General features: G+C 62.1%; 52 protein-coding genes (1 of these 52 only partly in view). 37 read left to right on the top strand and 15 right to left on the bottom strand.

The window, feature by feature from the left end:
- Nucleotides 1-1,526, bottom strand: partial view of a class I adenylate-forming enzyme family protein gene (locus KBB36_RS08320; protein ID WP_290978631.1) — the 5' portion only. It extends 76 nt beyond the left edge of the window; 1,526 of the gene's 1,602 nt are visible here — the first part of the coding sequence; the start codon lies at nt 1,524-1,526; the stop codon falls past the left edge of the window.
- Nucleotides 1,527-1,627: 101 nt separating this feature from the next.
- Here KBB36_RS08320 and KBB36_RS08315 point away from each other — a divergent pair, with 101 nt between their 5' ends.
- From KBB36_RS08315 to KBB36_RS08305, 3 genes are read left to right on the top strand one after another with little or no spacing between them, the layout of a single operon-like run.
- Entirely contained in the window at nt 1,628-2,875 is a 1,248-nt protein-coding gene (locus KBB36_RS08315; protein WP_290978628.1) for an amidohydrolase family protein, read from the top strand.
- Nucleotides 2,872-4,110: a glycoside hydrolase family 2 TIM barrel-domain containing protein gene (locus KBB36_RS08310; protein ID WP_290978625.1), complete on the top strand. Its 1,239-nt coding sequence runs from the start codon at nt 2,872-2,874 to the stop codon at nt 4,108-4,110. The genes KBB36_RS08315 and KBB36_RS08310 overlap by 4 nt, the downstream gene beginning before the upstream one ends.
- An 11-nt stretch (nt 4,111-4,121) precedes the next feature.
- The gene (locus KBB36_RS08305; RefSeq protein WP_290978622.1) at nt 4,122-4,961 is read left to right on the top strand and encodes an FkbM family methyltransferase; all 840 of its coding nucleotides are present in this window, start codon (nt 4,122-4,124) and stop codon (nt 4,959-4,961) included.
- Between the two features lie 3 nt (nt 4,962-4,964).
- Here the strand turns inward: KBB36_RS08305 and KBB36_RS08300 are convergent, their stop codons facing one another.
- A complete protein-coding gene (locus KBB36_RS08300) occupies nt 4,965-5,351 on the bottom strand; it encodes a hypothetical protein (protein ID WP_290978619.1) in 387 nt (128 codons plus the stop codon).
- Nucleotides 5,352-5,466: 115 nt separating this feature from the next.
- On the opposite strand from KBB36_RS08300, the gene KBB36_RS08295 reads away from it, so the two are divergent.
- Complete coding sequence (locus KBB36_RS08295) at nt 5,467-6,261, top strand: helix-turn-helix transcriptional regulator (RefSeq protein WP_290978616.1); 795 nt, start codon at nt 5,467-5,469, stop codon at nt 6,259-6,261.
- Here the strand turns inward: KBB36_RS08295 and KBB36_RS08290 are convergent.
- Complete coding sequence (locus KBB36_RS08290) at nt 6,258-7,643, bottom strand: HAMP domain-containing sensor histidine kinase (RefSeq protein WP_290978614.1); 1,386 nt, start codon at nt 7,641-7,643, stop codon at nt 6,258-6,260. The genes KBB36_RS08295 and KBB36_RS08290 overlap by 4 nt on opposite strands.
- Entirely contained in the window at nt 7,627-8,307 is a 681-nt protein-coding gene (locus KBB36_RS08285; protein ID WP_290978611.1) for a winged helix-turn-helix domain-containing protein, read from the bottom strand. Before KBB36_RS08285 ends, KBB36_RS08290 begins: the two co-directional genes overlap by 17 nt.
- 127 nt (nt 8,308-8,434) lie before the next feature.
- Between KBB36_RS08285 and KBB36_RS08280 the strand changes: the two genes are divergently transcribed.
- Both KBB36_RS08280 and KBB36_RS08275 read left to right on the top strand, forming a co-directional pair.
- A complete protein-coding gene (locus KBB36_RS08280) occupies nt 8,435-10,414 on the top strand; it encodes an LTA synthase family protein (RefSeq protein ID WP_290978608.1) in 1,980 nt (659 codons plus the stop codon).
- Between the two features lie 75 nt (nt 10,415-10,489).
- The gene (locus KBB36_RS08275) at nt 10,490-11,290 is read left to right on the top strand and encodes an SDR family oxidoreductase (protein WP_290978606.1); all 801 of its coding nucleotides are present in this window, start codon (nt 10,490-10,492) and stop codon (nt 11,288-11,290) included.
- A 7-nt stretch (nt 11,291-11,297) separates the two neighbouring features.
- On the opposite strand, the gene KBB36_RS08270 is transcribed toward KBB36_RS08275, so the two are convergent.
- Nucleotides 11,298-12,026, bottom strand: a complete 729-nt coding sequence (locus KBB36_RS08270; protein WP_290978603.1) for an IclR family transcriptional regulator — start codon at nt 12,024-12,026, stop codon at nt 11,298-11,300.
- A gap of 151 nt (nt 12,027-12,177) precedes the next feature.
- On the opposite strand from KBB36_RS08270, the gene KBB36_RS08265 reads away from it, so the two are divergent.
- The 4 genes from KBB36_RS08265 to KBB36_RS08250 are packed head-to-tail and all read left to right on the top strand — an operon-like array spanning nt 12,178 to nt 15,790.
- Complete coding sequence (locus KBB36_RS08265) at nt 12,178-12,801, top strand: nuclear transport factor 2 family protein (protein ID WP_290978600.1); 624 nt, start codon at nt 12,178-12,180, stop codon at nt 12,799-12,801.
- 59 nt (nt 12,802-12,860) lie between these two features.
- Nucleotides 12,861-13,835 (top strand): tripartite tricarboxylate transporter substrate binding protein, encoded by a 975-nt coding sequence (locus KBB36_RS08260; RefSeq protein WP_290978597.1) that lies wholly within the window; start codon nt 12,861-12,863, stop codon nt 13,833-13,835.
- Between the two features lie 3 nt (nt 13,836-13,838).
- Nucleotides 13,839-14,285: a tripartite tricarboxylate transporter TctB family protein gene (locus KBB36_RS08255; protein ID WP_290978594.1), complete on the top strand. Its 447-nt coding sequence runs from the start codon at nt 13,839-13,841 to the stop codon at nt 14,283-14,285.
- Nucleotides 14,282-15,790 (top strand): tripartite tricarboxylate transporter permease, encoded by a 1,509-nt coding sequence (locus KBB36_RS08250; RefSeq protein WP_290978591.1) that lies wholly within the window; start codon nt 14,282-14,284, stop codon nt 15,788-15,790. The genes KBB36_RS08255 and KBB36_RS08250 overlap by 4 nt, the downstream gene beginning before the upstream one ends.
- Here KBB36_RS08250 and KBB36_RS08245 read toward each other — a convergent pair.
- Nucleotides 15,787-16,248, bottom strand: coding sequence for an Lrp/AsnC family transcriptional regulator (locus KBB36_RS08245; RefSeq protein WP_290978588.1), 462 nt, complete (start codon nt 16,246-16,248; stop codon nt 15,787-15,789). The genes KBB36_RS08250 and KBB36_RS08245 overlap by 4 nt on opposite strands.
- 129 nt (nt 16,249-16,377) lie before the next feature.
- Here KBB36_RS08245 and KBB36_RS08240 point away from each other — a divergent pair, with 129 nt between their 5' ends.
- The 14 genes from KBB36_RS08240 to KBB36_RS08175 all read left to right on the top strand — a co-directional run bounded on the left by KBB36_RS08240 (nt 16,378) and on the right by KBB36_RS08175 (nt 31,643).
- The gene (locus KBB36_RS08240; RefSeq protein WP_290978585.1) at nt 16,378-16,629 is read left to right on the top strand and encodes a DUF6356 family protein; all 252 of its coding nucleotides are present in this window, start codon (nt 16,378-16,380) and stop codon (nt 16,627-16,629) included.
- Nucleotides 16,630-16,689: 60 nt separating this feature from the next.
- On the top strand, nt 16,690-17,037 hold the full coding sequence (locus KBB36_RS08235) for a gamma-glutamylcyclotransferase family protein (protein WP_290978583.1): 348 nt from the start codon (nt 16,690-16,692) through the stop codon (nt 17,035-17,037).
- Nucleotides 17,038-17,043: 6 nt separating this feature from the next.
- Nucleotides 17,044-17,940, top strand: coding sequence for a formyltetrahydrofolate deformylase (gene purU, locus KBB36_RS08230; RefSeq protein WP_290978581.1), 897 nt, complete (start codon nt 17,044-17,046; stop codon nt 17,938-17,940).
- Nucleotides 17,941-18,062: 122 nt separating this feature from the next.
- Nucleotides 18,063-19,547, top strand: a complete 1,485-nt coding sequence (locus tag KBB36_RS08225; protein WP_290978578.1) for a PLP-dependent aminotransferase family protein — start codon at nt 18,063-18,065, stop codon at nt 19,545-19,547.
- A gap of 117 nt (nt 19,548-19,664) precedes the next feature.
- A complete protein-coding gene (locus KBB36_RS08220; protein ID WP_290978575.1) occupies nt 19,665-21,311 on the top strand; it encodes an amidohydrolase in 1,647 nt (548 codons plus the stop codon).
- Between the two features lie 11 nt (nt 21,312-21,322).
- Nucleotides 21,323-22,285, top strand: a complete 963-nt coding sequence (locus KBB36_RS08215; protein ID WP_290978573.1) for a GTP-binding protein — start codon at nt 21,323-21,325, stop codon at nt 22,283-22,285.
- Nucleotides 22,286-22,361: 76 nt separating this feature from the next.
- Entirely contained in the window at nt 22,362-23,876 is a 1,515-nt protein-coding gene (locus KBB36_RS08210; RefSeq protein WP_290978571.1) for an aldehyde dehydrogenase family protein, read from the top strand.
- A complete protein-coding gene (locus KBB36_RS08205; RefSeq protein ID WP_290978569.1) occupies nt 23,876-24,658 on the top strand; it encodes a sulfite exporter TauE/SafE family protein in 783 nt (260 codons plus the stop codon). The genes KBB36_RS08210 and KBB36_RS08205 overlap by 1 nt, the downstream gene beginning before the upstream one ends.
- A 42-nt stretch (nt 24,659-24,700) precedes the next feature.
- Nucleotides 24,701-26,299, top strand: a complete 1,599-nt coding sequence (locus tag KBB36_RS08200) for an ABC transporter substrate-binding protein (RefSeq protein ID WP_290978567.1) — start codon at nt 24,701-24,703, stop codon at nt 26,297-26,299.
- A 39-nt stretch (nt 26,300-26,338) separates the two neighbouring features.
- Complete coding sequence (locus tag KBB36_RS08195) at nt 26,339-27,316, top strand: ABC transporter permease (RefSeq protein ID WP_290978565.1); 978 nt, start codon at nt 26,339-26,341, stop codon at nt 27,314-27,316.
- Nucleotides 27,313-28,203 carry an ABC transporter permease gene (locus KBB36_RS08190; protein ID WP_290978563.1) on the top strand — a complete coding sequence of 297 codons (891 nt, stop codon included), beginning with the start codon at nt 27,313-27,315 and terminating at the stop codon, nt 28,201-28,203. The genes KBB36_RS08195 and KBB36_RS08190 overlap by 4 nt, the downstream gene beginning before the upstream one ends.
- A gap of 5 nt (nt 28,204-28,208) precedes the next feature.
- Entirely contained in the window at nt 28,209-29,201 is a 993-nt protein-coding gene (locus KBB36_RS08185) for an ABC transporter ATP-binding protein (RefSeq protein ID WP_290978561.1), read from the top strand.
- On the top strand, nt 29,198-30,214 hold the full coding sequence (locus KBB36_RS08180; protein ID WP_290978559.1) for an ABC transporter ATP-binding protein: 1,017 nt from the start codon (nt 29,198-29,200) through the stop codon (nt 30,212-30,214). Before KBB36_RS08185 ends, KBB36_RS08180 begins: the two co-directional genes overlap by 4 nt.
- Before the next feature lie 157 nt (nt 30,215-30,371).
- Nucleotides 30,372-31,643, top strand: coding sequence for an aminotransferase class III-fold pyridoxal phosphate-dependent enzyme (locus KBB36_RS08175; RefSeq protein WP_290978734.1), 1,272 nt, complete (start codon nt 30,372-30,374; stop codon nt 31,641-31,643).
- A 10-nt stretch (nt 31,644-31,653) separates the two neighbouring features.
- On the opposite strand, the gene KBB36_RS08170 is transcribed toward KBB36_RS08175, so the two are convergent.
- The gene (locus tag KBB36_RS08170) at nt 31,654-32,442 is read right to left on the bottom strand and encodes a cysteine hydrolase family protein (protein ID WP_290978557.1); all 789 of its coding nucleotides are present in this window, start codon (nt 32,440-32,442) and stop codon (nt 31,654-31,656) included.
- Nucleotides 32,443-32,724: 282 nt separating this feature from the next.
- Between KBB36_RS08170 and KBB36_RS08165 the strand changes: the two genes are divergently transcribed.
- The 6 genes from KBB36_RS08165 to KBB36_RS08140 are packed head-to-tail and all read left to right on the top strand — an operon-like array spanning nt 32,725 to nt 39,131.
- Nucleotides 32,725-33,717 (top strand): BMP family protein, encoded by a 993-nt coding sequence (locus KBB36_RS08165; RefSeq protein ID WP_290978556.1) that lies wholly within the window; start codon nt 32,725-32,727, stop codon nt 33,715-33,717.
- Nucleotides 33,718-33,743: 26 nt separating this feature from the next.
- The gene (locus KBB36_RS08160) at nt 33,744-35,306 is read left to right on the top strand and encodes an ABC transporter ATP-binding protein (protein WP_290978554.1); all 1,563 of its coding nucleotides are present in this window, start codon (nt 33,744-33,746) and stop codon (nt 35,304-35,306) included.
- Nucleotides 35,303-36,388 (top strand): hypothetical protein, encoded by a 1,086-nt coding sequence (locus KBB36_RS08155; RefSeq protein WP_290978552.1) that lies wholly within the window; start codon nt 35,303-35,305, stop codon nt 36,386-36,388. The genes KBB36_RS08160 and KBB36_RS08155 overlap by 4 nt, the downstream gene beginning before the upstream one ends.
- On the top strand, nt 36,385-37,308 hold the full coding sequence (locus tag KBB36_RS08150) for an ABC transporter permease (protein WP_290978550.1): 924 nt from the start codon (nt 36,385-36,387) through the stop codon (nt 37,306-37,308). The genes KBB36_RS08155 and KBB36_RS08150 overlap by 4 nt, the downstream gene beginning before the upstream one ends.
- A 4-nt stretch (nt 37,309-37,312) precedes the next feature.
- Nucleotides 37,313-37,975 carry an isochorismatase family cysteine hydrolase gene (locus KBB36_RS08145; protein ID WP_290978548.1) on the top strand — a complete coding sequence of 221 codons (663 nt, stop codon included), beginning with the start codon at nt 37,313-37,315 and terminating at the stop codon, nt 37,973-37,975.
- Nucleotides 37,976-37,988: 13 nt separating this feature from the next.
- Entirely contained in the window at nt 37,989-39,131 is a 1,143-nt protein-coding gene (locus tag KBB36_RS08140; protein WP_290978546.1) for an amidase, read from the top strand.
- Here KBB36_RS08140 and KBB36_RS08135 read toward each other — a convergent pair.
- Complete coding sequence (locus tag KBB36_RS08135) at nt 39,116-40,837, bottom strand: DEAD/DEAH box helicase (protein WP_290978544.1); 1,722 nt, start codon at nt 40,835-40,837, stop codon at nt 39,116-39,118. The genes KBB36_RS08140 and KBB36_RS08135 overlap by 16 nt on opposite strands.
- Nucleotides 40,838-40,965: 128 nt before the next feature.
- Nucleotides 40,966-42,393: a DUF1217 domain-containing protein gene (locus KBB36_RS08130; RefSeq protein ID WP_290978542.1), complete on the bottom strand. Its 1,428-nt coding sequence runs from the start codon at nt 42,391-42,393 to the stop codon at nt 40,966-40,968.
- A 209-nt stretch (nt 42,394-42,602) separates the two neighbouring features.
- On the opposite strand from KBB36_RS08130, the gene KBB36_RS08125 reads away from it, so the two are divergent.
- A complete protein-coding gene (locus tag KBB36_RS08125) occupies nt 42,603-43,829 on the top strand; it encodes a GAF domain-containing sensor histidine kinase (RefSeq protein WP_290978540.1) in 1,227 nt (408 codons plus the stop codon).
- 2 nt (nt 43,830-43,831) lie between these two features.
- Here the strand turns inward: KBB36_RS08125 and KBB36_RS08120 are convergent, their stop codons facing one another.
- On the bottom strand, nt 43,832-45,040 hold the full coding sequence (locus tag KBB36_RS08120; RefSeq protein ID WP_290978538.1) for an acyl-CoA dehydrogenase family protein: 1,209 nt from the start codon (nt 45,038-45,040) through the stop codon (nt 43,832-43,834).
- Nucleotides 45,041-45,120: 80 nt separating this feature from the next.
- Complete coding sequence (locus KBB36_RS08115; RefSeq protein WP_290978536.1) at nt 45,121-45,873, bottom strand: DUF4197 domain-containing protein; 753 nt, start codon at nt 45,871-45,873, stop codon at nt 45,121-45,123.
- An 89-nt stretch (nt 45,874-45,962) separates the two neighbouring features.
- On the opposite strand from KBB36_RS08115, the gene KBB36_RS08110 reads away from it, so the two are divergent.
- Together KBB36_RS08110 and KBB36_RS08105 are read left to right on the top strand one after the other, a co-directional pair.
- Complete coding sequence (locus KBB36_RS08110; RefSeq protein WP_290978534.1) at nt 45,963-46,619, top strand: TIGR02466 family protein; 657 nt, start codon at nt 45,963-45,965, stop codon at nt 46,617-46,619.
- Nucleotides 46,616-47,557, top strand: coding sequence for a 2-dehydropantoate 2-reductase (locus tag KBB36_RS08105; RefSeq protein ID WP_290978532.1), 942 nt, complete (start codon nt 46,616-46,618; stop codon nt 47,555-47,557). The genes KBB36_RS08110 and KBB36_RS08105 overlap by 4 nt, the downstream gene beginning before the upstream one ends.
- On the opposite strand, the gene KBB36_RS08100 is transcribed toward KBB36_RS08105, so the two are convergent.
- Nucleotides 47,517-48,347 carry an AraC family transcriptional regulator gene (locus KBB36_RS08100; protein ID WP_290978530.1) on the bottom strand — a complete coding sequence of 277 codons (831 nt, stop codon included), beginning with the start codon at nt 48,345-48,347 and terminating at the stop codon, nt 47,517-47,519. The two genes, KBB36_RS08105 and KBB36_RS08100, sit on opposite strands and share 41 nt — an antisense overlap.
- An 85-nt stretch (nt 48,348-48,432) precedes the next feature.
- Here KBB36_RS08100 and KBB36_RS08095 point away from each other — a divergent pair, with 85 nt between their 5' ends.
- The gene (locus KBB36_RS08095) at nt 48,433-48,843 is read left to right on the top strand and encodes a DUF2000 family protein (protein ID WP_290978528.1); all 411 of its coding nucleotides are present in this window, start codon (nt 48,433-48,435) and stop codon (nt 48,841-48,843) included.
- Here KBB36_RS08095 and KBB36_RS08090 read toward each other — a convergent pair.
- Both KBB36_RS08090 and KBB36_RS08085 read right to left on the bottom strand, forming a co-directional pair.
- Nucleotides 48,818-49,984 carry an aminotransferase gene (locus tag KBB36_RS08090; protein ID WP_290978526.1) on the bottom strand — a complete coding sequence of 389 codons (1,167 nt, stop codon included), beginning with the start codon at nt 49,982-49,984 and terminating at the stop codon, nt 48,818-48,820. The genes KBB36_RS08095 and KBB36_RS08090 overlap by 26 nt on opposite strands.
- A 100-nt stretch (nt 49,985-50,084) precedes the next feature.
- The gene (locus KBB36_RS08085) at nt 50,085-51,599 is read right to left on the bottom strand and encodes a malonyl-CoA synthase (protein WP_290978524.1); all 1,515 of its coding nucleotides are present in this window, start codon (nt 51,597-51,599) and stop codon (nt 50,085-50,087) included.
- Nucleotides 51,600-51,751: 152 nt separating this feature from the next.
- On the opposite strand from KBB36_RS08085, the gene KBB36_RS08080 reads away from it, so the two are divergent.
- A complete protein-coding gene (locus KBB36_RS08080; RefSeq protein WP_290978522.1) occupies nt 51,752-52,558 on the top strand; it encodes a DUF4394 domain-containing protein in 807 nt (268 codons plus the stop codon).
- Nucleotides 52,558-52,899 (top strand): plastocyanin/azurin family copper-binding protein, encoded by a 342-nt coding sequence (locus tag KBB36_RS08075; protein ID WP_290978520.1) that lies wholly within the window; start codon nt 52,558-52,560, stop codon nt 52,897-52,899. Before KBB36_RS08080 ends, KBB36_RS08075 begins: the two co-directional genes overlap by 1 nt.
- On the opposite strand, the gene mtgA is transcribed toward KBB36_RS08075, so the two are convergent.
- A complete protein-coding gene (mtgA, locus tag KBB36_RS08070) occupies nt 52,886-53,581 on the bottom strand; it encodes a monofunctional biosynthetic peptidoglycan transglycosylase (RefSeq protein ID WP_290978519.1) in 696 nt (231 codons plus the stop codon). The two genes, KBB36_RS08075 and mtgA, sit on opposite strands and share 14 nt — an antisense overlap.
- Before the next feature lie 116 nt (nt 53,582-53,697).
- Between mtgA and KBB36_RS08065 the strand changes: the two genes are divergently transcribed.
- Nucleotides 53,698-57,138: PAS-domain containing protein (locus KBB36_RS08065; RefSeq protein ID WP_290978517.1), on the top strand; the 3,441-nt coding region annotated here is incomplete at its 3' end.

The following is a 57,138-nucleotide window of genomic DNA, read 5'->3' as shown; positions in this document are numbered from 1 at the left end:
TCGTCCACCAAAGTGAAGCTTTCCGGCACCTTGTAATCGGCCAGCCGCGTGGCGCAGAAACGGTGCAGTTCATCGGCTGAAACATCGCCATGGCGCCGACTGACAAAGGCATGTACGCGCTCGCCCAGCACCGGACAAGGCTTGGCCACAATGGCGCTTTCCAGCACGCCATCATGCGCCGCCAGCACATTCTCCACCTCCACAGAGAATATCTTGTAGCCACCGCGATTGAGCATGTCCTTGACACGGTCAAACACCCGCACAAAGCCATCGGCATCCTTCATGCCAACATCGCCGGAATGCCAATAACCAGCGGTGAATTCACGCGCCGTGGCTTCCGGATTGCGCCAGTAGCCCGGCACCACCATGGCGCCGCCGATCCATAATTCGCCGGTTTCGCCAGGCGCCACTTCGCGGCCATCAGCATCCATCACGCGCACCTCGCCACAAGGCAGCACCAGACCGACACTATCGGCATGCGCTTTGGTCAGTGCCGCCGGCATCATGGTGGTGGGCGATGTTGTTTCGGTGGCGCCATAAGCATTCATCAGGCCAAGATTGGGCAACTTCTGCGCCAGGGCGGCAATCACAGCGGCCGGCGTCGGCGCACCGCCATAGCCGCCAACGCGCCAGGCCGAAAGATCAGCGTTATCAAAATCCGGCTCCAGCAGGCACAGGCTGTACATGGCCGGCACCAGCACAGCTTGGGTGATGCGTTCACGCGCCGCCAGGTCAAGAAACGCCTTGGTCTTGAATTCCGGCATCATCACCAGCGTGGCTTGCGCCTGTGCCGCCAGCATGATCTGCGCCACCAGGCCGGTGACGTGGCTGGCCGGCACTGCCAGCAGCAGCCGATCCTGCGGCCCGAGCGCCATGCCATATTGAAAATGCAGCAGCGAATGCGCCAGGTTGAAATGGGTGAGCATGGCGCCTTTGGGCCGCCCGGTGGTGCCGGAGGTGTAGAGGATCACCGCCGTGGCTTCCTCTGCCACATCGGGGCGTGGCGGCGCGTTGCCATTCAGCGCAGCAAAATCCTCGGCGCCAGCTGCGCCGCCTGGTGCCAGGCGATGCAGCAGGTCAGGTGTCTCGGCAACCGGCGGCAGCCGTTCAACCAGGCTGGGTTCAAAAACCAGCGCCTTGGCGCCGGCATGTTCAAGGATATAGGCGATCTCGGGCTGTTGCAGGCGTGTGCCCATCGGCACGGCAATGGCGCCCAGGCGCAGGGCGGCATAAAGCGTGAGCAGAAATTCCACCCGGTTGCCAAGCAGCAGCGCCACCCGGTCGCCCGGGCCAATGCCGCGCGCCGCCAAGCCACCCGCCACCTGCTCAACACGACGCCCCAGCTCGGCATAACTCAGCCGCTCGTCGCCGCAAACCACGGCCTCCGCCTCGCCCCGGCTGGTTATGGCCCGGGCCAGAATGTCGTAGCTGTCCTGCACCCGCTCGGCAAAACAGCACACCAGACGATCACCAAAATGCGCCTCAAATCTGGTGGCCACACCGGCCGGCAATGTCCAACTCGGCATGCTTCCCTCCCTGCTCGTGTTGCATCAGCCTAAACATTGACGCGCCCGGTGTTAAGCGCGACCCTAGGCGCAAATCGGATCCGTTTCCAAGGAGTAGAAAGATGACCACCCTGTTTATCGGCGGCGCGCTGTTTGATGGCCATAACCCGCCTGTGCCGGACCATGGCGTGCTGGTGGAGCATGGCAAGGTGGCACAGGTTGCCCCCAAGGGGGAATTCGCCGGTTTCAGTGGCAGCGTGGTGGATACCAGCGGCGGCACCCTGCTGCCCGGCCTGATCGATTGCCATGTGCATCTTACTTCGGGCGGCGAGGCTGATCCGATGACGGTGCAGAAAAAACTCGGCGCAGCCCAGCTTACGCTCAAGACCCTGACCCTGGCGCAGCAGACCTTGAAGGCTGGCATCGTGGCGGTGCGCGATTGCGGCGGCCGCGACTATATTGAGATCGGCGTGCGCGATGCGATCCTGCGTGGCGAATTCGATGGCCCGACCATCCGCGCCGTAGGCAAGATGATCTGCATGACCGGCGGCCACGGCAACAGCACCGGCCGGGTGGCCGATGGTGTGGATGATGTGATCCGCGCCGTGCGCGAGCAGATTCATGCCGGCGCCGATGCGATCAAGATTATGGCCACCGGCGGCGTGATGACGCCCGGCGTTGATCCCGAGGATGCGCATTACAGTCGCGAGGAAATGGCCGCGGGTCTGGCCGAGGCAGCACGTTTCCGCAAACGCACTGCCAGCCATGCCCAGGGCGCCGAAGGCATCATGAATGCCGTGCTGGGCGGCGTCAGCTCAATCGAGCATGGCATCTTCATGAACCAGGAATGCCTGGCTGCGATGCTGGAGCGGGGCACCTATCTGGTGCCCACTCTGGCAGCAGTGAAGAATATCGTGCGCAACAAGAATGCCGGCATCCCACCCTGGGCGGTGGAAAAGGCCGAGCGGGTGTATGAAGTGCATCTGCGTGCCTTCAAGATGTTCTACGAAGCCGGCGGCAAGGTGGCGATGGGCACCGATGCCGGCACGCCGTTCAACCGCCATGGCGAGAATGCGCTGGAACTGGAATATATGGTGGAAGCCGGCATGCAGCCGCTGGATGCGCTGCGCAGCGGTACCAGCCTGGCCGCCGACCTGCTCGACCTGCCGAGCCATGGTCAGGTGAAAGCCGGCGCGGCGGCGGATTTTCTGCTGGTAGCCGGCGACCCGGTGGCCGACATCACCCGCGCCTCGCGCCCCGAGCATCGCCTGGCCGTGTTCCGCAAGGGCGGCGTGGCAGCAGGCCTGCCCACCATGCTGGGCGGCCTGCGCGGCCAGATGCCGGGCTTGAGCCAAGCGGCGGCGTTTTGAGCGCTCGTTTAGCTCTTCTGGCGCTGCTCGGCTGGCTGCTGCCGATCATCCCGGCAGCGGCCGGCGCCGAAATCAGCGTGCATGGCCGCGACATCCTGCTGGGTGGCAAACCCTATATCGTGCAGGGCGCCGCCGGCAGCACGCAGCTTGGCGTGTTGCGCCAGCTTGGCGCCAATACTATCCGCACCTATGGCGCCGAAGAGGCTGGCGTGCTGGATGAGGCGCATAAGCATGGCCTGAAAGTGATCCTGGGCTTCTGGCTGGAACATCCACGCCGCGGCGTCAGCTATCGCGATCCGGCTTTTGTGCGTGGCCAGCTTGCCAAGCTGGAAGCCTTTGTTGAACGCCACAAGAAGCACCCTGCCCTGCTGATGTGGGGCCTGGGCAACGAAGTGGAATCCGAGCTTGCCGATGACGCCGAAGTGTGGCCCGGCATCGAGGCCGCAGCCAAACTGGTCAAGCGGCTTGATCCGGCGCATCCCACCCTGGCTGTGCTGGCCGAGGCCGGCAACAACAAGGTGGCCAAGCTGGTGGCGGCGGCACCCAGCATTGATGTGCTGGGCGTGAACGCCTATGGCGAGGGCCTGACCAGCCTGCCCGAGCGTGTGCGCAAGCAGGGCTGGGATGGCCCGCTGCTGATCACCGAACTGGGGCCGCGTGGCCAGTGGCAGGCGGCAAAAACTCCCTGGGGCGCCTTCATCGAACCAAGCAGCACAGAGAAAGCCGCACTTCTGGCGACTTATCTGCCCAAGCTGGCACCACCGGCAAGCAATGGCTGGCTGGCCTTCCTGTGGGGCAACAAGCAGGAAGTGACCCCGACCTGGCACAGCATGCTGCTGCCGGGCGGCGAGTGGAACCAGACCGCCGAAGTGCTGGCGGCGCAATGGCGCGGCCGCACACCAGGCGGCAATCGCGCACCCCGCATAGCAAGATTCCAGTTCAGCCATGCGCCGCAATGGCCGGCCGCCCATGCCGGCCGCGCCCTGCTGGAAGCCAGCGATCCCGATGGCGATGCCCTGCGCGCCGAATGGACGGTGTTGGCCGAAAGCACGGATCTGCGCGTGGCCGGCGATCTGGAGACTGTGCCGCCGAGTTTTCCGCGCGCGACTTTGGGCGGCGATATTGCCGGTGTCAGCATCCAGGGCCTGAAACCCGGGCGCTACCGACTGTTTCTGGTGCTGCGTGATGGCAAGGGCGCCGCCGCCACTGCCAACCTGCCTTTCCTGGTCGAATGAGGTAAACCGCGATGCAGACCTATCTGGAAGATTGCCTATGGGGCAAGTTCCTGCTGCTGCACGGTGATTTCATCAGCGATCACATGCGGGTTTATGGCGAATGGAGCGAGGCCGAAGTGGCCTTGTTCAAACTGCTGCTGAAGCCTGAAAGCCATGTGGTGGAAGTGGGCGCCAATATCGGCACCCATAGTGTCGCCCTGGCCAAAATCTGCCATCAGGGCCGGGTTTTCTGTTTCGAGCCGCAGCGGCCGATCTTCACCCTGCTTTGCGCCAATCTGGCGCTGAACAACATCGTCAACGCCCGCGCACTGCATGCCGCGGTGGGCGGACATGAAGGCCAGGTTGAGATCGAAACTTCGGATTACAGCCAGCCCTTCAACTATGGTTCCTTCTCGATCGACAAGGGCTTTGCCACCGAAAGCGCCTATGCCGGCAATACCTGGCGTGAGCCGGTGCGGCTGACCACGCTGGATGCCGAGCCAGCATTGCAGAATCTGGCACGGCTTGATTTGTTGAAGATCGATGTGGAGGGCCTGGAAGTGCCGGTGCTGCAAGGCGCGCAAAGCCTGATCCGGCAGCATCAGCCGGCGATTTTCTGCGAAGCCAATAAGTCAGAAACCTTTCCCGCCATCATCGGCGCCCTGAAAGATGCCGGCTACACGCCCTATTGGTATGCTGCCCAGCGCTATCGGCCCGGCAATTTCAAAGCCTCGACGCAGGAACTGAAAGGCAGTGATGTCAATCTCATCGCCTTGCCGCCCAGCCGAGCCAAGCCCGCGCTGGACCTGCTCGAAGCCAACAGCTTCGAGCAGATCACAAGCGGCGCCGTGCGGCCTTTCATGCTGAAATGACACTCACGCTGGGGCGGCTTGGCGGGCGCGACGCAGCCCGATCATTTCCAGTTCGGTGAGCACGGCCACGGCGCCGGCCTGGGCCAGCACGAAGCCATAGCCAAGCGGGGTGGGTGAATAGCCACCGGCCAGCAACAGCAGGATGCTGTCCAGCACCCATAGCACATTCAGCGCCACCACCAGCCAGACACCACCGCGCGGGATGGCCTGGCGCGTGGCGAGATAAAGCAGCAAGCCGGCGAAAGGCAGCAGGCTGAGGCCGGCATAACGCAACAGGCTTTCCGGCAGGCCGAGCAGATCGTTCAGAAGGCCGGCGCCCAACAGCATCAGCAGCCCGGCGGCGATGCAGGTGACAGCATCAAGAAACAGGATGCGACGGAGAAAAATCATGGTGAAACTCCTTGTGGCTTGGTGAGTGATGCACCCAGCCTGCCGCAGGCCCGGCAGCGCGTCGATTACCTGCCAGGTAATTGGAGCACGGAAATTTTCCGGTTAGTCTGATGGCATGACGGAAGCATCACCGATCGGCGGCCTGTTGCGCGACTGGCGCCAGCGCCGCCGCATGAGCCAGCTCGACCTTGCACTGGAGGCCGATATCTCCACCAAGCATCTGAGCTTTGTTGAAACCGGCCGTGCCGCGCCAAGCCGCGAGATGCTGCTGCGGCTATGCGAGCACCTGGATGTGCCTTTGCGCGAGCGCAATACGCTGCTGGTTTCGGCCGGCTTCGCCCCGGTATTTCCGGAACGCGCCCTCAATGACCCGGCATTGGATCAGGTGCGCCAAGCCATCGATAAAATATTGGCCGGGCACGAGCCCTATCCGGCGCTGGCGATTGATCGGCATTGGCATATGGTGGCCGCCAATCGCATGGTGGCACCGCTGCTGGCTGGCGCCGATGCGGCATTGCTCAAGCCGCCGGTGAATGTGCTGCGGCTGAGCCTGCATCCTCAGGGCCTGGCCAGCCGCACGGCGAATTACACCGAATGGCGCGCTCATCTGCTGGCGCGGCTGAAGCGACAGATCGATATCTCGGCTGATGCCAAACTGAGCGCGCTGCATGCCGAACTGGCCGCTTATCCGCCACCGCCCGGCATCCCGGCACGGCGGCCGCCCGAACGCCCCGCAGATAGCCTGGCAGTGCCGCTGCAATTCAGCACCGAAGCCGGCCTGCTGAGTTTTTACAGCACCACCATGATGTTCGGCACGCCGGTGGATATCACCCTGGCCGAACTGGCCATCGAGGCATTTTTCCCCGCCGATGCGGAAACCGCCGAAATCCTGCGCCGCCTTGCCGGTTAACCGTCAGCCTTGCTGAATTCCACCAACAGACCGGGAGCAGCATCGTCGAGCCGGATGGTAATCCCATGCAGGTCTGCCACAGCAGCAGTCAAAGCCAGCCCCAGCCCGTTGCCTGGCGTGGTGCGGCTGCGCTCCAGCCGGACAAAACGCTGAAACACATGCCCGCGCTCCTCGGGCGGGATACCGGGGCCGTTATCTGTCACACAACCGATAAAACCACCCCCGGCCTTGGCACGCAGCGTCAAGACAATGCGCGTGCCGGGCGGACAATGGCGGATGGCATTCTCCACCACATTGGCCAGCATCTGGGTCAGCAATTCGCGGTCGCCACGCAGGCTGATACCTGGCGCAAGATCAGCCTGCAGGCTCTGGCCGGCATCTTCCGCCACTGCGGCATAGGCATCGGCAATGGCCCCGAATACCGCCGACAGGTCAACCAGCTGGAAATTCGCCTTGCGGCGGCCGGCTTCAATCTGCGCAATACGCAACAAAGCCGCAAAGGTGGCCAGGATGGTATCCACTTCGATTATCGCCTGGTCGATGGCAGTTTCATAATCCGTCGCCGAGCGCGATTTCAGCCGAGTGGTTTCCAGCCTTTGGCGCAAACGACTGAGAGGGGTACGCAGATCGTGGGCGATATCATTTGATACCTGGCGCAGGCTTTCCATCAGCGCTTCCAGCCGATCCAGCATGTCGTTGAGACCAAGCGAAAGACGGTCCAGTTCGTCATCCGTGCCACGGGTCGGGATGCGGCCCTGTAGATTGTTTTGCACGATATCCTGCGCTGCGCGGCTGATCGCCTCAACCCGGCGCAGAAAACTGGCGCTGAGCAGCAAGCCCCCGCCCACTGCCAGGACAAGCATGCCGGCCAGCGCCAGCAGGAAGGTGCGGATAATAACCTCCTCGGTTTCCACCATGCGGAAACCATCCTCGCCCACCACCAGATAGGCCCCGCCAGGCAGGCTACGGCCAAAAGCCAACAGGGCATGTTCGGCCCATTCCTCGGCATCCTCATCATCGTCAAACTGAGCGCGCGGCGGCGGTAATTCATGCCATCCTGCATGGCGCGCGGATTTCGGCATATTGCCAGCCAGCACGGTGTCATCGGCGGCCAGCAGCAGATAATAGGTGGTGGGATGCATGCCGGAAGCCATGCGACGCTCGATCTCCGCGGCCACGGCGGGCAAACCGTTACGCGCCATATCTTCTGTCACCGTGGCGATCTCGTTTTCCACGATCCGCACCAGTTCACCGCGCAAGGTGCTACTGGCGAGGAAGTAAACCACGCCAAACAGCAATAATACCGACAGGCCGAAAATGGCGGCATAGAGTGCCGCCAGCCGGAAGCCAATGGTACGCAGCAATCTAGGTATCTGGCGCATGAATACTGTATCCGGCGCCGCGCACGGTATGGATCAATTCCGCCTTGAAGCCACGATCCACCTTGCCGCGCAAGCGGCTGATATGGGTTTCAACCACATTGGTTTGCGGATCGAAATGGAATTCCCACACATTCTCCAGCAGCATGGTGCGGGTCACCACGCGGCCGGCATGACGCATCAGATATTCCAACAGCTTGAATTCCTGCGGTTGCAGATCAATGCGCCGGCCGGCCCGGCTGACATTGCGCTTGAGCAGATCTAGCTCCAGATCGGCCACGCGCAACACAGTCTCGATCTGCGCTATGGGCGGCCGACGTGCCAATGCGTTGATACGGGCAAGCAACTCAGCAAAGGCAAAGGGTTTGGCCAGATAATCATCCGCACCGGCTTCCAACCCTTCCACCCGGTCATCGATGCCGGTCAGCGTGGTGAGAAACAGCACCGGCGTTTTTATGGCCGCGGCGCGGATGGTCTTGACAATGCCGAGGCCGTCCAGGCCAGGCAGCATGCGATCCACTACCATGACATCGTAGCCCTCGCCGGCCGCCATGAACAGGCCATCGCGGCCATTGCCGGCATGATCCACCGTATGCCCGGCTTCACGCAGGCCTTCTATAATGAAACGTGCGGTTTCCTGATCGTCCTCTATCAACAACAACTTCATGCTGGCGCCGCCTTGGATTGGGCGGGCAGTATAAATCCCGCCGCCATGACGCAACATGGCCCCAAGATTACCAATTCGTAATGTTGAGGCCATCCTCCTGCAAAGCATTATCAGTCAAGGTGGGCGTATGCTCACAAGCCGAACCACCTCCCAGCCATTGCCGCCGCGCCTTGCCTTCTGGCTGCGCTGCCTCGCCATATTTGTTGCACTGGCAGCCCTGGTGCGCCTGGTGCTGACCATCTGGGTGGCGCAGGATACGCCTACCGACATTACGCCATTTCTGGCGGCCTGGCTTGTTGGCCTGGGTGACGATATCGCCACCGGCTTGATGCTCGGCGTGCCTTTCCTGTTCGGGCTGTATCTGTTGCAACGCCCCTTGCGCTGGCGCGTCGCCAATTGGGCGGCGCATGGCCTGCTGCTGCTGCTGCTCGGATTGGCCGTATTCAGCGCTTTGGCCGAACTGTTTTTCTGGGAGGAATATAACAGCCGCTTTAATGGCATCGCCATCTATTACCTGATCTTCCCCAAGGAAGTTTTGGGCAATATCCGTGAAAGCTTTGACCTGCGGCTCTACCTGCCGCCAATCGGCCTGATTGTGCTGGCCCTCTATGGCCTGCTGCTGCGGCGGCCTTTGCGCGCGGCGCTTGCCGCGCCATTATTTCCAGGCGAACGCCGGCGCGCCCTGCTGCTCGGCCTTGGCGCCAGCCTGCTGGCCCTACCTTTTGTACTCTTCGGGCCGTTTGAGCCGGCGGTCTCGCGTACCGTGAATGAACTGGCCAGCAATGGCATGCACAGCATCCTGCATGCCTTCGCCACCAATGACAGCAAATATGATGGCGTCTATGCCGGCATCGATGAGGCCGAGGCCCTGCCGCTGCTGCGCGACATGGTGCGGCAGGACAATACCACCAACCTGGCGGCAGCCAGCGCGCGCAGTATCCTCCGTCATGTTGATAATGGCGCGGCGCCGGCGAAAAAGCTGAATGTTGTGTTGATCCTGGAGGAGTCGTTCGGTTCGGTCTATTTCGAGGATGTATTCGATCCGAAGCAGCAGAATTACCACCGCAGCATTTCACCGAACCTGCATCGGCTGGCCGAGGAAGGCCTGCTCTTCACCAATATCTACGCCACCGGCGACCGCACGGTGCGGGCGCTTGAGGCGGTGTTCACATCGTTTCCACCGATTCCTGGCATCTCCACTGCGCGCCGTGCCGGTTCGGAAGGAATGAACTCACTGCCCTTTTTGCTGGAGAAATTCGGCTATCGCTCGGCCTTTCTGTATGGTGGCCCCACCAGTTTCGACAATATGGGGCATTTCTGGCAGAGCATCGGCTTTCAACAGGTGTTGGGCGAAAGGGATATCGCCGACCGCAGCTTCAAGACCATTTGGGGCGTGGCCGACGAATACATGTTCAAGGAAGCACTGAGCCGTATCGATGCCATGGCGGCGATGCCGGGGCCATTTTTCTTCGCCTGCCTGACCGTGACCAACCATCGCCCGTTCATGTATCCGGAAGGCCGGGTGGCCCAGAAGCCGGCGCCAAACCAGCGCGACCATGCTGCTGCCTATGCCGATTGGGCGCTCGGCCAGTTTATCGACGCGGCGCGGTATAAACCCTGGTTTGACGATACCATCTTTGTGGTGATTGGCGATCATGGCCCGAAAGTGTGGGGCGCAGCACAAATTCCGGTACAGGCTTTCCGTGTGCCACTGCTTTTTCTGGCTCCCAAGCATATCCAGGCAGCGCGCAATCCAGCGCTTGGATCAAGCATGGATCTAGGCCCGACCCTGCTGGGCCTGCTCGGCCTGAGCTATGACAGCCCATTTTTTGGCATCGACTTGCGCCGGGCTGCACAGGATGGCCATGGCCGCATCGCCATGGCGCATAATTTTGATGTGGCGGTGGGCGACGGCCGCAACGCGGTGATCCTGACGCCGAAAGGCGACCTGCGCGGCTATGCCATGCGCACCGGCCCCTATCAATTGGAACAACGCCCCCAAGCCGACATCCCGGATTTGATCCGGCGCCAGGCAGTGGCGCAAACCCAAACTGCGCATCGCATGTTCTACGCCAGGCAATATCACGAATTGTCGGCCGGTCGCTGATTGCCGCAGCACAATGGCTGCACTACCCTGTCGATGGACCATTTATATGGGCTTTACATGGATAGGGACGGAAACATGAATAATCTTTTCTCATTGCAGGGCCGCGTGGCCCTGGTCACCGGCGGTTCACGCGGCATCGGCAAGATGATCGCCCGCGCCTATATCGCCCAGGGCGCCAAGGTTTACATCACGGCGCGCAAGGCCGCTGCCTGTGAAGCCACCGCCCAGGAATTGTCGCAGGGTGGCGGTGAATGTATTGCATTGCCAATTGATATTTCCAGCCTGGATGGCGCGCGCAAGCTGGCGACAGAATTCAGCGCCCGCGAAAACCGGCTGGATATTCTGGTGAATAATGCCGGCGCAGCCTGGGCGGCTGCCTTTGACAGTTTCCCGGAGAATGGCTGGGACAAGGTGATGAACCTGAATCTCAAGGCGCCGTTTTTCCTGACACAGAGCCTGATCGCGCCGCTGCGTACCGCTGCCCACGCTGACAAGCCAGCCAAGGTGATCAATATCGCCTCGATTGACGGCATCTTTGTCAATCCGATGGAAACCTATTCCTATGCCGCCAGCAAGGCTGGGCTGATTCACCTGACCCGCCGCATGGCAGCGCGGCTGATCCAGGATCATATCGTGGTCAGTGCCATCGCACCGGGGCCGTTTGTTTCCGACATGAATATCGATGCCCGCGACCATGGCGATGCGGTAGCCAAGCGCGTGCCGGCTGGCCGCATCGGCACCGATGATGACATGGCGGGTGCCGCCATCTTCCTGGCATCGCGCGCCGGCGATTATGTGGTGGGTGCCACCCTGGCGGTGGATGGCGGCGTTGCCTATGCCCAGCCCGGCTTTGAGGGTACGCGCTGGAGCGAGTGATCCAGGGTCAGGCCGCAGCCAGTTCGGCAGCGGCCTGACGCAGCTTTTGCCGGAACAGCGCGGCATTGGCGCGGGTGAAGCGCGCCGAAGGCACCGCCAGATTGAGCATGCCGAGCAGCCCCTCCGGCGCCATCACCGCAATGGCGATGCCGATGATGCCAATGGTGAATTCCTCGCGCGCATAGGCAAAGCCATCGCGCCGCGCAATGCGGATTTCCTCCCAGAGCGGCTTTGCACTGCTCAGGGTATGCGGCGTAAAACTCTCAAAGCGCGTGCGCGCCAGATAGGCGCGGATCTCGGCATCATCCATCAGGCTGAGCACAATCTTGCCCGAGGAGACGGCATAGAGCGGCGCCTTCTCGCTCACCCGCATGGTGTAGGTCAGCGCCTGTCCGCCGGTTTGAGTGGCGATGGCCACCACATGATCGCCCTCGCGCACATAGAAACCAGTGGTTTCATTGATCTCGGCCGATAGGCGCTGCAATACCGGCCGCACCCGCTCCAGCAGGCCCGGAACCGGACGTTGCCGCGCCAGTTGAGCCAGATGCGGCCCGAGCCGGTAAGCCGCCGTGGCCGCATCCTGCTCCAGATAACCCCGCGCCATCAGTGTGCCGAGCAAATGGAACAAGCTGCTACGCGGAATACCAAGCGTGTGCATCAATTGCGAAAATGAGACGTGGCCTGCCGCCACCGCCTCCAGGATATCCAGCACCCGCACAGCTGACTTCACCGGCATGGCAGCATTACCGCCACCTGCAGACGAGTCGTGCTTGACAGCAACGGCTTTATCGGCTTTGGTTTGTCTCACAGTGTGAACCAGTTTACATATATGAACTTTGTTTTGCAAGTGGTTTTGTGTGGCAAATATCAGGGATGGAAGCGGCAAGATGACCCCGGAAGAGCGTAACGAACGGCTAGCGATAACCGACCTGCTCCAGAATTGGGCAGTGTGGCGCGATGCCGGCGATTGGCAGCGGTTTCATAGCGTGTGGCATCCGGATGGCTGGATGATGGCTACCTGGTTTCAGGGTCCGGCGGCGGATTTTATCCGCGTCAGCCAGGAAGGCTGGGCCAAGGGCGTCAGCATCCTGCATTTCCTTGGCGGCATCTCGATTGATCTGGCCGGCAGCCGCGCCATCAGCCAGACCAAGATGACCATCTCTCAGCGCGCACCCGTGCAAGGCATTGCCTGCGACGTGGTCTGCACCGGGCGGTTCTACGACTTCCTGGAAAAGCGCGACGGCAAATGGGGCATGGTGATCCGCCAGCCGATCTATGAAAAGGATCGCCTGGACCCGGTTTCGCCCGGCGCAGCGCCGCTGCTGGATGCGGCCAAGCTGGCCGCCCTGCCGGAAGGTTATCGCCACCTGGCCTATATCCAGGAAGAAATCGGCTATCGCGTGAAGCGCGACATGCCAGGCCTGAAAGGGCCGGAAGTGGCGGCACTTTATGCCCGTGGCACCGCCTGGCTGCGTGGCGAGGTCATCACGCCGCAAATGTTTCTGAGCTGACAGCTATCATCGCAACAAGCGCGGCACATCCAACGACCGCGCATCGCAGGAGGAACACCATGAAGAAGATACTATTCGCCGGCTTGCTCGGCGCTGCCTTGCTCAGCCTTGCCCCGGCCGATCAGGCCCAGGCGCAGGATTGGCCAAACCGCCCGGTGCGTATGGTGGTGGGTTTTGGTGCTGGCGGCGGCACCGATATTATCGCCCGCATCATCGCCCAGCCCTTGAGCGAAATCCTTGGCCAGCCGGTGGTGGTGGAAAACAAGCCCGGTGCCGGCGGCACCATCGGCGCCGATACCGTGGCCAAGGCGCCGAAGGATGGCAGCAGCATCTTCATGATGAATAACGGCCATGCCGTTTCGGCCAGCCTCTACAAGAGCCTGCCGTATGATTCACTGAAGGATTTTGCCCCGGTATCGCTGGTGGCGACCATGCCGCTGATCATCACTGCCGGCAATAACGTGGCCGCCGGCAATATCGATGCGCTAATCAAGCTGGCGCGCAGCCAGCCCGGCAAGGTGAAATTCGCCTCGGTCGGCGTCGGCAGCACGCAGCATTTTGCCGGCGAAGTGTTCCGCTCGCTGGCCGGCATCGACATGCGCCATGTGCCATATCGCGGCACCCCGGCAGCCATCGCAGCCGTGCGCGGCGGCGAGATTGACTTGCTGGTGGAAGTGGCGGCGCCGGTGATCGGCCAGATCAAGGGCGGCGAATTGAAGGCGCTGGCGGTCACCTCGGCGCAGCGTTTCCCTGGCCTGCCGGATGTGCCCACCGTGGCTGAAGCCGGCCTGCCGGGTTATGACGTGACCACCTGGTATGGCCTGGCCTTCCCGGCCGGCACACCCGCCGCCATCGTGACCAAGATGAATGGTGCCGTGGCCCAGGCGCTGGCCAAGGATAGTGTGCGCAAGCAGGTGAGTGATGCCAGTTTCCTGCCCGCCACCAGCAATCCGGCTGATTTCACCAACCATATCGGCGCTGAAATCAAGCGCTGGGGCCAGGTGATGCAGGAAGCCGGCGTGGCGCAACAATAAGCCATGCTGCGCCTGGCCCGTGAAGCTTATGCCGGCGCCTTCCTGTTTGTGGCGGGTGCCGGCATCCTGTTGCTGACTTGGCGTTATCCCAGCGGCACACCATCGGATATCGGGCCAGGTTTTGTGTTGCAGGCCTCGGGCGCCCTGGTGGCTTTGCTGGGCCTGCTGCTAGTGCAGCGCGGCTGGCGCAAAACAGCCGACGCACCTGAAGCCGATGCCGCCGGCTTCAAACTGCGCCCCTTCATTGTGCCGGCGGCCATGGCCGGCTTCGGCCTGCTGCTGCCCTGGCTGGGCCTGGCTTTCACCGGTTTTCTCGCCACCTTGGCGGTCAGCTTCGGCGCGCGTGAATTATCCTGGCGCGAAAGGCTGCTGGCCGCCGCCATTCTCGCCGCCTTTGTCACCCTGCTGTTCGGCTATGGCCTCAAGCTGCAAGTGAAAATCTGGCCATGATGGCAGCACTCGACTCCTTCGCTTATGGCCTTGGCATTGCTTTGCAGCCGGGCAATCTGCTGTTCTGCTTCATCGGCGCACTCTGCGGCACACTGATCGGCGTGCTGCCCGGGATCGGCCCGGTGGCCACCATCGCCATGCTGCTGCCGGTCACCTTCTACCTGCCGCCAGTGGCAGCGCTGATCATGCTGGCCGGCATCTACTATGGCTCACAATATGGCGGCTCCACCACCTCGATCCTGATGCGTGTGCCTGGCGAAACCGCTTCGGTTGTCACCTGCCTGGATGGCTACCAGATGGCTTTGCGCGGGCGCGCCGGCTCGGCCTTGGCCATCGCCGCACTCGGCTCGTTCTTTGCCGGCATCGTCGGCACCATGCTCAATGTGCTGTTCGGGCCACAATTCGCCAAAATCGCGCTGGCCTTCGGCTCGGCGGAATATTTTGGCCTGATGCTGCTTGGCCTTTCAATCTCCATCGTGATGTCGCATGGCTCGATGATCGGCGCCATTGCCATGGTCGGCCTTGGCCTGGTGCTGGGCACCATCGGCCGCGATATCAATACCGGCTTTGCCCGCCTCACTTTCGGCGTGCCGGAACTGGGCGATGGCATCGGCTTTGTGCCCTTGGCCGTGGGCCTGTTCGGCATCGCCGAGGTGATGCGCAACCTTGAAGGTGATGGCGCAACCGGCAGCATGGTGAGGAAGGTCGGCCGGCTATGGCCCTCACGCGACGAAGCCCGCCGTGCAGCACCCGCCGTGTTGCGTGGCACCATGGTCGGCACCCTGCTCGGCATCCTGCCTGGCGGCGGCGCCATCCTGGCTGCTTTCAGTTCCTATGGCCTGGAAAAGCGCCTGTCGCGCCATCCGGAAGAATTCGGCCATGGTGCCGTGGAGGGTCTGGCCGGGCCGGAAGCCGCCAATAATGCCGCCGCACAGGCTTCCTTCATTCCGCTGCTCACACTTGGCATTCCGCCCAATGCTGTATTGGCTTTGCTGGTGGGCGGCATGATGATCCATGGCATCGCGCCCGGCCCCACGGTGATGACCGAACGGCCAGACCTGTTCTGGGGCCTGATCGCCTCCATGCTGATCGGCAATGTGATGCTGGTGATCATCAACCTGCCGCTGGTCGGCCTGTGGGTGCAATTCCTGAAAGTGCCTTACCGGCTGATGTTTCCGGCCATCTTCCTGTTCTGCTGCATCGGGGTTTATGGCGTCAACGGCAGCGTGTTCGAGGTGATGCTGGCGGTTGGCTTTGGCTTGCTGGGCTATCTGTTTTCCAAGCTGAACCTGGAGCCGGCGCCGCTGGTGCTGGGTTTTGTGCTCGGGCCGCTGATCGAGGAACATCTGCGCCGCGCCCTGACACTATCCGATGGCGACCCGACGGTTTTCGCCACACGCCCGCTCGCCGCCAGCCTGATTGTGCTGGCTTTGCTGGTGCCCTGCCTGGTGCTGCTGCCGCGTTTTGGCCGCAGCCGCAATGAGATATTCCAGGCCGAAAACTAAAGTGTTGCCAATTCCAGTTTGGTGCCGTGTTTCAGCCGTTCCATCGAGAAGGTGGAACTGACATCCGAGAGGCCCGGCACGGCGGCAATCAGGCGGCGATAGACCCGATCGTAATGCTGGATATCGCGCACCACCACCTTGAGCAGATAATCGATATCGCCGCTCATGCGGTGGCATTCGACAATTTCAGGAATGCTCTGCACCCCGCGCGCAAAACTTTGCAGCCAATCGGCATTATGCTGGTTGGTGCGGATTGAGACAAAAGCGGTGACGCCGAGGCCAACGGCGGCGGCATTGACCAGCGCCACCCGGCGCTCAATCACCCCGGCGGCTTCAAGCTGCTTGATGCGGCGCCAGCACGGATTTGGCGACAGGCCGACCCGCTCTGCCACCACCTGCACCGGCAAGGCGGCATCCTCCTGCAATATTCCAAGGATATGCCTGTCTATGCTATCCAATTCTAATTTTTCCACCATTATTGGATAAATATACCACAAAATCTGCCGCATCAATCGCAAAATGGGAAAACATCCCAGCCAAGCGATACCAAATTATTCCCCAGCGGCGACATTTTTAGGGGACATGGCATGCGGCTCTGGCATCGGCTTTTCAGTGAGCATCCGGCTTCTGTGGGCGAGGATTATTTTGAGCATCTGCGCGCTGCCAGCAGCTTCGGCGGTCGCATGCTGCTGGGCGGCCTGGCCTGCCTGGCGCATGGGATATTCCCGTTCCTGTTCACCACCACCGGCAGCGGCCTGATCCGGCAATTGCATGCCGATATGGTGCAGAACCGCCAGCGCCAGACCCTATCGCAGCAGGGCCTGAGCGGCGCCGATTGAGGCATTTGTCAGCGCGGGCTTTTGGCGTTAAGCATGGCGCCCTGACCGGAGCCGCCCGCCATGTCCTCAGCCGCCGATATTCATCTATTTTCCTACGGCACGTTGCAGCTTGAAGAGGTGCAACTGGCCTCCTTTGGCCGCAAGCTTGAAGGCAGCGCCGATGCCCTGCCCGGCTATCGCCAGACCATGCTGGAAATCACCGATCCCGCCGTGCTGGCCACCAGTGGCGAAAAATTCCATCCCATCGTGACGCCTTCCGGCGATCCGGCCGATGCCGTGCCTGGCCAGGTATTCCGCATCACGGCGGCGGAACTGGCAGCGGCCGATGCCTATGAAGTGGCAGATTACCGGCGTATTGAAGTGACCCTGCGCTCAGGCATCCGCGCCTGGGTCTATGTGAAAGCCTGAACCGTCATGACCAGCCTTGCCCCCACCCCCGAGGCCAGCAGCCTCGAAGCCACCACCGGCATGATCCTGTCGCTTTCCTGCATCGATCGCCCCGGCATTGTCTCGGCGGTTTCCGGCTTCCTGCTGCAACAGGGCGGCAATATCCTGGATGCGCAGCAATTCAGCGATAAGGAAACCGGGCTGTTCTTCATGCGCGTGCTGTTTGAATGCCCGCCCCAGCCCACCGCGCAGATCGCCGCCGGCTTTGGCCCGATTGCTGCCGGCCTGGGCATGACCTGGAAATTGCAGCCGGCACAGCAGCGCCAGCGGGTCATGATCCTGGTGTCGAAATTCGACCATTGCCTGGAAGATTTGCTCTACCGCACCCGCATCGGCGAATTGCCCATGGTGGTCAGCGCCGTGGTTTCCAACCATCCGCGCGCAGCCTTCGGTAGCCAGGATTTTAATGGCGCGCCGTTCTATCACCTGCCGGTGACCCCAGCCACCAAAGCGGCGCAGGAACGGCAGTTGCTTGATCTGGTGGCCGAAACCCGCACCGATCTGGTGGTGCTGGCGCGTTATATGCAAATCCTGTCTGACGATCTGTCAGGCGCGCTGGAAGGCCGCTGCATCAACATCCACCATTCCTTCCTGCCCGGCTTCAAGGGTGCCAAACCCTATCATCAGGCGTTTGACCGCGGCGTGAAACTGATCGGCGCCACCGCGCATTATGTCACCCGCGACCTGGATGAAGGCCCGATCATCGAGCAGGATGTGGAACGGATCAGCCACCGCGACACGCCGGAAGACCTGGTGCGCAAGGGCCGTGACATAGAACGTCGCGTGCTTGCCCGCGCCTTGCTCAACCACCTGGAAGGCCGCGTGATCGTGAATGGCCGGAAAACCGTGGTTTTTTCAGCCTGATAATTTTGCTGATTATTTAGGCATAATTAAATATGCACCTTATACAGCCAATTTATCTTGTAGCGCGTGTAATCCCCTCGCCATAATCGGCCGTTGTCGGAACAGCCGAATGGAAAACCGGGGTGAATTGGGCGCATCTTTTACCCGAGCGTGAAGCGGGGCAGACCATCCAGGGCGCCCTGCGCCAATCCATCATCAGTGCCATCGGCGCCGGCCGGCTGGCGGCTGGCCAACGCATGCCCCCCTCCCGCGCCCTGGCCGAGCGGATGGGTGTGGCGCGCAACACCATCATCGCGGTGTATGAGGAATTGGTGGCGCGCGGCTATCTGATCTCGACCGAACGGCGCGGCTATTTTGTCGAGGATCAGGCCGGCAAGCTGGCCGTCAACGAGAATGCCGAGCGGACCGAGACCCGCAGCCAGACCGACTGGAATGACCGCTTCGCCACCATGCCGGCGGCCTGGCGCCATATCTCCAAGCCCACCAACTGGCAGGATTACCGCTTTCCATTCATCTACGGCCAAGTCGATCCGGAATTGTTTCCGGTGGCGGTGTGGCGCACCTGCTCGCGCGATGCGATGGGCCGCTCGGCGGTGAATTACTGGGCTGCCGACCAGGCGATGGATGACGATCCGCTGCTGATCGAACAGATTTGCCGCCAGATTCTGCCGCAGCATGGTGTTTTTGCCCGGCCCGAGGAAGTGCTGGTCACGCTCGGCTCGCAACATGGCCTCTATCTGCTGTCGCAATTGCTGGTAAAGCCGGGCGAGCTGGTGGGCATTGAGGAGCCGGGCTACACCGATGCGCGCAATATCTTCGCGCTCAGCCGTGGCCAGGTGCGCGGCGTGCCGGTGGATGCGGGCGGCATGCGCCTAGGCCCCTGGCTGCAAGGCCTGCGCTATGCGGTGGTGACGCCGGCGCATCAATGCCCCACCATGGTGACCATGCCGAATGATCGCCGCCAGGCCTTGCTGAAATGGGCCGGCGCTGCCGATGCGGTGCTGATCGAGGATGATTACGAAGGCGAAACCCGGTTCGAGGCCAATATGCCGGCGCTCAAATCGATGGATCGCGATGGCCGCGTGATCTATCTCGGCACCCTGTCGAAAGTGCTGGCACCGGGCGTGCGGATCGGTTTCATGGTGGCGCCCGAAGCGGTGATCCGCGAGGCGCGGGCGTTGCGCCGGCTGATGCACCGCTCGGCGCCGCTGAACAACCAGCGCACGGCAGCCATCTTCCTGGCTGAAGGCCATTGCCAGGGCCTGGTGCGCAGCCTGCGCCATGCGCTGAAAGAGCGCTGGGAAACCATCTGTGCCGCCGTGGCAGTGGCTTTGCCGGATTTCCCACGCTCGCCCAGCATCGGCGGCTCCAGCATCTGGCTGACCTGCCCGGCCGATATCAACCCGCAGCACCTGCTGCTCAAGGCGCGGGAACGCGGCGTGCTGTTTGAACCGGGTGAACCCTTCTTCGCCACGCCGCCAGGCGAACAGCATTTCCGCCTCGGCTTCTCGTCGATTCCGGCCAGCCGGATCAATGAGGGCGTGCAGGCCCTGGCCGCTGCCGTGGCCGACCTGCGCCTCCAGACGCAACGCAGCGCGTCAATCTAATCGCAGCGTGCTCTAAAATATCTGGACCAAGCGGCTTGAGCCGATTGGACCTACTATCCAGCCGGGCATAGCGGTCAATCTGGGCGCATCCGAAATCCCTGCCGGCGAGGATCGACCGTGGATACTGCGATTAAGATTTTTCAGGCCAGCAAGATCATCACCATGAACCCATCAATCCCCACGGCCACCCATGTGGCGGTGCGCGGGGATCGTGTGCTGGCTGTTGGCACCGCCGAGGATATGGCGCCCTGGGCCGATGCGCCACTGGATACCAGCTTTGCCGACAAGGTGCTGCTGCCCGGCTTTGTGGAAGGCCATGCCCATATCATGGAAGGCGGCATCTGGGGTTTTCCCTATGTCGGCTATTTTGACCGCATCTCGCCCGAAGGCGTGCGGGTCAAGGGCATGGACAGCATCGACGCCGTGGTGGAAAAGCTGCGCGCAGTATCGGAAGCGATGAGCGATCCGGATGAAATCCTGTTCGCCTGGGGTTTTGATCCGATCTACTTTGGCGGCCGGCGCATGACCCGCCAGGATTTGGACCGCGTTTCCACCACCCGGCCGGTGCTGGTGATCCATGCCAGTTTCCACATCCTCAACGTCAACAGCTACACCTTCAACAAGATCGGCGTTGACCGCAGCACCAATATCGACGGCATTCCAAAAGCCGAGGATGGCGAACCGGCAGGCGAGATGCAGGGCGTGGCAGCGCGGCTGCGGCTGTTCCGCGGCCTGAACTGGTATGCCATCAACGAGATGGCCAAGCCCGAGCATGTGCGCCGCTTTGGCCGCTCGGCCACCATCATGGGCGTTACCACGCTGACCGACCTGCATAACGAGATGCCGGAGCAGACGCTGACCACCTATCGCCAAGTGACCGAGGAGCCGGATTTCCCGATCCGCCTGGTGCCGGCGCTATCGCGGGTTGGCCTGAGCACCGAAGGCACCATCGACTACATTCGCAAACTGCAAGCCATGAATAATGCCAAGCTGCATTTCGGCATGGTCAAGCTGATCGTGGATGGCTCGATCCAGGGCTTCACCGCCCGGCTGCGCTGGCCCGGCTATCATAACGGCGCCGAGAATGGCCTATGGTATATCGCGCCGGATGAACTGCGCAGCATAGTCAGCGCCTTGCATGCCGCCCATGTGCATATGCATATCCACACCAATGGCGATGAAGCCACCGAAGTGGTGCTGGATGCTGTGGAAGCGGCGCAGAAAGCGCATTACTGGGCCGACCATCGCCACACACTTCAGCATTGCCAGATGGCCAGCCAGCAGCAATTCCGCCGCATCAAGACCCTGGGCCTCTGCGTCAACCTGTTTTCCAACCATATCCATTACTGGGGCGACCAGCATTATGCCATCACCATGGGGCCGGAACGCGCCATGCGGATGAATGCCGCCGGCACCGCGCTGCGCCTCGGCATCCCGTTCTCGCTGCATTCGGATGCCCCGGTAACCCCGCTGGCGCCGCTTTTCACCGCCTGGTGCGCCGTGAACCGCCGCACCGTCAGCGGCCGCATCCTGAGTCCGGAAGAGCGGCTTTCAGTGGCCGATGCCCTCGCCGCCGTTACTCTTGGCACCGCCTATACGATGCGCATGGATCATCTGGTGGGCAGTATCGAGATTGGCAAATATGCCGATTTCGCCGTGCTGGAGCAGGACCCGTTCAGCGTAGACCCAGCCGCCTTGAAGGATATTCCGATCTGGGGCACGGTCTGCGGCGGCAAGCCGTTCCAGGCGCCAAAAGCAAGCTGAGTGGCAGCCCCATGATACCGCCAAGCACCAGGATTCCCTTCACGGTAATTGGCGGCTTTCTTGGCGCCGGCAAAACCACCTTCCTCAACCATCTGCTGCGCCAGGATCGCCAGCGTTATACCGTGATGGTGAATGATTTCGGCGCCGTGAATATCGATGCCGCGCTGATCGAAAGCCATGATGGCGGCACCATCAACCTGAAAAATGGCTGTGTCTGTTGCAGTTTGGCCGATGGCCTGTCGGATGCCTTGCTGCGGGTGCTGAACGCGCCGGTGGCGCCGGAGCATATAGTGATTGAGGCCAGCGGCGTGGGCGATCCCTGGCAGATTGCCGAAGTGGCCTTGATCGAGCCTGATCTGAGCCTGGCTGCGGTGATTGTGCTGGTGGATGCCGAGCAGCTTGCCGCGCAACTGGCCGATGGCTATATCGGCGACACCGTGCGGCGCCAGATCAGCCGCGCCGACCTGCTGCTGCTGAACAAGATGGATCTTGTGGGCGAAGCACAAGCGGCCCATTGCCAGAGCTTGCTGCGCCAGCTGGCACCGCAGGGCCGCATCCTGCCCACCATCCAGGCCCAGCCGCCCATCGCGCTGTTGCATTTTGAACGTGACACCACGCCGGATGCAGTGGCCGCCGCCGCTTTGCCACCGATTGACGGGCATGGCATTCAGCGCTGGCTCTATCGTCGGCCGGCCGCCTTGCAACGTGCCGGGCTGGAAAGGCTGCTGCGGCAGATGCCGCCCGCCCTGCTGCGCCTGAAAGGCTGGTGCCGCTTTGCCGGCGATGATCAGTCATATCTGCTGCAACTGAGCGGCCCGCGCTGGAGCCTCAGCCCCAGCCCGGGCCTGCCCACCGCCTTGCTGGGTATGGAAACCCTGCTGGTTGGCCTCGGCACGCCGGAACTGCCCGAGGCGGCGGCACTGGATGCTGCTTTTGACGCCATCCTGGCGCCCGCCGAAGCCGCTGTGGCATAGCGGATATGCCGGCTGTGGCCCTACGGCCAGCCGGCCGGGCTTGTCACAGTAAAGCCCCCTGATTGATGTGACCGGTATGACCAAGCCCAGCCAAGATGCCCGCTCCACAGATGCCTACCGCGCCGCCCTGCATTGGCTGGCGCGTTTGCAGAACAACAACCTGATCGGCAATGAACTGGTGCCAGCCCTGGATGGCAGCGGCTTCGATGTGCTCAACCCGGCAACGCTGCAAGTGCTTGGCAAGGCGGCGGAAAGCAAGGCGGCCGATGTGGATCGCGCCGTGGCGGCGGCCAAGGCGGCGCAGCCCGGCTGGGCCGGCATCGCCGCGCGTGAACGCGGCAAGCGGGTGGCCGCAGCCGGCCGCGCCCTGGCGGCAGATGCCGAAGCCATTGCCGTGCTGCTGGCGCTGGAAACCGGCAAGGCTGTGCGCACCGAATGCCGTGGCGAATTGCGCGTGGCCGCTGACCTGCTGGAATTCTATGGCGGCCTGGCCTCTGAACTGAAAGGCGAAACGCTGCCCTTCAGCCCGGACACCCTGTCGGTCACCTTGCGCGAACCGCTTGGCGTGGTGGCGGCGATCCTGCCCTGGAATGTGCCGCTGGTGCTGATGATGCTGAAAGTGGCGCCAGCCCTGGTAGCAGGCAACAGCGTGGTGATCAAGGCCGCCGAGGAAGCGCCTTTCGCCACCCTGGCCGCTGCCCGCATTCTGGCCGACCACTTGCCGGCCGGCGTGGTGAATGTGGTGGTGGGTGATGGGCCGGATTGCGGCGCGCCGCTCACCGCGCATCCTGATGTGGTTAAGATCACCTTCACCGGTTCGCAGCCGGTGGGCGAGATTGTCTATCAGGCCGGCGCCAAGCGGATCATTCCGGTCAGCCTGGAACTGGGCGGCAAAAGCCCGATGATCGTGTTTGCCGATGCCGATCTGGAACGCAGCGTGGAAGGCGCCATTGCCGGCATGCGCTTCACCCGCCAGGGCCAGAGCTGCACCGCCGCCAGCCGCATCTATGTGCACAAGGATTTGATGCCGGCTTTCACCGCCCGCCTGACCGAGCGGCTGGAAAGCATGGTGATCGGCGATCCGCTGGATGAGGCCACGGATATCGGCACGATCATTTCGGCCGGGCAGAAAGCCACCATCGATCGCTATGTTGCCATTGGCGAAGCCACGCTGGGCGTAACAACATTGCGCTGTGGCAGGATGGCGCTGGATGAAACCCTGCGGCCCGACCTGTTCATGCAGCCGGTGCTATTCGCCGGCCTGCCGGCCGAAAGCCCGGTGCTGCGCGAGGAAATTTTCGGCCCGGTGGCGGTGCTGGTGGCCTGGGATGATTACGAGGCGGTGCTGGCCGCAGCGAATGACAGTCCCTATGGTCTTGCCGCAACGGTATGGACGCGCGATCTTGGCCGCGCCCTGGATTCCACCCGCCGCCTCAATGCCGGCTATGTGCAGGTGAACCAGAATCTCACCATCCAGCCCAATCTGAGCTATGGCGGCTTCGGCAAATCCGGCCTTGGCAAAGAAGCATCACTGGAAGCCATGCTGGAGCATTTCACGCGCAAGAAAACCATCGTGTTCAGCGGCATGTGATGGCAGCATCCGGCCTGCAATCCCTGCTCGACACAACAGCGCCATTGGCGCTTGCCGGCGCCGCGTTGGCCTTGCTGGCGGCAGCCATTCTACGCAGCTTTGCCGGTTTTGGCTTCGCCCTGGTGGCTGTGCCACTCACCAGCATGGCCTTGCCGCCCTCGCGCTCGGTGCCAGTGGTTTTCCTGCTGCAACTGATTATTGGCGCGCTTGATACGGCGCGGCATTACCGATCATTTGACCGCAGCTTCATCACCATGGCGCTGGTCGCCTGCGCCACCACGCCGCTGGGTGTTTACCTGCTGGCGATTGCTTCACCCGGCATGGCCCGCCTCACCATTGCCGTGATGATGCTATGCGGTGTGATGCTACTGTGGCGCCCGCGCTTGCTGCCCTTGCATGCCAATCATGGCTTTGGCGCAGTCGCCGGTGTCGGGGTGGGTTTGTGCAACGGCATGGCAGCGATGCCAGGCCCACCCGCCATAGCCTATTCGCTGCTCACCAACATGCCGGCGGATCAGGCACGCAAATCACTGATGGTGCTTTTCTTCATCACGGCCTTGGCCGGTGTGCCGAGTGCGATGGCTTTCGGCATTGCCGATACTGCCACTTTTGCACTCGCCGCGGCATCGATGCCGGTGATAATCCTCGGCTCGTGGATCGGCGAGATGCTGTTCCGTCGTTACGGCACAAGAACTTTTAGAAGCGTCGCTTTGTTGACTTTGATTGGTACGGCCCTTGCAATGCTTGCACGTGAGCTCTGGATGATGGTTTTCGCTCAGTAAAAAAACCAGCAGCAGACAGCGGCAACAAACAGAGGAGTAGACATGATGAAGCTAACCCTATCTCGACGTTTGTTCGGCCTGGCTGGCGCCAGTGCGATGGCTTTGCTGCTTGGTGCGGGCAGCATTTCAGCGCAGCCAAAATCAGGCGGCACATTGGTGATCGGCACCACACAGGCACCGCGCCATTTTAATGGCGCCGTACAATCCGGTGTTGCCACTGCTCTGCCCAGCACGCAGATTTTTGCCAGCCCACTGCGCTATGACGATAAGTGGAATCCGCAGCCTTATCTGGCCGAAGCCTGGGAACAATCCTCGGATGGCAAGACCATCACGCTCAAGCTGGTGAAGAATGCGGTTTTCCATGATGGCAAGCCGATCACATCGGAAGATGTTGCCTTCTCGATCATGACGATCAAGGCCAACCATCCGTTCCAGACCATGCTTGGCCCGGTGCAGTTGGTGGAAACCCCTGATGCGCATACGGCTGTGATCAAGCTGTCGCAGCCGCATCCGGCCTTGCTGCTGGCGATGTCGCCGGCGCTGATGCCGATCCTGCCCAAGCATGTTTATGGTATTGGCGGCGATGTGAAGGTGCATCCGGCCAATATCAAGCCGGTCGGTTCCGGCCCATTCAAGCTGACCGAATACAAGCAGGGCGAATACTATGCCCTGGAGAAGTTTGACAAATATTTTCGCCCCGGCCTGCCCTATCTCGACAAGATCGTGGTGCGCCTGATTCCGGACGAGAACAACCTGATGATCGGCCTGGAGCGCCAGGAGATCAACATGGTGCCGTTCCTGTCTGGCGTGCGCACTATTGATCGCATCGAAAAGATGAAAAACATCATCACCACCTCGAAGGGTTACGAAGGCATCGGCCCGATCAACTGGCTCGCCTTCAACACCAAGAAGAAGCCGCTGGATGATGTGCGCGTGCGCCAGGCGATTGCCTATGCGGTGAATCGTGATTTCATCACCGGCAAGCTGATGGGCGGCAAGCCGGATCAGGTGCTGGGGCCGATTATCAACACCTCACCCTTCGCCGATTTAAGCCTGGAGCAATACAAGCTCGATCTGAAGAAGGCTGAAAAGCTGCTGGACGAAGCCGGCTATAAGAAAGGCGCCGATGGCGTGCGCTTTCCGCTGCAAGTGGATTTTATCCCTGGCAATGACGAGCAGCAGCGCAATCTGGCAGAATATCTGCGACCGCAGCTCAAAAAGATCGGCATCGCCGTTGAAGTGCGGGCGGCGCCCGATTTCCCGACCTGGGCGCAGCGTATCGCCAGCTTCGATTTTGACCTGACCTTCGATCTGGTGTTCAACTGGGGCGACCCGGTGATTGGTGTGGCACGCACCTATCTCACCTCGAATATCCGCAAGGGTGTGATCTGGTCGAATACGCAGCAATATTCCAATCCGCGTGTTGATGAATTGCTGCAACAGGCCGCCATCGAAACCGATCAGGCCAAGCGCAAGGCATTGTATGTTGAATTCCAGAAGCTGGTTGTGGCTGATGCCCCGATCTACTTCATCAACTCGGTGCCGTATCGCAGCGCCTTCGTATCCAGCCTCGGCAATCTGCCCACCACGATCTGGGGGCCGATGTCGCCGATGGATGAACTCTACTGGCAGAACCGCTAATACGCAGCCCGTCTCGCCCGCAACCTGTACTGGATCGTCATGGCATTGATATCGGATATTCTCATCAAGATCGCGAATGCGGCACTGCTGCTGCTTGCGGTCGTGATCCTGAATTTCTGCCTTATCCATGCCGCGCCCGGCGATCCAGCCCAGGTCATTGCGGGCGAGATGGGTGGCGCTTCCATTGAAGTGATCGAGCAGATTCGCCAGCGCTATGGCCTTGATAAACCGCTTGGGCATCAATTGCTGACCTATGTCGGGCGCATCGTGCAAGGCGATTTCGGCCATTCCTTCTATTTTAACGAACAGGTCAGCGTGCTGATCCTGCAACGCATGCCGGCCACCATCATCCTGGTCTTTGCCGCGCTGCTGCTCTCAGTGCTGGCCGGCACCTTGCTGGGCGTGCTCAGTGCCAGGCGGCCGAACAGCCTGCTCAATCATTTTGTCACGTTCTTTTCGCTTGCCGGCTATGCCGCGCCGGTATTCTGGACCGGCCTGATGCTGATCCTGCTGTTTGCCTCCTACCTGCCGCTTTTCCCAGCCAGCGGCATGGCTGATGTGGCCTATCCCAAACAGGGCCTGGCCTATATCCTGGATGTGCTGCATCACCTGACCTTGCCGGCACTGACACTGGGCATTGTCTACATGGCTCAATATAGCCGCCTGTCGCGCACCAGCATGATCGATGCGCTGCGCGCCGATTATATCCGCACCGCACGTGCCAAGGGTTTGCGTGAATCGGTGGTGGTGTTCAAGCATGCGCTGCGCAATGCACTGATTCCGGTGGTTACTGTGGTCGGCCTGCAATTCGGCCATCTTTTTGCCGGTGCCGTGCTGGTGGAAACTGTATTCGGCTGGCCCGGCCTGGGCCGCTTGGTTTTTGAATCGATCCTGCGCCGCGATTATCCCACCCTGCTTGGTGTGCTGTTCTTTTCCGCCTTGCTGGTGATGCTGGCCAATATCCTGACCGATCTGGCCTATCGCCTGATCGATCCGCGCATCCGGGTACGCAAATGAGCCTGCCGCCAGCCCCTGCCAGCCGAAACGAGACCCTAGCCGTAGCGCGCATCTCTCCGTTGCGCGAAACCTTCAATCTGTTTCTGCGTAATCCGACCGGATTGATCGGCATTTGCCTGTTCCTGATTATCCTGATTGCCACGCTGGTTGGCCCGCTGATCTACCCGATTGATCCGTTTGATATCGCCGGCGCGCCGTTCAATGCGCCGGATGGCGAATACTGGCTCGGCACCGATTATCTGGGCCGCGACATCCTGGCCGGCCTGCTGGTGGGTGGTCGCGCCACGCTGGCGGTTGGTGCGGTTGCAGCACTGATCACATTGGTGATCGGTATCACCATGGGAGCATTGAGCGGTTATTTCGGCAACCCGCTTGATACTGTGCTTATGAAGATCACTGAATTTTTTCAGGTGCTGCCTACCTTGCTGTTCGCCATGGTGCTGGTAACGCTGTTTGGCGCTTCGCTGGAAACCATCACTATCGCCATCGGGGTGGTGAGCTGGACCAGTGTGGCGCGCCTGACCCGCGCCGAATTCCTGCGCATCCGCGAACTGGATTATGTCAAGGCCGTAACCGCTGCCGGCGGTGGCAATGGCTACACCATCACCCGGGTGATCCTGCCCAATGCGCTGCCGCCGATCATTGTTTCCGCCACCTTCGCCATCGGTGTCGCGATCCTGTTTGAAGGCGGCCTGAGTTTTCTCGGCCTAGGCGATCCCAATGTGATGAGCTGGGGCATGATGATTGGTCAGAACCGCAATTATGTGCTGGATGCCTGGTGGGCGGTGCTGGTGCCGGGCAGCGCCATCTTCCTGGCGGTGCTGAGCATCAGCCTGATCGGCGACGGCATCAACGACGCGCTCAACCCGCGCCTGCGCAAACGGTGACAAACATGGCCCCGGTTCTGCAAATCGAGGATTTGACTGTCAGCCTGCAACGCCCCGGCGATACGGTGCCGGTGCTGGAGAAATTGTCGTTTTCGGTCGAGGCCGGCAAAACCATCGCCCTGGTGGGTGAATCCGGCTGCGGCAAGAGCATGACGGCATTGGCGATCATGGGCCTGATGCCGGAAGGCTTTGCCATCTCCTCCGGTCGCATCCTGCTGGAAGGCCGCGATGTGGCGCATATGCCAAACGACGAATTGCGCCAGTTGCGTGGCAACCGCATGTCGATGATCTTCCAGGAACCGATGACGGCGCTTAACCCGGTTTATACCGTGGGTGACCAGATCTGCGAGGCGCTGCAACTGCATCAGGGCCTGGATCGCCCGGCTGCGCGTGAACGCGCCATCGCCATGCTGCGCGCAGTGCAGATACCGGCGCCGGAACGGCGTATTGATGTTTATCCGCACCAGATGTCGGGCGGTATGCGCCAGCGCGTGATGATTGCCATGGCGCTGGCTTGCCGGCCGCGCCTGCTGATCGCCGACGAGCCGACGACAGCGCTGGATGTGACCGTTCAGGCGCAGATTTTTGATCTGCTGAAAACACTGCAACAGGATATCGGCACCGCCATCGTGCTGATCACACATGATCTCAGCGCCGTGGCCGATATCGCCGATGATGTGGCGGTGCTCTATGCCGGGCGCAGCATCGAGCAGGGCCCGAGCGGCGCCATCCTGGCTGCGCCAAGCCATCCTTATACACGCGGCCTGATCGCCAGCGTGCCACATCTACGCCTAGGCCAGGCCGCTGCCGCCCGACCAAACGCCCTGGAGGAAATACCCGGTATGGTGCCGGGCCTTGGCAAACGCGGTGCGCTTTGCGGCTTTGCGCCGCGCTGCAATCATGCCAGCGGCCGTTGCGCTGATACAGCACCGGCGGCCCAGGCTGTGGCACCCGATCATCATGTTGCCTGCTGGCATCCGCAGGGGGCAATGGCATGAGCAACCCGATCCTGCTTGAAGTAAACGATCTGGTGGTGCATTTCCCGGCCGGCCGGGCCGGGCCGTTTGGGCCGCGCCAGACCGTGCATGCCGTGGATGGCATCAGCTTCCGCGTGCCGCGCCAGAGCACCTTCGGCATTGTCGGCGAAAGCGGCTCGGGTAAATCCACCACGGCGCAAGCGATCATGCGGCTGGTGCCGATCACCAGCGGCCGTGTACGCCTGGGCGATGATGATCTGACCGAATTGCGCGGCGCCGCGCTGCGCAAGACGCGGCGGCATTTCCAGATGATCTTTCAGGACCCGTTCTCGTCACTTAATCCGCGCCGCCGGGCAGGCGACCTGATCCGCGAGCCGCTTGACCTGCTGGATGTGGGCAGCGCCATCGAACGTGACGAGCGGGTGGAAGAATTGCTCGCCGCCGTGGGCCTGCCGCCGGAAGCAGCGATGCTGTTTCCGCATCAATTTTCGGGTGGCCAGCGCCAGCGCCTGGTGATTGCGCGCGCATTATCTACCAAACCCGATCTGATAGTCTGCGACGAACCGGTTTCGGCGCTGGATGTGGCAATCCAGGCGCAGATTCTGAATCTGCTGCAACGGCTGCAACGTGAACTGGGTTTGACCTATGTGTTTATCTCGCATGATCTTGGCGTGGTGCAGCATCTTTGCGACCAGATCGCGGTGATGTATCTCGGCCAGATTGTGGAATTGGCGCCGGCGGCAACATTGTTCGGCGCGCCGCAGCATCCCTATACCTGGTCGCTGATGGCAGCCGCAGCACCGGCCGGCATTCTGCGCAACAGCATGAAACAGCAATTCGGCCTGCGGGGTGAACCACCCAGCCCGATCAATCCGCCGCCTGGCTGCCGTTTCGCCGCACGTTGCCCGTTTGCCGATGAACGCTGCCGGCGTGAAACGCCAAAATTATCGATCCGCGCGCCGCAGCATTTTGTTGCCTGCCACAAAGCGGATGAAGTGAGCCAGGCCGGCCAGAGCATCATGGCCGCTGCCTGAGCTTTTTCTGGATCAGCCGGAAAGCACCGGCTGGTTCTACAAGCCGGGTCGGCGCCATGCTAATCTTATGCCGCGTATAGCCAGGAGGATACCCGTGAGCGCTTCAGCCAATGCCCTCGCCTCGCCGCTGCATAACGAGGATCTGTCGTTTCACTGGATGCCGTTCACGGCCAACCGGCAGTTCAAGCAGCAGCCGCGCATCATCGCCCGGGCCGAAGGTGTGCATTACTGGAATGATCGCGGCGAGAAGCTGGTGGATGGCCTGTCCGGCCTGTTCTGCACCCCGGCCGGCCATGGCCGGCGCGAAATTCGCGATGCTGTGGCAGCGCAGCTAGAGCGGCTGGATTACGCGCCGCCGTTTCAATTCGGCACCCCGGGCAGCTTCCAGCTCGCACGCGAGATTGCACAACTCACGCCAGCCGACATAGATCGCGTTTTCTTCGTCGGCTCCGGTTCGGAAGCGGTGGAAAGCGCCATCAAGATCGCCATCCAATATCATCGCCGCCGTGGCGACGGCCAGCGCCTGCGCGTGGTTGGCCGCGAGAAGGGTTATCATGGCGTGAATTTCGCCGGCTGGTCGGTTGGCGGCATGGTGCGCAACCGCGACATGTTTGGCCTTGGCATGCCCGGCGTGTCGCATCTGCGCCACACGCATATTGCTGAAAACCGCTTTCAGCTTGGCCAAGGCGAGCATGGCGCCGATCTGGCCGATGATTTGCAGCGTTTGGTGGACCTGCATGGCGGCGACACCATTGCCGCCTGTATCGTTGAACCGATTGCCGGTTCAGTGGGTATCCTGCCGCCGCCCAAGGGCTATCTGGAAAAGCTGCGGGCGATCTGCGACAAACATGGCATCCTGCTGATCTTCGACGAGGTCATCACCGGCTTTGGCCGCACCGGCGAAGCTTTTGCCGCGCAGGCCTTTGGTGTGACACCGGATATCATGACCATGGCCAAGGCCATCACCAACGGCAATATCCCGATGGCGGCCGTGGCGGTGCGTAATGGGGTTTACGACACCATTGTTGATGCCGTGCCGGGCGGCATCGAGTTTTTCCATGGTTACACCTGGTCGGCGCATCCGGTGGCCTGTGCCGCCGCCAGCGCCACACTGAAGATTTTCAAGGATGAGGAGCTGTTCGTCCGCGCCAAGGCGTTGACGCCGAAATTCCTCGAACGCCTCGGCGCCCTGCGCAAACACGCCATCGTGCAGGATATCCGCGGGTATGGCCTGCTTGGCGGCATTGATCTGGCCCCGGCGGAAGCTGCCGGCGCGCGCGGCTTTGCCGTGTTGACCGGACTGTTCAACACCGGCGCGGTGGTGCGTGTAACCTACGACACCATCATCCTGGCACCGCCCTTCATTGCCACGGAAGACGATCTCGACGACCTGTTCGGCAAGATCGATGCCGTGCTGGCAAAGCTATAGGGGCTTTGGGCTATTGGCATAGCGCCTTGATCAGCTTCCTTGAGTTGGAGACAAAGCCGAAGCATTTTTTCACATTCCATACCGTGGCCTCGGTGCAGAAAGCCGGCGACGAGGTGGCGCAGCAATCCTCCACCAGCACGCAGCCATAGCCGAGGAAATTGGCATCGGTGAGACTATGCAGCACACATTGATCGGTGTTCACGCCGCTGAACAGCAATGTGCGGATATCCAGGTTGCGCAGGATTGAATCCAGCGGCGTGTCCCAAAAGCCGCTGATGCGGTATTTGTCGACCTTGATATCTTCCGGTGCCTGCTCCAGCTCGTCCACCACGGCGGCGGCCCAGCTATCCTTCTCCAGCACGCGGGCACCGGAACCGGGCAGCGGATCGCCCAGACCCACACCGCTGCCGGCCGGTTTGTAGAGATGAATCTGGTTTGGCGGCATATTGGCCAGATCAGGCCGGTTGCCCCAATTGACCCAGATTACCGGAATGCCTGCAGCCCGCAAAACCGGCAGCAGCTTCTGCAACGGCTTGATCGGCGCCCGGTCAGGCCGGTAATCGCCGCCGATATGATCCACCCAGCCGCCCGCCGTGCAGAAATCATTCTGCATGTCGATCACGATCATCGCCGTGCGATTGGCATCAAAGCTGATATCCTGCGGCGCCGCCTTGAGGCTAACCGGGCGAGCCGGCCGGGGCGGCAAGGCCATATCAATATGTTTGGCATTGGCGCCCCAGACATAGCCGGCGCGTGGTGCGCCCAAAGTGGCAAGTTTCGGGCTGGCGGCTTTGGTCATCGCTTGGCTCCTGTTGCAGCAAGATCACAGAGCAAGAAGCAAATCCTTTGCCAAAGCCAAACCGGGTGTTTGCCTGGTGCAACGTGCATACGATGCCTCTATTTTGGGCTTTGCATGCAATTTTGAGCAGCATCCTTGCGCAGCCCTGGCTGGCCATATTGCAAAAACTTCCGAATCCCATTGCTGAATCACTGCTTCGGGCGCTGGCATGCTGATTGCAATCCTGTTCAGCACTACCGCGCGCCGCCAATGCCGGCAGCGCCCGTGCCGAAGGGGGAAGTCATGCTGCATTCCAATCGTCGCCGGTTTTTGCAGGGCAGTGCCGCCGCTGCCGGCGTTACGCTGCTGGGTCATTGGGCCCTGCCCGCCCGCGCTGCCGGGCCGCTCACCGTGGGCGTGCTGATCCCTGGTTCAAAATCCGACAAGGGCTGGATGGAATCCGGCTATGACGGCCTCAAGGCGGTGGAAAAGAGACTCGGCGACAAGGTGAAGATCAGCTTCATCGAGAATGTGAAATTCGGCGAGATGGAACAGGTGCTGGTGGCGCTGGCCGGCAAGAACGAACTAATCATCGGTGTTGGCGGCCAGACCCAGGCATCGGTGATGAAAGTGGCGCCGCGCTTCGCCAAGAAGAAATTTGCCATCGTCGGCGGCAATGCCGATCCAAACAAACCGGCTAATGTCTCGGGCTACGATGTGCGCCAGGCCGAAATCGGCTTTGTTGCCGGTGCCGCCGCAGCCATGCTGTCGAAGAACGGCGCTGTGTCCTATGTCGGCGGCCTGGAAATTCCCGCCATCGTCAATACCGGCAAGGAATTCGGCAACGGCGCCAAATACATCAATCCGGCCATCAAGTATTTTGAGAATTACACTGGCGATTTCGACGACGTGGCGAAATCCAAGGAGGCAACCCTGGCCGCCATCGCCCAGGGCGCCGATGTGCATTACCACATTCTCAATCTCGGCCTGCGCGGCATGGAGCAGGCGGCGCGCGAGAAAGGCACGCATATCATCGGCAGCTACACGGATCGTTGCGGCACGGACCCGCTCTATATCGCCTATTCAATCACCGGCGTGGGTTATCAGGTGGAATACGCCATCGAACAGGCTGTGGCCGGCACCTGGAAACCGGAATTCAAGCCTTTCGGTCTGGCAATGGGGCCGAAATCCTCGGATATCGTGATCTGCGGCGGCGGCACGCCGGCAATGAAGGCCAAGCTGGAAGAGATCAAGAAAGACCTGCTCTCGGGCAAGATCAAAGTACTCGACGCCTGATGCCAGCTCTGGCCGAGGCGAGCGCGATGGAAACAGCACCAGTAGCGGCAGATGCCCGTCCGCTGCTGGTGCTGGAAGCCGTATCGAAGCGCTTCGGCAGCTTGCTGGCCCTGGCCGATATCAGCCTGGAATTCCATGCCGGCGAAGTACATTGCCTGTTGGGCGAGAACGGCGCCGGCAAATCCACGCTCTGCAATCTGATCTTCGGCACCCATGCGCCCGATAGCGGCTTCATGCGCTATGCCGGCCGCGAATGGCTGCCGGCCGGCCCGGCCGAAGCGCTGAATAGCGGCATCGCCATGGTGCATCAGCATTTCAGCGTGGTGCCACGCATGAGCGTGGTGGAAAACCTGATGCTGGGCCAGGCCAAGGGCATCCTGGCGCATCACACCTACGCCGAACGGATTCGCGAATTGAGCCGGCGCTACGATCTGGTGGTCGATCCGGATGCCATCGTCGGCGACTTGTCGGTGGGTGAGCGCCAGCGCGTCGAGATCGTGAAATGCCTGATGCGCGAGCCGCGCCTGCTGGTGCTGGATGAGCCGACCGCTGTGCTGCCGCCGGAGGAAATCGGCGCCCTGCTGGAGATTGTGCGCCGTGTGGCCGATGACGGCCGCGCCGTGATCATGGTGACACACAAACTGGCCGAAATCGCCAAGGTGGCCGACAAGGTGAGCGTGCTGCGGGGTGGGCGCCACATCACCACGGCACGCATGGCCGAGGCCCAGATGGGCGATCTAGTGCGCGCCATGGTGGGCCGTGAAGTCGTATCGCTGGAAAGCGCACTCCAGGCCAGCTTGGCCGATATCAAGCCGTTGGCGGTAGACCCTGAAAAGCCACGCCCCTTTGCCCTGGTCTGCAACGGTTTGACCGTGAAGGACCGCAGCGGCGCGGTGCGGCTGGATAATTTTACCCTGGAAATCCGGGCCGGCGAAGTGATCGGCCTGGCCGGCGTGGAGGGCAATGGCCAATCCGAGCTGGGCCGCGTGCTGGCCGGGCTGCTCAAACCCAGCGCCGGCCGGTTCCATATCGGCGAACAGGATATGACCGATGCCGGTCCGGCTGCCGTTACCGCCGCAGGCGGCGGGATCGTACCCGAGGATCGCCATGCCGTGGCCTGTGTCACCGGCATGAATGTGGCCGAGAACATGTTCCTCAACAAGCTGGGACAATTCACCCGCTTCGGCATGCTGCAACGTCGCGCGCTAACCGATGCGGCGCGCAGCCTGATGCAGGAATACGATGTGCGTGCCGCCAGCGCCGAAGTGGCCTTTGGCGGCCTGTCTGGCGGCAACCAGCAGAAAGCGGTGCTAGCGCGTGAATTGACCCTCGACCCGCTTGTTTTCCTATTGGCGGCCCAGCCGACGCGCGGCCTGGATATCGGCGCCGTGGAAGCCGTGTATCGCCAGATCCGTGCCGCTGCGGCACGCGGTGTTGGCGTACTGCTGATATCAAGCGAGTTGGATGAATTGATCGCCGCCTCCGATCGCATCCTGGTGCTGTATCGCGGCCGGGTAATCGGCGAGAAGCCGGCACGGATGGATCAGCGTGAAGCCATCGGCGCCTTGATGTCGGGGCATGCAGCATGACGGCGCTTGTGATCGACCGGCAACAAATCTCCCGCACCGCCCTGCGTTTGGCAGTGCCGCTCGGCGCCACATTGCTGGCGCTGCTATTGGGCTTGCTGATGATAGCACTATCCGGTCGTTCGGTGCCGGATGCGGTGGAAGCCTTCATTGATGGCGCCATCGGTTCGCCCTTCGCCTTTGGTGCCTCGGTCAACCGCGCCGTGGCGCTGGCCCTGGTCGGCTTCGGCTTCATCATCGCCAATCGCGCCAACCTGACCAATGTGGGCGGTGAAGGCCAGATCGCCGTGGGCGGCATCGCTGCCACTGCCGTGGCGCTTTATGGCGGCGTGCAGGATTTGGGCCTTGGCCTGGCGGTGCTGCTGCCACTCTTGGCCGGTGCGCTGGCCGGCGCCGGCTGGGGCGCTATTGCCGGCGTGATGAAAGTGCGCTTCGGCACCAATGAAGTGATCTCCACCCTGCTGCTTGGCTTCATCGCTTTGCTGCTGGTCTACTGGAGTGTGCAATCCGACAATCTGCTGCGCCAGCCGCGCAATTCCTCGGCCACCCTGCCGGAATCGCTGCCGATCCCGCCCAGCACACAATTGCCCGCACTCACCCCCGATCCAGAATCGCCACTGCATATCGGCCTACTGCTGTGTCTGCTGGCCGCCATCGCCACCGCTGTGTTGCTGCAACGCTCCAGCTTCGGCCTGCGGCTGCGCGCTGTTGGCCTGAATGAATTGGCGGCACGCCGCGCCGGCATGCCTTGCGACTGGTTGCTGGTGGCGGCACTCGGCATTGCCGGCGCACTTGGCGGGATGGCCGGCGCCAGCATGATTCAGGGTGAACAATACTACCTCAAGGCTGGCTTCTCCTCGGGCTACGGCTTCGATGGCCTAGTGGTCGGCCTGCTGTCACGCGGCTCGGCGGTGGGTGTGCTGGCGGGGGCGCTGTTTTTCGGCTTCCTGCGCTCGGGCGGCATCTCGATGGAAATTTCCGCCCAGGTGCCGGCCGCGCTCACCCTAGTTATCCAGGGCCTGATCGTGATCAGTGTTGCCGGTTCGGTCATTCTGGCTGAACGGCTGTCCGGGGAGGCGAAATGATAGTCGACCTGCTGCCTGTCTTCATCACCTCGACTTTACGCCTGGCTATGCCGCTGATCCTGGCTGCCACCGGCGAACTGGTCAGCGAACGCGCCGGTGTGCTCAATCTCAGCCTGGAAGGCATGATGCTGACCGCGGCCTTCTTCGGTGCGCTGGGCGCCTGGGGCACCGGCATCCCGGCACTCGGCATTGTCTGCGCCATGCTGGCCGCCCTGGCGGTTGCCGCCTTGCAAGCCGTGCTGAGTGTGCGGCTGCGCGCCAACCAGCTTGTGGTGGGTATTGGCTTCAACATTCTGGCGCTGGGCGCCACCACCTTGCTCTACCGCATCATTTTCGGCGGCCTGTCGCGTGAGCAGATTCCCGGCCTGGCCAAGCTGAACATTCCCGGCCTGAGTGACCTGCCGCTGATCGGCCCGGCGCTGTTTCAGCAATCCTTGCTGGTCTATTTTGGCCTGGCCTGTGTCGCCGGCATCTGGTGGATGCTGAAATACACGTCTTTCGGCCTGGCCGTGCGCGCCGTGGGCGACGATCCGCGCGCCGGCGACAAGGCAGGCATTCCGGTGGCACGCACGCGCTTTCAGGCGGTGCTGATCACCGGTGTGATGGCAGGTCTGGCCGGCTCATTCCTCTCCGTGGCAGATATCAACACCTTCACCGAAAACATGACCAACGGCGCCGGCTATCTGGCCCTGGCCGCCGTGATCTTCGGCGGCTGGACAGTGTGGCGCACCGTTGGCGCCTGCCTGCTGTTTGGCGCCGCCACGGCTTTGCAATTCCAGTTGCCGGCGATGGGTGTGAATGTACCTACCGCCTTGCTGCTGATGCTGCCCTATATTCTGGCGCTGCTGGCGGTGGCCGGCGTGGTGGGCCGGCTTGATCCGCCGGCCGCGCTCACCCTGCCCTTCCAGCGCGGAAAATGACACTATGCCAAGCATCGATGCTCAACCTTATGCATTTGATTTCCCGAGCGGCAAACTGGCGCTGATCGTGATCGACATGCAGCGCGATTTTGTCGAGCCGGGTGGCTTCGGCGCCGCCCTGGGCAATGACGTGAGCTTGCTGACCGCAATCATCCCCACCGTGGCGGCCTTGATCGATGGTTTCCGCCGCGCCGGCTTGCCGGTGATCCATACCCGCGAGGGCCATCGCGCCGATCTGTCCGATTGCCCGCCCTCGAAGCGCCAGCGCGGGCGCGGCAGCCTGACAATTGGCGATAGCGGGCCGATGGGCCGCATCCTGGTGGATGGCGAACCGGGCAACGACATCATCCCGGAACTGGCGCCAATCCCCGGCGAAGCCGTGATCCTGAAACCCGGCAAGGGCGCCTTCTATGCCACCCCATTGGGTGACATCCTGCGCCGCGCCGGGGTCAATCATCTGGTTTTTGCCGGCGTCACCACCGAGGTTTGTGTACAGACCACGATGCGCGAAGCCAATGATCGCGGCTATGAATGCCTGCTGGCCGAAGATGCCACAGAAAGCTATTTCCCGGAATTCAAAGCCGCCACTCTGGCGATGATCCGCGCCCAGGGCGGCATTGTTGGCTGGACCGCGCCTGTGGCATCGATTCTGCCCGCCCTGGCCTGATTGTGGCGCCCTGATGCACGATTACGGCGCCTATCTGCCAGGTAGCGATTGCCGCGCCGAACCCACTGGCTGCGGCGCGTTGCATGGCCTGAGCTTTGCCGTGAAAGACCTGATCGATGTGGCCGGCCATGTCACCGGCGGCGGCAACCCGGATTGGGCCGCAGCCCAAAGCCCGGCCGCCAGCCATGCCGCCGCCGTGGCACGCCTGCTGGCCAATGGCGCAAGGCTGCGCGGCAAAACCATCACCGACGAACTGGCCTTCAGCCTGGAAGGCGAGAATGCGCATTACGGCACGCCGCTTAATCCGCGCTGCCCGGATCGCCTGCCCGGCGGTTCATCCAGCGGCTCGGCCGTGGCGGTGGCGGCTGGCCTGGTTGATCTGGCGCTCGGCACTGATACCGGCGGCTCGGTGCGGGTGCCGGCCAGTTTCTGCGGTGTTTATGGTTTTCGCCCGAGCCATGGCCGCGTGCCGATGGATGGGGTGATCCCATTTGCGCCGAGCTACGACACGGTAGGGCTGTTTGCCCGCAATGCGCGCCATCTGGCCGCTGCCGGCCGCGTGCTGCTGCAAAGCGAGATGACAAATCCAGTGCCGATCACGCGGCTTTATCACGCAGTGGATGCCTATGCCCTGGCCGACCCGGCCGCAGCCGCCATGCTGCCGTGGCTGGGTGAAGCGGTGACAATTTTCGACGGCCAGGAAGCTGATTGGCTTGAATGCTATCGCGTGCTGCAAGGCGCCGAGATCAAGGCCAGCCTGGGCGACTGGATCGCTGAAACCAAGCCGCGATTTGGCGCTGGCATTGCGCCGCGCTTCGCCGATGCGCTGGCGATCAGCACCGAGCAGGTTGGCTATTGGCAGCCACACCGCGCCCGCTACGCTGCCAGATTGCAGGCATTATTGCAGCCCGGCTGTGCGCTGGTGCTGCCCAGCACACCGGGGCCAGCCCTGGCACTGAACAGTGATGGCCCGGCGCGTGGCGCCTTCTACCGCGCAGCCCTTTGCCTCACCAGCCTTGCCGGCCATGCCGGCCTGCCGGCGCTGAGCCTGCCGCTGGCCGAATTGGCTGGCTGCCCGCTCGGCCTGTCGATCATCGCTGGGCCTGGGCAGGATGAAGCCCTGCTGGCTTTCGCCGTGGCTCAAGCCCTGTCTTGAGCCGGCTTGCGGAACTTCTTCTTGTTCTGCTTGTCCCAATCCGGCTTTTTCAGCTTCTTCGGCTTCGGCGCATCCGCCACCTGGCCGGGCTGTTGCAGCCTGGCGATGCGCAGATTTTCGCCGGTGCCATGGCGCTCGATCTGGTCCCAGAAACGCTCGGCGGCATCGGCCGCCACCTCGAAATGGCTTTCGCCATGGAATACCTTGATGGCGCCAATATCACGCTTGGTGAGATGGCCCACACGGCAGATCAGCGGCAGCAGCCAGCGCGGTTCGGCATTCTGCTTATGGCCGGCTGAAATGCTGAACCAGGCGCCGCCGGCAAAACTCTCGCGCGACGGCCTTGGCTCGCCGGAGCGGCCCTGTGGCGCATCGCGCAGGCGCGGCTCGGGCAGGGCTTCCAGCAATTCCTCCGGCGCCGGCCGGTTGGCCTGCTGCAAACGCAGATAGGCAGCGGCAATCTGTTCCGGGCTGTGCAGCGCCAGCAGGTCACGGGCAAACTCGGCTTCTTCCGGTGCCAGCGGCGCGCTGAGTGTAGCATCATTGAGAATGCGCTGACGATCCTGCGCCGCCACTTCGGTGGCGCTGGGCGGCTTGCCCCATTCAGCCCGGATATTGGCCGCGCCGATCAGGCGCTGCGCGGTCTGGCGCCGGTTATGCGGCACCATCAGCACACAAAGCCCCTTGCGCCCTGCGCGACCGGTGCGGCCGGAGCGATGCAGCAAAGCCTCGCGGTTGGCCGGCAGATCGGCATGGATCACCAGATCAAGTTCCGGCAGATCGATGCCGCGCGCCGCCACATCGGTGGCAACACAAATGCGGGCGCGACCATCGCGCATCGATTGCAGCGCCTGGCTGCGGATATTCTGGGTCAGCTCACCCGACAGCGCCACCACATCGAAACCGCGATTGGCCAGGCGGGCGCTGAGATGGTTCACCCCCATGCGGGTGGCGCAGAACACCATGGCGCCGCGCGCATCGAAATAGCGCAGAACATTGATGATGGCATTCTCGCGCTCGCTCGGCGCCACCTGCAAGGCGCGATATTCGATATCGCCATGCGGCGCCCGTTCCTGCACGGTGGAAATGCGCAGCGCATCACGCTGGAAACGCTTGGCCAGGGCGGCAATCGGCTGCGGCACGGTGGCCGAGAAGAGCAATGTACGGCGCTGCTGCGGCGCGGCATCCAGGATATATTCCAGGTCCTCGCGGAAGCCGAGATCAAGCATCTCGTCGGCTTCGTCGAGCACCACGGCGCGCAACGAGCCGATATCCAGCGAGCCGCGCTCGATATGATCACGCAAACGGCCAGGTGTGCCCACCACCAGATGCGCGCCACCAGACAGAACCTGACGCTCCTGGCGCATATCCATGCCGCCGACGCAGGATGCCACCCGGGCACCGGTCGATTCATACAGCCATTCCAGTTCGCGGCAGACCTGCAAGGCCAGTTCGCGCGTCGGCGCCACCACCAGGCCCAGCGGCAGGCTGCCGCGCTCAAAGCGCTCGGCGCCGTTCAGCATGGTGGGCGCCATCGCCAGGCCAAAAGCCACGGTTTTGCCGGAGCCGGTCTGCGCCGAAACCAGCAGGTCGCGGCCATCGGCATCGGCGGCAATCACGGCCTGCTGCACCGGCGTCAGGCTTTCATAGCCACGCGCCGCCAACGCCCGGGCCAAAGCCGGCGTCACGCTATCATAGGTATTCATGGTCGAAACTTTCGGGCAATCCACGCGATACGCACCGGCAAAGCCGGGCATCAGGGCAGGCAAAACGCCTGCGGGAGCGGACTTGTAGGCTTTTCGTGGCCCGGCGTCAAATCGCCAATACAGGGAAGCTATGAGAACAAATTGAGCAAATAGCTTTGCGAACCGCTGCTGGAACCGCTGTCTTTCAGCACCAGATAGCGCGAAACCAACTTTTCCACTGCGTTGCTGTCGCTTTTCAACTCCGCCAGGTCAACCTTGGCCTCCACTGCCGCCACCTGGGCATCCTCTTCCTGGTAGGCGATTTCCTGCGGGATCGCATTCGCCACCGTCACCACCTCGCGCATCACCGAATCAGCCAGCAGGCTGACCGTGGATGTGGCATCCTTGATCCGGCGGCCAAATTCAATGGCAGCACGCACGCCTGGCGCCTCTTCGTCAAGATGGCGCTCATATTCCAGCCGCTGGTATTTCTCCACCAGCGTCTTGCTCATACTGTCAGAGGTCAGCGTACTGGTGCCGGCCACCGCCATATTCATGTCTTTGGCCAGGGTCAGGAAGCGGCTATCGCTGAAGCGATTGGCCAGTGAATTCACATCGCTCAGATCACTTTCCAAGATCTTGCGGATCTTGCCCAGATTCTGCTCCTCACCCTCCAGGTCATAGGCGCTGAGCACAAAGCCGAGCAGGCGCCGGTTGGCGAAGAGGTCATCAATCGACTTGATGCTGCCGATAGTCTCCTCAAAATATGTCACTTCCCGCTGCACATCACTGCGCTTGATGAATATCTGATAGTCCTGGCCGTCAAACTCATAGGCCGCATCGGCTTCACTGGTGCTGGGCGCGGCAGTTTCGCTCAACAAAACCTTCGTCTTGCTGCTGCTGAAGCTGGCGGCATCGCTGCTGGCCAGATTGCCATTGCTGACGATGGCGCCGCTGCTATTCAGCACCGCCTGGCCGTTCAGGCTGAGCGCCACATTGCGCAGCTTGGCCAGGCCGGCCGGCAAGGCTTGCTCCACATTGGCGCTGTTACTCAAAACACCGGCTGCATCATAGCCAACAAGATTGCCGTTCAGATCAGTGAGATCCCCGCTGGCGCCGAAATTGTATTTCTTCGCCAGTTCCAATTCCTTGGTGCTGCCCTGGCGCGCCACCGAATTGAGATCATTGAGATCACTGCTCAGCACATCCTTCAGGCGCTGCTTGTTGCTCAGGTATAGATCGCTCATGCCGTTGGCTTCAGCCAGCACGCGTAGGAAACGATCATCATTGATCAGTTCGTCAACCGTTTCAGCCGAGGCGGCGCGGTTCTGGAAATAGAGTGCATCATTGGCAACAACCGCATTATCCTGCTTGTATTGCGCATTGCGCACGCGGATTGCGGCATTGTTCATCTGCCGTATCTGCTCTTGCAGCGCGGCGGCATCGCCGTTGCTACTGCCGCTGCTTTCATTGGCTGCCGCAGTCTGTTGCAGCTTCTTGTACATTGCCAGCGCAGAGCTGCTGTTGCCGCTGCTGCTGGCGCTGCTTGAATAGAGCAGGCTGAGATCAAGTTCCATGCCGCCAGCCTAACCAGAGCAGGCAGAAGGCCGGAGTTATATATTGTTACGGTAACAGGCTGTTACACGAGAGCATTTACCAGGCTTTTACCGTGATTGGAGATGATCCAACACATTCGGCAAATCTTTATCGGCATGAGCGCAAAGTAACGCGAAATACCCGCATTCCTAGGGTAGGAAAGGCGCAGGCAACAGAGACGCTCCCGACCATGAACCAAAACCCATCCTACCCGATCCCGCAGAATGAGGCCGAGCGATTGGCCAGCCTGCGCAGCTATCGCATACTCGATACCAGCATCGATCCGCGCTTCGAGCGCCTGACGAAACTGACCGCCGAGTTGATCGAGGCGCCGATTGCGGTGGTTTCGCTGGTGGATGAAAAACGGCAATGGTTCAAATCCCATCGCGGCCTGGAAACGACAGAAACCAGTCGCTGCATAGCCTTCTGCGCCCATGCCATCATGGATGATGCGGCCTTTGTGGTTGAGGATGCGCTGGCTGATCCACGTTTTGCCACCAATCCGCTGGTGCTGGATGTGCCTTTCATACGGTTTTATGCCGGCATGCCGATCAAGGCGGCAGATGGTCATCGCATTGGCGTACTTTGCGTGATCGACACTGTGCCGCGCCAGATCAGTCAGCACCAGCTTGGCCTGCTGGCACAACTGGCCTTGCTGGCGAGCGACGAGATCGAATTGCACAAGCAGCAGCTTGATGCCAAGCAGCATGCCGAGGCCCGAGCGAGGGCCGAGCAGGCGCAAAACCTGCTGCTGAATTCAATCAACCATGAATTCCGCACCCCGCTGAATGCCGTGCTCGGCTTCTCCGAATTACTCAGCGAAAATGTAGTGGGGCCGCTCAACGAATCGCAGCGCGATTATCTGCATGCAATCCGGCGCGGCGGCGGCGACATCCTGCGGTTGGTCAGCGGCATCATGGACATGGCTGCGCTTGAGCGCCGCAATGTTGCACCACAGATGGCGCGGATCGACGTGGAGCAGGTGTTGCTACAGGCAGTCGAGCGGCATCGCGCGCTGGCCCATCAGCATGGCCTGGAAATCGGCTTCCATATCTGCAATCGCACCTGCAACCTGAAACTTGATCCTCAGCATCTGAACCAGGTGCTGGGCAACCTGATCCGCAATGCCATCCTGTATAATCGCCCAGACGGCGCCATCGAGGTGGGATGTGAGCATGATGAGGATGGCCGGGTGCTGCTCTATGTCGCCGATACCGGTACGGGCATACCAGCGGCGCGCCAGGGCGAGACATTTCAGATGTTCAATCGCCTGGGCCGCGAAAGCGGCAACATTCCTGGCACCGGCATTGGGCTTGCGCTGAGCAAACGATTGGTGGAAGCGATGGGCGGCAGCATCGGCTTCGAGAGTATCGAAGGCCAGGGCAGCCGCTTCTGGACCCGCTTCCAGGCCGCCTGAAACTACAAGCCGAGAATCAGTTTCGACATGATGTTGCGCTGGATTTCATTCGAGCCGGCATAGATCGAAACCTTGCGCATGTTCAGATAACGCGGCGCCACACCATCGGTGTAATCCGGGCCGATGCCGGGCTGGTTTGAGCCTTCCACCTGCGGCGAGAATGGCAGCGCATAATAGCCCGCCGCCTCGGCCGCCAGTTCGGTCACCATCTGCTGCAATTCAGTGCCACGAGTCTTAAGCAGCGACGAGGCCGCGCCAACATTCTGGCCGCTCTTGAACTGGCCCAGCACACGCAGCTCTGTCATCTCCAAAGCCATGATCTCGATTTCGCATTGCGCCAGCCGGGCGGCAAAATCGGCATCCTCGATCAAGGGCGCGCCATGTGCGCCCGCTTCAGCGCGGGCCATGCGGCGCACATGCTTCAAGCCACGCTTGAGACTGCCGGAATAGGCATTGCCGCGTTCAAATTCCAGCAGATATTTGGCGCAGATCCAGCCCTGGTTCAGTTCGCCGACCAGATTTTCCTTCGGCACTTTCACATCGTCGAAGAAAACCTGGTTGACCTCCTGCATATGCGGCCCCGGTTCATCAAGCGTGATGATCGGCGCCACGGTGATGCCGGGCGATTTCATGTCAATCAGCAGGAAGGAAATGCCTTCCTGTGGTTTCTTGCCCTGCGCCGTGCGCACCAAGCAGAAGATCATATCGGCATGCTGGGCTTCCGAGGTCCAGATCTTGCTGCCATTGCAGAGAAAATGGTCGCCTTTGTCCTCGGCTTTCATTTGCAGCGAGGCCAGGTCAGACCCTGAGCCGGGTTCGGAATAACCCTGGCACCACCATACCCGGCTGGCCAGAATATCGGGCAGATACTTGGCCTTCTGTTCCGGCGTGCCGAATTTCATGATCACCGGCGCCAGCATGCGCGGGCCGAATGGCACCACGATGGGCGCGCCGGCGGCACTCATTTCCTGCTCGTAAATGAAACGCTCGGTCGGCGTCCAGCCCGGCCCGCCATGCTCCACCGGCCAATTCGGCGCCAGCCAGCCCTTGGCCGAAAGCCGCTCCTGCCAGCGCTGATGCAGATGCTTGGCGATATAGCCGGTGCGGGTGCGGGCCATGGCCGCACGCATTTCGTCGTCGAAATTATCAGCAATGAAATTGCGCACCTCGGCCTGGAAGGCCAGTTCATCGGGCGAGAAATTCAGGTCCATGGCTTGCTCCCGGCATTTTTCTGCTTGGGGCGATTATAGGGCTTTTCACCGACGCGGCGAAATGCTGACGCAACGTCAACTCAGCCAAAAACCTTTTTCAGCAATTCCGTGCTGCGCGCCGCCGGATTGCTGCGGATTGCCGCCTCTTCTTGGGCGATATAGTGAAACAGGCCATCCAGCGCCTTTTGCAGCACATGGTCGGTGATATCCAGGCCGCCAACGCCGCCGCCAGGCAGGGCCGACAGCTTATCCGTTACCGCACGATAGGATTGTAACGCCCCCACATCGCGCATCGTGCCATCAATCACCGGCCGCATCGCGCTGGTCAACGGCTGGTTGGTGGTGCGACGGAAATACTGCGTGGCGGCATCCTGTGGCCCGCTCAGGATGCCCTGGGCATCCTGCAAGGTCATATCCGTGATCGCCTTGACAAAAATCTCCCGTGCTTTCGGCGCCGCCGCTTCGGCCGCACGGTTCATGCGGGTTTCCAGATCGTCCACCAATCCGGCGCCGCCCACCGCCTGCAACAGGGTCTTGCCCTTGGCCAGCATGCCGGGCAGCGGAATGCGGATCGCCGGGTCCTTGAGATAACCATCAGCCTTGCCGACCTGGCCCACCGTGCGCTCGGCGGCCACCTTAAGCGCCTCACGCAAACCGGCTGTGGCATCGGCATCGCTGAGCTTGCCCGCCGAACCCGTGCCGCCCAAACCAGGAATGCTGCTGCCCAGATTACCCGGCAGATTCTTCGGCAGATTAAACTGCGCCAGCATCTGCGCTTGCGCGGGCAGCGCGGTCAGCACCAGCATGGCAACGGCGATGGCAAGGCGACGCATGGCATTTCACTCCCGGGTTTGTCCTTGAACCAGTTTAACCCAAGCCGGCATCGGTTGACAGGTGCCGCCGCAGAGCGGAAAACCAAGCTATGTCGATACGCAGCCTGTTCCCGACCCAAATCTACGCCGCCGCCCTGAAACCCAAGGGGGTGGCGTTGCTTAACCAGCGCCTGCTGGATGAAAGCATGGCCCTGGCCGATGCCGATGGCGCCGGCCAGGCCTGGAGCGAAAAAAACTATCTCGGCGGCTACACATCCTATGGCAGCCATTGCCGGCTGCACCTGATTTCGCCGCTTTTCGCCGAATTGGAGCGCGCCTTGCGCCCACATGCGCAACGCTATGCCAAGGCACTGGATTACGATATGCGTGGCCGCCGCCTGATGATGACCGATTGCTGGGTCAATATCATGCCAGCCCAGGTGATGCATGGCTCGCATCTGCATCCGCTCTCCTTCATCAGCGGCACCTATTATGTGCAGACCCCGCGTGGCGCAGCGCCGCTGAAATTTGAAGATCCGCGCCTGGTCCTGCTGATGGCAGCGCCGCCGCGCCGCGCTGACGCACCGGCGGCGAAGCGCCCGTTTGTGACGCATCGCGCCCGGGCCGGCCATCTGGTGCTGTTTGAAAGCTGGCTGCGCCATGAAGTGCCGGCCAGCGATGTGAAAGGCGAGCGGGTTTCGATCAGCTTCAACTATGCCTGGGAACAGGCGCCGCCGGCTGGCGGCAAACGCGGCAAGGGAACATGAACATGCGGATCGCAGTGATTGGTGTGGGCGGTGTGGGCGGCTATTTTGGCGGCCTGCTGGCAGCGGCGGGCGTTGATGTGGTGTTTGTGGCGCGCGGCGCGCATCTCAAGGCCCTGCAAGAGAACGGCCTCAGCATTGAAAGCAGCGTGCGACCGCTGAGCGGCGTGAAGGTACGCGCCAGCGATGATGCGGCCAGCCTGGGCGGCCCGGTTGATCTGGTGCTGGTGGCGGTGAAATTATGGGATACCGATGCCGCGCTGGCAGCGGCGCGGCCGCTGGTGGGCGAGCATACCGCCATCGTGTCGCTGCAAAACGGCATCGAAGCGGTGGGCAAGGTGAGCGCCGCCTATGGCGCAGCCCGCACCTTGGGCGGCGTGGCGATGATCGCCGCCATCATCGATCGGCCCGGCGTGATCAAACATACCGGCAGCCTGGCCCGCCTCCAGCTTGGCGAAGTGCAGCCAGGACAGAATCCGATGTTGGGCCAATGCTTGAGCGATTTTGCTGCCATTGCCAAAACTGCCGGGGTTGATCTGGTGGTCCCTGCCGATATCCAGCGCGCCATCTGGGAGAAATATGTCTTCCTGGCCAGCTTCTCCGGCATCACCGCGCTGACCCGCAGCGCCATCGGCCCGATCCTGGCCGAACCGCAGACACGCGCGCTTTATCTGGCAGCACTGGAGGAAGCCTGCGCTGTGGCACGCGCCCAGGGCGTGGCGCTGGCCGCAGACCATGCCGCCAAGACCCTGGCTGCCACCGAGAAGATGCCGGCCGGCACCAAATCCTCCATGCTCGGCGACCTGGAGCGCGGCAACCGGCTGGAACTACCCTGGCTGTCCGGCACCGTGGCGCGGCTTGGCGGCGAACTTGGCGTTCCGGCGCCAACGCATGGCTTCATCACTGCGGCCTTGCAGCTTTCCGCCAACGGCCGGGGCTGACGCCGTAGCTAGCCTTGAATTGCCGGGTGAAATGCGCCTGATCGACAAAACCGGCCGCCACGGCCGCTTCGGCCAGCCCGGCCCCGGCAATGATCAAACGCCGCGCCGCGCGCAGCCTTTGCTGGCGACGATATTCACTGGGGCTTAGGCCATAGCGTTTGCGAAAGCTGCGCGCCAGATGGAACCGGCTGATACCGGCCGCCGCCGCCAGATCGGCAATGCCGATATCCTCCAGCAGGCTGGATTCCAGAAGTTCGCGAGCCCGATACAGGCCTGGCGCCTCTCCCGGCATTACGGCCGGCAGCAACCCGGCATGGCGCTTGAGCAACTGGCCGAGCATGGCCAGCAGGGCCTCATCGCGCCCCAGCCGGCCACCCTGCGCCGCCATGCTGTCAAACACCGCCGCCACCAGGCCGGCGGTTTCCACATCCTGAACCAGCGGCTGAAGAAAAAGCGGCTCGCTTGCATCGCCGGCACCGACCTCCGCAGCGAAATCACGTAATACGCTCACCGGCAGATACAGCATGCGATAAGTGAAGCCGCCGGCATCGGTGGCCTGGCCGTCATGCACTTCGGCAGGATTGAACAGGATCAGCGCCCCTGGCCGGGTGCGATGCATGGCGCCCCGACAGCGGAAACTCTGCGAGCCGCATTCGGTCATGCCGATGGCATAGGTTTCATGGCTGTGGCGATCATAGCTATGGCGCACAAACCGGGCGCGCAAAGCCTCCACCCCGGCTGTGGTATCTGCCAGCAGCCGCACCCATTCACCAGGCTGCGCATTGTTCATGGCCGAATTCTGGGGGCTTCGCAAAAGCTTTGCAAGATCACATCCATACAAGACCCTGCCTGGCCCAAGAGGCTAGAATCCGACCATGCAATTCGATACCAAAATCGCCCTGGCGCTGCGCGCCAACCTGCCCACCTGGCAGAAACTCAATGTTGCCGCCTTCCTGACCAGCGGCATCACCGGCGCCAATCCCGACCTGCTCGGCCAGCCTTATCGCGATGCTTCCGGCAATGGCTATGCCCGCCTGCTGGGCCAGCCGGTGCTGGTTTTTGCCGGTGAAGCGGCTGACCTGACCCGCGCCCATGCCAGGGCATTGGAGCGCGAGGTGCCGCTGGCGATCTATATCGAGCCGATGTTCAGCACCGGCTTTGATGCCGCCAACCGTGCAACAGTGGCCGCCTGCAATGCCGACGCATTGCCACTGGTTGGCATGGCCCTGCATGCCGAGCGCAAGCTGGTGGACAAGATTCTCAAGGGGATGAAACTGCATCCTTGATCTTGCCGGCATAGCCGATCAGGCGTTCCGCTGCCGCATCCAAAGTGTCAAAGCGTTTGGCAAAGCAGAACCGCACCACGCTGCGGATGTGGCTTTCAGCATAGAAGGCGCTGACCGGGATCGCCGCCACGCCGGCCTCGGCCACCAGCTTCTGGCAGAAGGCGGCATCATCCACGCCAGGCCCGAGATCAACATTGACAAAATAGGTGCCCTGGCTTGGCAGCACATTGAAGCCGGCATCCGCCAGGCTTTTGGAAAAACGATCCCGCGCCGCCTGCAATTCGGCGCGCATACCGATGAAATAGTCGTCATCCTTCATCAGCCCATAGGCCACGGCGGCCTGTAGATTAGGCGGCGTGGTGAAGGTGACAAACTGATGCGCCTTGGCCAGCACGCGCATGATTTTCGGCGCCGCCACCACCAGGCCGACCTTCCAGCCTGTGAGCGAAAAAATCTTGCCGGCCGAGCCGATCTTGATGCAGCGCTCGCGCAGGCCGGGCAGACCGATCAGCGGCTGATGCTGTCGGCCATCGAAGATCACATGCTCCCAAACCTCATCGCAGATCGCGATGGCATCATGCTCGATCAGGAAGCGACCGAGCAATTCCAGGTCTTCGCGCGGGAAAATGCTGCCGGCCGGATTGAGGGGATTGTTGAGCAAGACGGCGCGAGTCTTGGGCGAGAAGGCCGCGCGCAGGTCAGCCTCGGTGATGCGCCAATGCGGCGGCTTCAGCGTAACGAAGCGCGGCACGGCGCCGGCGCGCTGCACCAGCGGCAGATAGGCATCATACATCGGCTGGAACAGCACCACCTCGTCGCCCGGCTGCACCACCGCCATCAGCGCATCGGCCAGTGCCTCGGTGGCCCCCGAGGTGACCATGACCTCGGTTTCCCAATCCAGTTCCAGGCCCTGGAACCGCTGGTAATGCGCTGCCACGGCCTGGCGCAGTTCCGGAATGCCCATCATCGGCGGATACTGGTTCCAGCCATGCACCACCGCATCGGCGGCTTTCTGGCGCACATCCAGCGGCCCCGGATCGTCGGGAAAGCCCTGGCCCAGATTAACCGCCTGATGCTCACGCGCCAGACGCGACATGGTTTCAAAAATCGTGGTGGGGATATCGGCGAAAATCGGATTCATCACGCTGATCCTGTGCTACAGCGCCCGTCGTCACCCTCGGGCTTGACCCGAGGGTCCAAGAGATTGCCGGGTCAGGCCCGGCAATGACGCGGCGGGCAGCTTACTTGTACAAGTCCTTGAACTGATCGCGGAGCAGGTTTTTCTGCACCTTGCCCATGGTGTTACGCGGCAGGTCGTCCATAAAGATCACGCGCTTGGGCTGCTTGAATTTGGCCAGCCGGCTTTCCAGCGCCTTGACCACGGCGGCCTCATCCAGCGCCGCTGCCTTGTCCTTCACCACCACGGCGGTGACGCCCTCGCCAAAATCCTTGTGTGCCAGACCGATCACGGCGCTTTCAATCACACCCGGCATGGCATCGATCTCGGTTTCCACTTCCTTGGGATAGACATTGTAGCCGCCTGAAATAATCAGGTCCTTGCCGCGGCCGACAATATGCACATAGCCCTTGTCGTCGATCTTACCGAGATCGCCGGTGATGAAAAAACCATCCGGGCGGAATTCCGCCTTGGTCTTTTCCGGCATGCGCCAATAGCCCTGAAAGACATTCGGGCCCTTCACCTCGATCATGCCGATCTCGCCCTGGGCCAGCAGCGCGCCGGTTTCCGGATCGGCAATGCGCAGCGCCACATCCGGCAGCGGGAAACCCACCGTGCCGGCAATGCGCTCGCCGTCATAGGGATTGGAGGTGTTCATGTTGGTTTCGGTCATACCGTAACGCTCAAGAATACGATGCCCGGTGCGGGCTTCCCATTCGCGATGCGTATCAGCCAGCAGCGGCGCCGAACCGGAGACGAACAGCCGCATATGCTGCACCAGATCGCGGGTCAGGCCCGGATGCTCCAGCAGGCGCACATAGAAAGTCGGCACGCCCATCATGCTGGTGGCGCGTGGCAGCAGCCGGATCACCTGATCGGCATCGAATTTCGGCAGGAACAGCATCGAAGCGCCGCTCAGCAACACCACATTGGTGGCCACAAACAGGCCATGGGTGTGGAAGATCGGCAGCGCATGCAGCAGTACATCCTGGGCAGTGAAGCGCCAGTAGCCTTGCAGCGTTTCGGCATTGGAGAACAGGTTACGATGGCTCAGCATCGCGCCCTTGGAACGCCCGGTGGTACCCGATGTATAGAGGATCGCGGCCAGATCGTCGGCACCGCGCGGCACGATAGTGAAGCTGTCGGCAGCGCCCTCAATGGCCTGCATCAGCGTGCCATCAGCCTTGCTGCCGAGCGTGAGGCAATGCGCCACGCCCAGTTTCTGCGCCAGCGCGGCCAGTTCCTCCGCCCCTTTGGGCCGGCCCACCACCACACGCGGCTCGGCATCGCCGATAAAATATTCCAGCTCGGCCAGGGTATAGCCAACATTCAACGGCAGATAGACCGCACCCGCTGCCACCACGCCGAGATACAGGATCAGCGCCTCGGGTGATTTGTCCAACTGCACCGCCACCCGGTCGCCGGGCTGAACCCCCAGCCGTACCAGGGTATTGGCGAAGCGATTCGCCAAGCGGAACGCCTCCGCATAGGTGAATACGCGGCCATCTTCGGCCTCCAGAAATGGTTTCGCCGCATCGGCGACCCGTGCCTGGATCAAGCTAACAAGATTGTGATGCATCCCGGTCTTCTCTTTATTTTCCCCGCTGGGGACTGAACTTGCGGCGCCCATTACGACCAAGCAGGGGCAAAATGGCAAGGTTCAGGCTGATCCACCCGCTGGGAATCTCCGTAACTGATGTGATATTTTCACACTGCATAATGGAGGTTTTCATGCGCACGTCCCTGCTCACCGCTCCCTTGCTTTCCCTGGGGCTTGCCGCCGGCGCCCTGGCGCTGCCCAGCCCAGCCCAGGCATTGGAGCTGATCGGCCTGAACAACCGCAACGAGTTGATGCTGTTCTCCGACAAGGCCCCGGGCAAGGTCAAGACGCTGCCGATCAAGGGCGTTGAAGGCAAACTGCTGGGCATTGATCTGCGCCCGGCCAATAACACGCTGTATGGCGTTTCCTCCGGCGGCCAGCTTTACACCATCGACACCAAGACCGGCGCGGCCACAGCCGGCGCCAAGCTGAGCGTGACACTGGAAGCCATTGATCATCTGGTGGTGGATTTCAACCCGCAGGCCGACCGCCTGCGCGTGATTGGCTCGACCGGGCAGAATCTCCGCGTCAATGTCGAAACTGGCCAGACCATCGTGGACGGCAAACTGGCCTATTCGAGCAAGGATGCTGCCGCCGGCAAGATGCCAAACGTGACCGCCGGGGCCTATATCAATTCCTTCCCCGGCGCCAAGCAGACGCAGTTGTTTGAATTCGACAGCGCCAACGCGGCCTATATCGTGCAGGACCCGCCGAATGACGGCCAGTTGCGCACCATCGCCCCGGTCAAGCTGGGCAAGGGCATGGCGCTGGCCGGCATGGACATCTTCACGGATAGCAAGGACGAGTATCACGGCTTTGCCACCATCGGCGGCATGCTTTATCGCTTCGATGTCGGCACCGGCAAGCTGAGCCGGGCCGGCGCCATCGGCGATGGCAGCGTGGCGCTCATCGATATCGCCGTGGGCAGCCTGCGCTAATGCCGGCTTTGCTCAAACGCCGCGACCTGCTGCTGGTGGCGGCGCTGGCCCTGGCCTGGTTGCCGGGCGCCAGCGTCGGCCAGGCCAGCCAGACGACGATCCGGCAGCAGGGCATCGCCTTCACGCCGGCCAAGGCGCGCATCGCAGCCGGCGGCAAGGTGGTGTTCGAAAACAAGGACCCCTTTGCCCATAACGTCTATTCACCGACGGCGGGCGGTACCTTTGATATCGGGTTGCAGGAGCCTGGCGCCGAAACCGAAGTGCCTTTTGCGCGGGCCGGGGTTTACGAAGTGCGCTGCCGCATCCATCCCAAGATGCGGGCAGAAATCACCGTTCAGTAGCGCGGAAACAATTGATCTGCGCCGGGCCAAGCTGCGCCATGCGGCCCTGGATGTGGGCGGCCCGGCGCTCGATATAGGCGGTGGGCCGGGCGGCGCTCCATAGATTCGGATTGGGCAGGATGGCCGCCAGCCGGGCTGCCTGGGCTGCGGTCAGCGCAGCTGCCGGCCGGCCAAAATGCGCTTGCGCCGCCGCTTCAGCACCAAACAGTCCTGGCCCCATTTCGGCGATGCCAAGATAGATTTCCAGGATACGCTGCTTGGGCCACAAGGCATCAATGGCCAGCGCCAACGGCACTTCCAGCCCTTTGCGCACAAAGCCGCCGCCCGGCCACAGAAACAGATTGCGCGCCACCTGCATGGTGATGGTGCTGGCGCCGCGCAGGCGGCCGCTTTCCTGATAATCCTCGATGGCATCGCGCACCGCGCCCAGATCGATGCCGGCATGCTGGCAGAAACGCGCATCCTCGGATGCCACCACGGCCAGGGCCAGACTGGGCGCCACCTGGATCAGCGGCAGCGGACGATACCGGATGGTTTCGCCGGCCAGGGCGCGCAAACCCATCAGCGGCGTGGCCGGTGGATCAACCCAGCGATAAGTCAGTAACCCCAGGAGCCACAGCCCCAGCACAAAGCCGGCAGCCAGCAGGGCGAAACGGAACAGCTTTGCCAATATGCGACGCATCGCCCTAACCAACAGGCTTAAAACAGCTTTTTCAAGCCATATGGGCTGGACTCCGGCCTGGTGCGGGGGTTTACTGCGGCAAAATACCAACAATCCCCGGGGAGGGTTCTGGCCGGATGCTGCAAGGCACGGCAATTCTGCTGCTGTCGCTGGCCTATCTCGGCCTGCTCTTTGCCATCGCCCATGCCGGCGACCGGCTCAGCCCGCGCTGGTATAGCGGCCGCACCGGCGCGCTGATCTACTCCCTGTCGCTGGCAATTTATTGCACCTCCTGGACCTTCTACGGCTCGGTTGGCCGCGCTGCCACAGTGGGTGCCGATTTTATCCTGATCTATGTCGGGCCGGTGCTGGCGATCACGCTGGGTTATCCGCTGATGCGCAAGATGATCGTGGTGTCGCGCCGGCAGAATGTCACGTCCATCGCCGATTTCCTCGGCTCGCGTTATGGCAAAAGCCGCGCCGTGGCGGTGCTGGCCACGCTCACCGCCGTGATCGGCGTGCTGCCCTATATCGCGCTGCAAATGCAGGCGGTCACCGTCACTTTTGAGGTGCTTGTCGGCAGCGATGTGGCGCAATTGCTGAATGCCAGCCTGCCGCCGCCCTGGCGCGACACCTCGATGTTCGTGGCCGCCATCATGGCCTTGTTCACCATCCTGTTCGGTGTGCGCAGCGTGCAGGCGACCGAGCAGCATCGCGGCATGATGCTGGCGATTGCCTTTGAATCGCTGGTCAAACTGGCTGCCCTGCTGCTGGTGGGCTGCTATGTGGTGTTTGGCCTGTTTGACAGTCCGGTGCGGCTGCTGAGCAGCATCGTGAATGCGCCCGACCTGGCCCAAAGGCTGAGCGCCGGCTTCGGCAGCAACTGGATCGTGATGACGGTGCTTTCCGGCTTCGCCTTCCTCTGCCTGCCGCGGCAATTCCATGTTGCCGTGGTGGAGCATGGCGACCCGGCTTCGCTGCAAACCGCGCGCTGGCTGTTTCCGCTCTACCTGGTGGCGATCAACCTGTTTGTGGTGCCGCTGGCCGCTGCCGGCATATTGTTGATGGAAAAGGGCGCCAATCCCGATCTGTTTGTCATCACATTGCCCCTGCTGGCAGACCAGCAGGCGGTGGCAGCCTTTGCCTTCATCGGCGGCCTGTCGGCTGCCACCTCGATGGTGATCGTGGCCTGTATGGCGCTTTCCATCATGGTGTCGAACGAATTGGTCACCCCCTTCCTGCTACGCTCGCGCGCCGGCGGTTCCGGCCAGGTTGGCCGCCTGGTGCTGAATGTGCGGCGCGGCGCCGTGGTGGTGATCCTGCTGCTGGCTTACATCTACCATTCGTGGATTGCCGGCCATCTGCCGCTGGCCTCGATCGGCATGATCTCGTTCTGCGCCGTGGCCAATTTCGCCCCGGCCTTGCTGCTTGGCCTGTATTGGCGCGGCGCGCATCGGTATGGCGTAATCGCCGGCCTCAGCGCCAGCTTCGCCATGTGGCTTTACACCCTGCTGTTGCCTTCGATTGAAGGTGCCAAACGCGGCAAGGCAATGCAGCCGCCGCTGGCCGATTACCTGCCGGCGCCGCTGGATGGTTTTGATCCGACGCTGCAGGGCTTCATCGCATGCCAGGTGGTGAACCTCTTGCTGCTGGTGCTGGTATCGCTGCTGGCAGTGCCGCGCAGCCGTGATCTGGAGCAGGCGGAAATCTTTGTTTCCGGCAGCGACACGCCAGTGCCGCCGGTGGACGAAGCGCCGCTGCATGATCCGCGTATTGAGGAACTTCGCGCCGTGGCAGTGCGCTTCCTGGGTGTGGAGCGGGTACAGCGCGCTTTTGGTGATCGCCGCATGAGCCTGACCGAAGCCGTGGCCTTCACCGAACATCTGCTCAGCGGCGCCATCGGCGCGGCCTCGGCGCGCATCGTCATGGCCTCGGCGCAAACCAAGGGCATGCTCAGCCCACGCGCCGCCCGCGCCATGCTGGGCGAAGCCTCTGAAGCCATCCGCTACAATCTCGACCTGCTGCGCACCACGCTGGATCATATCGGCCAGGGTATCGGCGTGTTTGACAGCGAGCGCCGCCTGGCGGCCTGGAACCAGCGCTTCTTCGACCTGCTTGATCTGCCGCCAAGCCTGGCCGAAATCGGCGTACGGGTGGAGGCCATGGCCAGCCATGGCGCGCCGGAACTGGCCAATATCCTTGCCACCGATGGCCGCAAACTGCCGCTCAGCGCCATACCGGGCCAGCTTGGCACCCGCATCCATGAGCGTGTGCGCGGCGATGGCGCCGTGCTGGAAATCCGCATCGATCCGATGCCGGATGGCGGCTTTGTCGCCACCTGCACCGACATCACCGACCGGGTGCGCGCCGCCGAAGCCTTGCGCGATTCCGAGCGCGCCATCCGCGTCTATACCGATAACGTGCCGGTGCTGATCGCCTATGTCGACCGCGACGAGCGCTACCGGTTCACCAACATGCCATTCCGCCGCGCCCTCAATCTGCCGCAGGAACAGATCGACGGCCGGCCGATCCGCGAGATGCTGACGGCTGAACGCTATAACCGCCTGAAGCCGCATATCGAGGCGGTGCTGGCCGGGCGGCGGCAGAGTTTTGAAATTGAATTTCCCACCAACGACGCGGAAATCGAGGTGGCGCATGGCACCTACATTCCCCATCGTGATGCCAGCGGCAACATTGCCGGCTTTTTCCTGATGTATCAGGATATCACCGAGCGGCGCCGCGCCGACGCCGCCTTGCGCGCCGCCTATGCCAGCCTGGAACGCCGCGTTGCCGAGCGCACAGCCGAACTCGAAAAATCCCGCGCCGAGGCCGAAGCCGCCAATCTGGGCAAGACCCGCTTCATCGCCGCCGCCAGCCATGATCTGTTGCAGCCTTTGCATGCCGCCCGGCTGTTCACGGCTGCGCTGGCCGAGCGCGAGGCCGATAACGAATTGGTATCGCGCATTGATCATGGCCTGGGCGCGGTGGAGGCCTTGCTGGATGCGCTGCTGGATATTTCCAAGCTGGATGCCGGCGCGGTGCGGCCTGAACCGCGCCCGGTGGCGCTGGAACCGCTGCTCGGCTCTCTGGTGGCGGCTTTTGCCCCGCTGGCAGCCAAGCGCGGTGTGGGGCTGAAGCTGCTGCCGACCAAACTGACGGTGCAGAGTGATCCAGCCTTGCTGCGCCGCGTGTTGCAGAATTTTGTCGCCAACGCGATCCGCTATAGCCGCCTGGACCATCCGCGCCGCCGCGTGCTGATCGGCTGCCGGCGCCTGGGCGATAGCGTGCGGATCGAGGTTTGGGATAACGGCCCCGGCATTCCGCCTGACAAGCGCGAGATCATCTTTCAGGAATTCGCCCGGCTGGATAACCAGCAGGCCGATGCCGGCGAACGTGGCCTGGGGCTTGGTCTGGCGATTGTGGAGCGGGTTGCGCGGATGCTGGATAGCCCGGTCACGTTGCGCTCGCAACTCGGCCATGGCTCGGTTTTTGCCATCACCGTGCCGCGCGCCATGACCGAAGCCGCGCCGCAGCCGACCACCACGCCGCTGCCCGGCTTTGCCGCTGCCAGCCTGGAG

Source organism: Ferrovibrio sp. (assembly GCF_017994015.1).
In the GTDB taxonomy this organism is placed as follows: domain Bacteria; phylum Pseudomonadota; class Alphaproteobacteria; order Ferrovibrionales; family Ferrovibrionaceae; genus Ferrovibrio.
This window is presented reverse-complemented; position numbering and strand designations above follow the sequence as displayed.

Coding starts and splice junctions, on each gene's coding strand:
- KBB36_RS08315 (WP_290978628.1), top strand. CDS start 1,628: ATGACCACCCTGTTTATCGGCGGCGCGCTGTTTGATGGCCATAACCCG.
- KBB36_RS08305 (WP_290978622.1), top strand. CDS start 4,122: ATGCAGACCTATCTGGAAGATTGCCTATGGGGCAAGTTCCTGCTGCTG.
- KBB36_RS08300 (WP_290978619.1), bottom strand. CDS start 5,351: ATGATTTTTCTCCGTCGCATCCTGTTTCTTGATGCTGTCACCTGCATC.
- KBB36_RS08295 (WP_290978616.1), top strand. CDS start 5,467: ATGACGGAAGCATCACCGATCGGCGGCCTGTTGCGCGACTGGCGCCAG.
- KBB36_RS08290 (WP_290978614.1), bottom strand. CDS start 7,643: ATGCGCCAGATACCTAGATTGCTGCGTACCATTGGCTTCCGGCTGGCG.
- KBB36_RS08285 (WP_290978611.1), bottom strand. CDS start 8,307: ATGAAGTTGTTGTTGATAGAGGACGATCAGGAAACCGCACGTTTCATT.
- KBB36_RS08280 (WP_290978608.1), top strand. CDS start 8,435: ATGCTCACAAGCCGAACCACCTCCCAGCCATTGCCGCCGCGCCTTGCC.
- KBB36_RS08275 (WP_290978606.1), top strand. CDS start 10,490: ATGAATAATCTTTTCTCATTGCAGGGCCGCGTGGCCCTGGTCACCGGC.
- KBB36_RS08270 (WP_290978603.1), bottom strand. CDS start 12,026: ATGCCGGTGAAGTCAGCTGTGCGGGTGCTGGATATCCTGGAGGCGGTG.
- KBB36_RS08265 (WP_290978600.1), top strand. CDS start 12,178: ATGACCCCGGAAGAGCGTAACGAACGGCTAGCGATAACCGACCTGCTC.
- KBB36_RS08260 (WP_290978597.1), top strand. CDS start 12,861: ATGAAGAAGATACTATTCGCCGGCTTGCTCGGCGCTGCCTTGCTCAGC.
- KBB36_RS08255 (WP_290978594.1), top strand. CDS start 13,839: ATGCTGCGCCTGGCCCGTGAAGCTTATGCCGGCGCCTTCCTGTTTGTG.
- KBB36_RS08250 (WP_290978591.1), top strand. CDS start 14,282: ATGATGGCAGCACTCGACTCCTTCGCTTATGGCCTTGGCATTGCTTTG.
- KBB36_RS08240 (WP_290978585.1), top strand. CDS start 16,378: ATGCGGCTCTGGCATCGGCTTTTCAGTGAGCATCCGGCTTCTGTGGGC.
- KBB36_RS08235 (WP_290978583.1), top strand. CDS start 16,690: ATGTCCTCAGCCGCCGATATTCATCTATTTTCCTACGGCACGTTGCAG.
- purU (WP_290978581.1), top strand. CDS start 17,044: ATGACCAGCCTTGCCCCCACCCCCGAGGCCAGCAGCCTCGAAGCCACC.
- KBB36_RS08215 (WP_290978573.1), top strand. CDS start 21,323: ATGATACCGCCAAGCACCAGGATTCCCTTCACGGTAATTGGCGGCTTT.
- KBB36_RS08210 (WP_290978571.1), top strand. CDS start 22,362: ATGACCAAGCCCAGCCAAGATGCCCGCTCCACAGATGCCTACCGCGCC.
- KBB36_RS08205 (WP_290978569.1), top strand. CDS start 23,876: ATGGCAGCATCCGGCCTGCAATCCCTGCTCGACACAACAGCGCCATTG.
- KBB36_RS08200 (WP_290978567.1), top strand. CDS start 24,701: ATGATGAAGCTAACCCTATCTCGACGTTTGTTCGGCCTGGCTGGCGCC.
- KBB36_RS08195 (WP_290978565.1), top strand. CDS start 26,339: ATGGCATTGATATCGGATATTCTCATCAAGATCGCGAATGCGGCACTG.
- KBB36_RS08190 (WP_290978563.1), top strand. CDS start 27,313: ATGAGCCTGCCGCCAGCCCCTGCCAGCCGAAACGAGACCCTAGCCGTA.
- KBB36_RS08185 (WP_290978561.1), top strand. CDS start 28,209: ATGGCCCCGGTTCTGCAAATCGAGGATTTGACTGTCAGCCTGCAACGC.
- KBB36_RS08180 (WP_290978559.1), top strand. CDS start 29,198: ATGAGCAACCCGATCCTGCTTGAAGTAAACGATCTGGTGGTGCATTTC.
- KBB36_RS08175 (WP_290978734.1), top strand. CDS start 30,372: ATGCCGTTCACGGCCAACCGGCAGTTCAAGCAGCAGCCGCGCATCATC.
- KBB36_RS08170 (WP_290978557.1), bottom strand. CDS start 32,442: ATGACCAAAGCCGCCAGCCCGAAACTTGCCACTTTGGGCGCACCACGC.
- KBB36_RS08165 (WP_290978556.1), top strand. CDS start 32,725: ATGCTGCATTCCAATCGTCGCCGGTTTTTGCAGGGCAGTGCCGCCGCT.
- KBB36_RS08160 (WP_290978554.1), top strand. CDS start 33,744: ATGGAAACAGCACCAGTAGCGGCAGATGCCCGTCCGCTGCTGGTGCTG.
- KBB36_RS08155 (WP_290978552.1), top strand. CDS start 35,303: ATGACGGCGCTTGTGATCGACCGGCAACAAATCTCCCGCACCGCCCTG.
- KBB36_RS08150 (WP_290978550.1), top strand. CDS start 36,385: ATGATAGTCGACCTGCTGCCTGTCTTCATCACCTCGACTTTACGCCTG.
- KBB36_RS08145 (WP_290978548.1), top strand. CDS start 37,313: ATGCCAAGCATCGATGCTCAACCTTATGCATTTGATTTCCCGAGCGGC.
- KBB36_RS08140 (WP_290978546.1), top strand. CDS start 37,989: ATGCACGATTACGGCGCCTATCTGCCAGGTAGCGATTGCCGCGCCGAA.
- KBB36_RS08135 (WP_290978544.1), bottom strand. CDS start 40,837: ATGAATACCTATGATAGCGTGACGCCGGCTTTGGCCCGGGCGTTGGCG.
- KBB36_RS08130 (WP_290978542.1), bottom strand. CDS start 42,393: ATGGAACTTGATCTCAGCCTGCTCTATTCAAGCAGCGCCAGCAGCAGC.
- KBB36_RS08125 (WP_290978540.1), top strand. CDS start 42,603: ATGAACCAAAACCCATCCTACCCGATCCCGCAGAATGAGGCCGAGCGA.
- KBB36_RS08120 (WP_290978538.1), bottom strand. CDS start 45,040: ATGGACCTGAATTTCTCGCCCGATGAACTGGCCTTCCAGGCCGAGGTG.
- KBB36_RS08115 (WP_290978536.1), bottom strand. CDS start 45,873: ATGCGTCGCCTTGCCATCGCCGTTGCCATGCTGGTGCTGACCGCGCTG.
- KBB36_RS08110 (WP_290978534.1), top strand. CDS start 45,963: ATGTCGATACGCAGCCTGTTCCCGACCCAAATCTACGCCGCCGCCCTG.
- KBB36_RS08105 (WP_290978532.1), top strand. CDS start 46,616: ATGAACATGCGGATCGCAGTGATTGGTGTGGGCGGTGTGGGCGGCTAT.
- KBB36_RS08100 (WP_290978530.1), bottom strand. CDS start 48,347: ATGAACAATGCGCAGCCTGGTGAATGGGTGCGGCTGCTGGCAGATACC.
- KBB36_RS08095 (WP_290978528.1), top strand. CDS start 48,433: ATGCAATTCGATACCAAAATCGCCCTGGCGCTGCGCGCCAACCTGCCC.
- KBB36_RS08090 (WP_290978526.1), bottom strand. CDS start 49,984: ATGAATCCGATTTTCGCCGATATCCCCACCACGATTTTTGAAACCATG.
- KBB36_RS08085 (WP_290978524.1), bottom strand. CDS start 51,599: ATGCATCACAATCTTGTTAGCTTGATCCAGGCACGGGTCGCCGATGCG.
- KBB36_RS08080 (WP_290978522.1), top strand. CDS start 51,752: ATGCGCACGTCCCTGCTCACCGCTCCCTTGCTTTCCCTGGGGCTTGCC.
- KBB36_RS08075 (WP_290978520.1), top strand. CDS start 52,558: ATGCCGGCTTTGCTCAAACGCCGCGACCTGCTGCTGGTGGCGGCGCTG.
- mtgA (WP_290978519.1), bottom strand. CDS start 53,581: ATGCGTCGCATATTGGCAAAGCTGTTCCGTTTCGCCCTGCTGGCTGCC.